The sequence below is a fragment of the Nocardia sp. NPDC057272 genome (genome assembly GCF_042668615.1).
Taxonomy (GTDB): Bacteria; Actinomycetota; Actinomycetes; order Mycobacteriales; family Mycobacteriaceae; genus Nocardia.
Genome location: NZ_JBHUYK010000034.1, coordinates 1 through 57,137 on the forward strand (window position 1 = coordinate 1; position 57,137 = coordinate 57,137).

The following is a 57,137-nucleotide window of genomic DNA, read 5'->3' on the forward strand; positions in this document are numbered from 1 at the left end:
TGGGGGGGGGGGCGCGGGGGGCACATGAGCCCCCGCGCCGCCCACTGGGGGCCCCCCCGCGGTGTCCGATCGCTTTCACCACAACCTCACACCGGCCCGCCCCCCCGCCGGGTGGGCCGCCCGCCTCTCGTGTCAGTGGGTCAGATCAGGACGGGCTCGTGGCCGACCGTCGCCGCGCGGGGCGCTTCTTGGGCGCATCGGCCACCTTGGCCGCTTCGGCGTCGAGGGCATCGAGCGTCGCGCGCATGACCTTGCCCGCCGGGGTCCGCGGCAGATCGGCGATGAGGACGACATCGCGGGGCACCCGCGATCGGGAGAGCTCGGCGGCGATGTAGCTCTTGACCATCTCCGCATCGAGGGACGACTGCTCGCCAGGGACGACGTAGGCGCGCAGACGCTGGCCGAAGTCGGCGTCCGAGACCGCGGTGACCACGGCGTCGTCGATCTCGGCGTGCTGGAGCAGACACTCCTCGACTTCTTCGGGGAAGACGTTCTCGCCGCCGGAGACGATCATGCCGTCGCTGCGGCCCTCGATGAAGAGGCGTCCTCGTTCATCGAATCGGCCGGTGTCGCCGGTGCTCATCATCCCGCGGACCCATTCCTTCTCGGAGCCGTCGGTGTATTTGCGGATCTGAAGTCCGGTGTCGGCGAAGATGCGGCCGACGGTGCCGGTCGGCAGCGTGTTGCCGGCCTCGTCGAGGATTTCGACGCGGTTGCCCAGCGGTGGCGAACCGGCCGTCGTCGGGGCGTCCACGAGCTCGTCGGGGGTGGCGATCGTGATGTAGGAGCACTCCGAGGTGCCGTACAGGTTGTGCAGGATGGGGCCGATCCGGTCGAACACCGCCTGCACGGTGGCCGGGTCGATCTTGGCGCCGCCGGTGCCGAGGATCCGCAGCTGGCCACCGCCGAGGCGGGCCACCTGGTCTTCGGGCAGGGCGAGGATCCGGCGGATCATCGTCGGCACCGCGATGAGCACGTTCACGTGCTGGCGCTTGATCATGTCGACCGTGCGCTGGGCGTCGAACCGGCCCGCGAGGACGACCGTGCCGCCGAGAGTGAGCATGTTGAGCAGGTTGATCTGACCCCAGCCGTGGAACAGCGGTGCGGCGATGAGGGTGCGGTCGGTACCGCGCAGCGGGATCTTGGCCAGATAGCCGCCGAGCATCGACGGCTTGATGCTGACCTCGCCACGCTCGGCGCCACGCGGTGCGCCGGTCGTGCCGCTGGTGAGCAGCACCAACGATCCGCCCTTTTCCGCGAACGGGGGAGTCGTCGACGCGGACGCGATGTGGGCATCGAACGCGTTCGACGGGCTGTCGCCTTCGTGGGCGGCGATCAGGCGGGTGACCGTGGGATCGACCTGCTCGAAACGATCGGCGAACTCGCCGTCGTAGACCACGACATCGATCTGCTCGCGTTCGATCACCTCGGCGACATGCCGCGGACCCATGTCGGTGTTGAGCAGGATGACCCGGGAGTCCGATGCCAGGGCACCGAGACAGAGTACGGCCGCGTATCGGCTGTTGCGGACCAGGGCGCCGATCCGGGGACGCACCCCAGATCGGGGGTCCACCTGGGTCACGACCCCGTTGATGTATCGGGCCACCATGTCGGCGAGCTCCCGATAGGACACAACCCCCTGCGGATCGATGATCGCGACTCGGTGACCGTGGAGATGAGCCAGGCTGCTCCCCAATCCACTGGCACCTTGCTGACGCTTGATCGCGACGGTGCCTGGAATTTTGGCGAGCGGAGGAAAAATACCCGCCTGCTTCATGTGGCGAAGCCCTTGCAATTCGCACACGAGCTTGTTCAGCTTCTGGTTCAACGTGCACCTCGGATTTGTTGGCGAGCAGTTATGGACACTGCGCTAGGACACCGATACAGTGAAACACGTCCTGATAGTTGTGTCACCGTTTTGGATCGAGGCTTTCATGTCGGTTGCTGTTGTTACCGGAGGTGCGCGGGGAATCGGCAAGGCGATCGCGACCGCGTTGGCCGAGTCCGGCTTTCGTGTCGTGATCGCCGACATCGACGAGAATGCCGCGATCGAGGCATCAGCCGGGATTTCCGGGACGGGTCTACGGCTCGATGTCACCGACGGCGCCGCGTTCCGGGCCCTCGTCGCACATGTCGAGGAAAAGATCGGCGAGATCCACGTCCTGGTCAACAACGCAGGGATCATGCCGATCGGACCGCTGCTCGAATTCTCCGATGACAGCATCGACCGGGCATTGGCGATCAACCTCATGGGTGTCATCAACGGAACCCGTGCTGTGCTCCCTGGAATGGTCGCGCGGCGTCGGGGGCACGTCTTCAACGTCGCCTCCATCGCCGGCCGTGTCGCAGTGCCTGGCGGATCGATCTACTCGGCGTCGAAGTACGGCGTCGTCGGCTTCACCGACGGCGTGCGTGAGGAGTTCTATCCCCAGGGCATCAGGGTGACTGCCGTCCTGCCGTCGTTCACCAAGACCGAGTTGATCGCGGGCACCGACGTGCCGAAGGGGACCAAAGCCAGCGAGCCCGAGGACATCGCCGCCGCGGTGATGGCTGCCCTGGGGAAGGATGAGGCCCACGTCTACGTCCCGAAATCGCTGAAAGCCCACTACGTCGCCAATACGCTGCTGCCGGTCAAGGTCGGCCGGGCGATCGCGCGGGCGGCCGGCGCCGACCGGGTCTTCCTCGACTTCGACAAGTCTGGGCGTGCCGCCTACGACAAGCGGATCGCCGAGAGCTGACCTGGAGCGCGAACGTGCCCGGTCACCCCACCGGCCGGCGTATAGACCTGGGCCCGGTTACGCCCGAGGGCGAGTTCTAGCGGTCGTCGTAACTCTTTGTGAGAGGTTGCGACGATCGCGTCGTTTCCGGGGCCGCAGCCAAATGCGGCAATCGAAGCTGCTGCCGCGCGGGGGATCCCCTCCAACGGTGTTATGCGATCTTGTGTGCCTGTGGGGCCGCGGCCCCGCGGCAAGAATTTTCGCGTCGACAGCGATCTGATCGTCGCTCATGGGCCGAAGATATTCGTATCGCCGTATTCTGACGGAGTTATCACCGACCGGTCCGGGATCGGGCAGAAGTCGTCACTGGGGCGGGCCGGGTAATGGTCGCGGCCCTGGAATCCGACGAGTGCCGAAGGGACTCTTGTTTGTCAGTGTTCAGAAGGCCGCGGATGTGAGATCCAAACCGAGGGCGCGCACCTTGCGGTAGAGCGTGGATCGGGCGATCCCCAGCTTGTCGGCCGCCTCACGCTTGTTCCCGTTCGACGCGCGCAGCGCGGCGACCAGAGCGTGTGCCTCGATGTTCTCCAACCCGGTGAGCGAGCGGCGTGTGGTGCAGGCTGAGAGATAGGCCGGCAGGTGGGCCACGGTGACCTCGGGACCCTTGCTCCGCTCGAGGATCGCGCGGACGGCGTTGGTGAGCGAGTGCAGATTGGCCGGCCACGAGTGCCTGCCGAGCAACTGCACTACGTCGCCGCTCCAGCGCGGCGACCTGCTGCACAGGTCGACGGCGATGGCCGTCAGAAGGTCGGGCAGGTCCTCGATCCGTTCGCGCAGTGGAGGTGCGACGAGGACGGGGCCAGGCCAGGCGCCAAGGGCGCTGACCAGTTCGCGGTCGTCCTGCGGCGCGTCGAACGATGTGGCCGTGGCGATCACCTGTACCGCGGCATTCTCGACCAGTCGGATGGTCGCGACCGCGGCCGATCGATCGAGGAGATCGAGGCGCCGCAGGATGGCGTACGACAGGCTGTCAGAGCTGAGCGCGGTGGTCAGGCATTCGATCCACCGATCGCCCAATAGTGCGGCGTCCAGTTCGACGACAGCGTTCATGCCGTCGTCGGCGATCGCTCGCGCGGTGGCCGTTTTCCCGGTGCCGGGTTCGCCCCACAGGAGCAACGGCGCGCCGTTCGCGGCGGACTCGCGGACCTGTGCGCTCCAGTCGTGCCAGGCCGGACTACGTCCGTGCAGGCGGCCGAGCCCCGTCGCACGGTCGGGTGCCGCGATGGCGGCTCGGCGAGGCGAGGTGGGCGTCAGGCGGAGCAGTGCACCGACCGGCTTGGCGCCGTGTTCCACGACCTGGACGTCTACCTTGACGGTCTGACTGCTCTCCAGCCGCAGGGTTTGCGCGTCGGGTGACACGTCCGGGCTCGTGATGCGCTTGGCGGCCATCTCCCACAGCAGTGCCTGATCGCCGGTCCCCAACATCCGCGCCGCGGCGGCGTTGGTGATGAGAGTGTGGTCATCGAGGCAGACGACCGGATGACGGGCGTCGGCGCCGGACTTCAAGTAGGCATCGAGCAGCGCGCGCTGGGTGAGCGTGCTGGCGTCGAGGAGCGCTTCCTCGATCTCCATCGCCAGCCGCTGGACCCAGGCGAGCATGAGCGCGTGGGTGTCGCGCGCATCGCAGGTGTAGTTGATGGTGCCGACCAGTTTGCGGGTGACCGGGTGCCGGATCGGCGCACCGGCAGTGGTCATCGTGAGCGCGCCTTCGGAGTAGTGCTCGTGCCCGATGACCATGACCGGTCGTCCGACCTCCGCGGCGATGCCGCTGCTGCACGTGCCGACGGATTCCTCGGCGATGGAGGCACCGACGACGACGTGACGGGCGTCCAGGCGCCGTTCGAAGCGGGCGCTCTTCACCCAGCGGCGCAGGAGTCGTCCTTCGTTGTCGGTGAGCGTCAGTGCGGCATCCAGGTCGTTCAGTGCCGCGTTCCGGCCGACGATCACCATGTCCGCGCCTCGGGCCAGGCGGCCGTCGGCGTCCGCGCCCTGGCTGTTGCGCGGCAGGGCGCGCGAGGGCGTAAGGCCATGGAGCGCCGAGCGGCGCCACGACTCGGCGATCTCGGGTCGTACGCCGCGAAGGGTGAGGTTTTCTACGTCGGTCAGCTCGCCGGTGAGGAACAGCTCACGAGCCTCGACAACGGTGGATGTGGTTGGGGCCATGGTCGGCGTACCTCCAGGTGACACAGAACACGAAATCTGTGTCACATCCTCCAGTGCTACTGACAGGGTGTCAAGAGGCGTGGCGGTGCGTCGCCCGGAGGCGTGAACAGCCGATCAGGTGAGCGACTCGGCGATCGCGATCAAGGCCGCTGTCAGCAGGTCGAGAACCTGCTGCTTGGTGAGGGAGTGGTCGCCCAGCCATTGCTCGCAGGCGGAAGCCAAGAAGGCCTGGTAGGCCCGAACGGCGGCGTGGGCCGCCTCGCTGTCGGCGTCCATCTGGGCCGCCTCGAGCAGGCGCTGCTCCCACCTCAGTTGGCTCTGGACCAGTACGCCCCCTACCTCGCTGTGCTCGCGCTGGTCACGGGTTCTGATCAGTGCGCGGAACGTCTCGGCATTGGCCTCTACGAGGTCCAGCCAGGCGCCGAGCAGGAGCCGGACTTCCTCCTTCGGCTGGCTCGACGTGGCGGGCGGGATGGTCAATGGCAGGTGGGCGAACTGCTCGACGACCTCGAGGTAGAGGTCTTGTTTGCTGCCGAAGTAATAGTGCAGGTTGGTGCGAGTGGTGCCGGACGCTTCCGCGATCTGGCCGATCGAGACCGATTCGTAGGGCTGATGCGCGAACAGGTGCTGCGCCGCACGGAGGATGTTGGCTCGGCGCTCGTCGTGGTCCAGGCGTGTGCGGGGAGAACAGGTCGACGCGACATCGCTGCGCCGTGACGGCGTGGTCATTGTGGCGACAGCTCCTTTCCTGGCGATCCGGGCTCGAGCGTCACCGTACGCGTCTGCGCGGCGGGTCGATGTCCGACTGTTGTACGCCGAGGCCCCACCCGGCATCGTGTGACAGGTAGGGCCTCGGTCTTGCTGAACACGGCTGCCATCGGCGACCACTACGGCAGTGTCGGCTACTGATTGCGCCACTGCGGCGGCCGCTTCTGGCCGAAGGCGGCCATGCCCTCGATCAGGTCGGCGGTGCCGAAGAGGTCGTCCATCACGGGGGTACGGGCGCCGACCGCGTCGACCACATCGGGGTTGGCCCGGGTGGTCTCGTGCAATTCCAGCGTGAGCCGCACCGAGGTCGGCGAGTTGGCCAGGATCTCGGCGGCCAGATCCTTGGCCACCTCCAGCGCCTTGCCCGCCGGGGCGATGCGGTTGACCAGGCCGAGGCGCTGCGCCTCTTCCGGGCGCATCCGCCGTCCGGTCAGCAGCAACTCCAGCGCGACCTTCTCCGGGATCACGCGGGGCAGCCGCACGATCCCGCCCGCGACCGCGATCAGCCCGACCTTCACCTCGGTGAGCCCGAACTGAGCGTTCTCGTCGGCCACGCACAGGTGACTGGCCAGCGCGATCTCGAATCCGCCGCCCAGGGCGAAACCGTTGACCGCGGCGATTACCGGCTTGTGCATGTCGCGCCGGTGCGTGAGCCCGGCGAAGCCGGACGCGGGCAGATAGGTCGGCTTGCCGCTGGCCGTGTAGGCCAGATCGTTGCCCGAACAGAACGCCCGCTCACCGGCACCGGTGATGATCGCGGCCCACAGTTCGGGGTCGGCGAAGAAGGCGTTGAACACCGAGTCGAGCTCTTCGTGCACCGCCGGGAACAGGGCGTTGCGGGCCAGCGGCCGGTTGATCGTGATGACCAGCAGGTGATCGTCGCGCTCGACCAGGATGTGCTCGTAGGACTCGCGCAGCCCGGTCACGGGCCGCGCCAGTTCCGCCGCGCGTTCGGGCGTGGTGGTCGCTCGGTTGCCCACGGACACGTTGAAGGCCCAGAACCGTTCACCGACCGGCTGTTCGGCGTCGGTGAGGAGCGCGAGCAGGGTGTCGTCGTCCTTGTCCGTGCGCGCCACGAAACGCTCACCGGTGCTCTCCAGACGGCCGATGATGATGCCTGTCCTGCCCCGCTTGCCGTGGCTGATCGTGAACGACTCGATCCGCGCCCAGCCGTCGGCCCGGGTGACCTGCGGCACCGGTCCGTCGGTGTCGATGGCCTGCTGGGCGAGCCGCTCGGCCAGCGGGTTCGCCCGCCACTCGACCGGGGTGGTGGAGTACACGCCGGTGGAGTACTTGTGCGCGATACCGCCGTTGGCGCCGACGAAGCCGAAGCTGCCGGGCGCCTTGCGAGCCCGGTCGACGGTTTCGGCGATGGCGTGCATGGAGTAGTTGTTGCCCGAGCCGCCGAAGAACGGCAGACCGCCGGTGACGGTGAGGCGGCGCGGATCGTCGGTCGAGAGGCCGAGTCCGTCGACTGCGGCCATGAACACCGCGATCGGGAAGCAGCTGTAGAAGTCCCACGAGGCCACCTGCTCGGTGGTGAGGCCTGCCATGTTCAGGGCCAGCTCGCACGCGTGCCGGGCGGCCGGGTTGTCGGCCAGGTCGGGGCGGTCCATGATCGGGCGGTCGCGCAGGTCGGCGTGACCGTGCAGGTACACCCACCGCTCCTCCGGCACGCCGAGCTCGCGCGCGGCCTCCACCGACGCGACGATGAGCGCCGCACCCTGGTTCACCTGGTCACGTGACACCACATAGCGGGTGTAGGGGTCGGCGATCGGCCGGTTGGCCTCGGTGACGGTGACCAGTTCCTCGGCGCCGCGGACCGTCGGGGCCGCCGCGTACGGGTTGGTCGCGGCGACCTCGGTGAACGGGGCGAACAGGGCGCCGATGGCCTCGGCGTACGCCGCGCGCCCGAGCCCGAGCTTGGCCCGGCGCGCGTTGTCGAGCAACGCGTACTGTGCCGGTGCGCCGACCAGGCCGTGGCCGATGAACTCACGCGAGACGATGCCCCGCAGACCGAAGCCGCGGTCCTCGAGCGAGCCGTCGACCGTCTCGGTGAAGTCGGGCCGGTCCTCGCTCGCCAGCAGGGCACGAGCGGTGGAGATGGCCTCCGAACCGAACAGCAGCGCGACCCGGCCCCGGCCCGCGGCGATTTCGCCCGCGAGCTCGGTCAGCAGGTGCTGGGGGCCCTGCCCGCCGGTGACCTCGAGGATGGCCCGCTCGGGCTCGGCGCCGAGGCGCTGGGCGACCGAGCGCGGGTAGTTGTTCGACCGGCCGAGCTGGGCGGGCAGGCCCGGCTTGGAGTTCTCGAACTGCCGGATACCGGCCACCGTGTCGATGACCGAGATCAGGTCAGCGGATGCCTGCGCATCGGCGACCGCGCGTTCGGCGGCGGCCGCCGCGAGACCGACCGCCGAGAGCGCCTGGTAGTCGTCGCTGCCCAGCCGGTCGTTGATCTGGCCGACGCCGATCAGGACGGGGGTGCGGGGATCGATGGGGTTCACGGGTTACTCACTTGTCGCCGGCGGTGCGCCACTCGACCACGGCGTCGAGAGCTTCCACCGTCGAGCCGTCCACCCGCAGGGGGTTGACCTCCAGCGACGCCAGATCCTCGCCCAGCGCCAGCGCCAGGTCGCCGATCCGGGCGATCTCCCGGCTGAGCGCGTCCAGGTCGGCCGGCTTGGCTCCGCGCACGCCCTCGAGCAGCGTGCGACCTCGCAGGGACAGCAGCATCTCGGTGACCTTCGCGGGCGTCACCGGGAGGGTGGCCAGGGCGGAGTCCTGCAGGACCTCGACCAGCACGCCGCCGAATCCCACCGCCAGCACGGGACCCCACTGTTCGTCGCGGACGACGCCGACGAGCAGTTCGGTGCCGCCGGAGCGCATCGGCGAGATGAGGACGCCTTCGAGTACCGCGCCTTCGACGCTCTCGCCGGCCGTCATCAGCCGCGCGTAGGCATCCCGGACCTGGTCGGAGCCCGTGACGCCGAGTGCGACGCCGCCGATGTCGCTCTTGTGCAGGATCTGCGCCGACACGATCTTCATCGCGACCGGTCCGCCCATGCCCGCGGCGGCGGCCACAGCGTCGTCCGCGCTCGTCGCCAGGGCCGACGGCACGACTGAGACGCCGCCGGCGGACAGCAGCGCGCGGGCCTGATGTTCCGACCACGCCCCGGTGCGCGGCTCGGTCGACTCGATGTCGGGCAGCGTGATCTCGCGGTCGGCGTTCACGCCGTCGACGACCGAGGACCACCACTCGAGGTGGGACACGGTGGAAACGGCCTGGGACAGGCCGGTGATCGCCGCGGGAATCCCGACCTCGTCGAGCATGTCACGCGAGTACTTGGTGATCTGCTGGGACACCTGGTTGACCAGGATCCCCGGCGCGGCGGACTGCCGCAGTCCCTCGGAGATCGCCTCCAGCGTCGCGCGCTGGTAGTTGGCCGCGGTGCTCTCGGCCATCGGAATCGTCGAGACGACCATCACCGATCCGACCGAGGGGTCGTTGCCGGCCGCCTTGATCGCCGCGGTCCAGATCGAGGTGTCGATGATCGCCGCGCCGGTGACATCGACCGGGTTGTGCGCGGTGCCGTACTCGGGCATCACCGCGTTGAGCTGCTCGAGCGTGTCGGGTGCGAATTCGGGGAACACCACGCCCGCGTCCTGCGCGACGTCGGCGAGGATGTCGCACGCGCCACCCGAGATCGACACCGCGGTTGCGCCCGAGCGCGGCAGACGACCCAGGGTCGCGGCGATTCCAGCGGTCGCGAGCATGTCCTCGATGGATTTCACCCGGATGACGCCGAGTTCGCGCAGCACGGCGTCGGTGACCTTGTCGTCGCCGACGAGCGCGCCGGTGTGGGCCTGGGCGGTCCGCGCGGCCAAGGGGCTGCTGCCTGCCTTGAGCACGACCACGGGCTTGCCTGCCGCGGCGGCGCGTCGCGCTCCCCGGGCGAAGGTCTCCGGATCGCGGATGGTCTCGAGGAACATCGCGATCGCTTTGGTGGCGCCGTCGTCGACGAGGTAGTCCAGCATGTGGCCGGCCGTGATCATCGCCTCGTTGCCGAGGGTGACCATGTAGGACAGGCCGGCTCCGGACATCTTGGCGTAGTCCATCATCGAGATGATGGACGCCCCGCTCTGCGACAGCAGTGCCACCGAGCCGGTGTACGTGGGCAGGCGCGGGATCGCCGCGACGGCCGCACGATCGACGAAGTTCGCGAAGCCGAGCATGTTCGGACCGAGCAGCGTCATGTCGAGCGAGTTTGCGACGTCGACGAGTTCCTGCTGGGCGGCGCGCCCGGCCTCGCCGGCCTCGCCGTAGCCACTCGACAGCACGACGGCATTGCGGATCCCGGCGGCGGCGGCGTCGTGCAGCGCGTCGATGGTGCCCGCCTGGGGCACCATCAGCAGGGCGGTGTCGACCGGCTCGCCGATGTCCTGGCACGTCTTCACACTCGGGTGGCCGTGCACGTCGACGCCACGGCGGTTCACCACGAAGCTGCGGTCGAGCATGCCGAAGCGGACGAGGTTCTCGAACGCGTAGCGGGAGAAAGTGGACTTGTCCGCCGCTCCGACAAGGGCCACCGACCGCGGTCGGAACATGGTGCTCAGGCGTTCGGGAGTTATCATCGCTACTCGCTCTCGGGAGACACAGGGGCCGGCGGATCGTCGCCGCAGTAACAACGATCACAGCGAAGCGCGCCCGATCGGTGTCTCAGTACGCGACAGTGCCTTCCGTGATCCGAAGCGCCCCCGGGACCGGTGTTGCGATCTCGGACACACTCGCCCTCGTTCGACCCGTCAGGCTGGGCCTGCCCCGATTCGGGCCAGGTACCTCAGAGGAGGGGAACGATGACGCAGCAGCCGACGGACCCGCAGTCGCCGACCTACGACCCGACGACGTTCGATCCGCTCGCGGTCGTGAAGGGCTATGCGGCGAGCGCGCCGAACGCTCCGGCGCTGACCGGGGGCGAGCACACCCTCACCTACGCCGAGCTCTTTCGCCGGATTCTGATGGTGGCCAACGGCCTGCAGGCCGGCGGTGTCGAGGAGGGGGACCGCGTCGGGTACGTGGGCCGGAACTGGCCGGAGTTCTTCGAGGTCGCGCTGGCCTGCGCTCGCATCGGTGCCGTGATGGCGCCTTTCAACTGGCGTCTGACACCGTCCGATGTCGCGGAGCTGGCCACCGACGCCGGCGTGCGGATCGTCGTCACCGACGCCGAGTTCGCACCCGCCGCTCCGCCGGCGGATCTGCACTTGACCATCGGTGAGAACTACGAGGCGTGGCGTGACCGGTGGCCGGCGGCCGAACCCGATCGCGTCTCCCGGCCCGAGGACCACTTCATCCAGTTCTATACCTCGGGAACCACCGGGCTCCCGAAGGGCGTGGTCGTCCGCAACCGCAACTTCGGCTACCTCAACCAATGCGCGGCCGGATGGCGGATGGACGCCGACGCCACCGTGGCGGTGGTGATGCCGCTGTTCCACATGGGCGGGTCCGCGTGGGCGTTCGTCGGTCTCTTCTCCGGTGCGCACTGCGTCCTGTTCACGGAGTTCGCTCCGGTGCCGCTGCTCGAAGCGATCGAACGGGACCGGATCAGCACAATTCTCGTCGCCCCCGCGATGCTGCAGATGATGCTGGACACCCCGGGCGCGACCGAACGCGACTACAGCTCGCTGGACCTGATCGCGTACGGCGCCGCCCCGATCACCGGACCCCTGCTGCGGCAGTCGCTGGCCACGTTCGACGCGCCGCTGCTGCAGATGTTCGGGCTCACCGAGACCACGGGCTGCATCGTGCAGCTCGAGCCCGACGACCACCACGACCACCTGCTCACTTCCGTCGGACGGCCGCTGCCGTGGGTGGAGGTCGAGATCCGCGACGCCGACCAGCGCCCGCTCGGCGCCGGCGAGTTCGGTGAGATCTGGATCCGCTCCGGTCAGTGCGCTGAAGAGTACTGGCGCCGTCCCGAGGCGACTGCGGAACTGCGTCCGGGTGACGGTGCGTGGCTGCGCACCGGCGACGCGGGCCACCTGGACGCGGACGGGTACCTGTTCATCACCGACCGGATCAAGGACATGATCATCACCGGTGGTGAGAACGTGTACCCCGCCGAGGTCGAGCGCGTCCTCGTCGAGCACCCCTTTGTTCAGGAAGTCGCCGTGATCGGCACGCCGCACGATGTCTGGGGTGAGGCGGTGACCGCCATCGTGGTCGTCCGCGACGGTCACACCCTTACCGAGGACGAACTGGTCGAGTGGGCACGCCCCCGCATCGCCGGATTCCGCCGCCCGCGCCGGGTCGAGTTCATGGATCTGCTGCCGCGTAATCCCTCCGGCAAGGTGCTCAAGCACGAGATCCGTCGGCCGTACTGGGAAGGCCGCGACCGCACCATCTGAGGGTGCGGCGCCAACAAAGCCAACAAAGGAGAATATGTGAACCCCCAAGGCACCTCCGCGATCATCACCGGTGGCGCATCTGGTCTCGGCTTGGCGACCGCCCGTCGGCTGCACGCCGACGGAGCCGAGGTCGTCCTGGTCGACTTGCCGACCTCCGAGGGCGCCGCCCGCGCCGCGGAGATCGGCGCGGGCGCCCACTTCGCTGCCGCCGACATCCGCGACGCGCAGCAGGTGGGTGCAGCGGTCGCGCTCGCGCAGACCCTCGCCCCGCTGCGGGTGCTGGTCAACTGCGCGGGCATCGGCGATCCTGTACGCACGGTGTCGCGCAACGGTGATCCTGTCGATTTCGAGCGTTTCACGCGGGTCATCGACATCAACCTCCTGGGCACCTTCAACGTGATCCGCCTGGCGGCCGCGGCGATGTACGCCAACGAGCCGGTGGAGGGGGAGCGCGGTGTGATCGTCTGCACCGCCTCGGTCGCGGCCTTCGACGGCCAGATCGGCCAGGCGTCCTACTCGGCGTCCAAGGGTGCCCTGCACTCGATGACGTTGCCGCTGGCGCGCGAATTCGCCGACGCGCTCATCCGGGTCAACACCATCGCACCGGGGATGTTCGCCACCCCCATCCTCAACGGTCTCTCGGACGAGGCACGCACCTCGCTCGCCGGCCAGGTGCCCCATCCCAAGAGACTGGGCGACCCGGACGAGTACGCCGCGCTCGTGGAACACCTCGTCAGCAATCCGATGATCAACGGCGAGACCATTCGGCTCGACGGCGCGATTCGGATGGCACCCCGATGAGCGGGCGTCCGGCCGCCCTGGTCACCGGCGCATCGCGCGGGATCGGTGAGGAGGTCGCGCGCCGGCTGGCCGACGAGGGTTTCGACCTGACCATCTCAGCCCGTGGGACCGAGAGCTTGGAGACCTTGGCCACCGAGTTGCGCGAGAAGCGCGGCGTCGCGGTGACGGTGGTGCGCGCCGACATGTCCAAGTCCGAGGATGTGACCGCGCTGGCCACGGCGCACCGCGAGGCGTACGGCCGTGCCGATGTCCTCGTGCTCAACGCGGCGATGGGCGCGATGGGTGCATTCGCGGACTTCCCGGTCCGCAAGCTGGACCTGCTGTTCACCATCAACCTGCGTTCGGCCTATGTACTCAGCCAGGAATTGCTGCCCTTGCTGCGGGAGGCCGGCCGGACCACGAAGGCCGGCGGCAAGATCATCGCCGTCGCCTCCACCACCGGTGTTGTCGGTGAACCGTTGAACTCGGCCTACGGCGCCACCAAGGCCGGCCTGATCACCTGGTGCGAGACGGTCACGACGGAGGAGTCGGTCGGCGGGGTCATCGCCACCGCTGTGTGCCCTGGCTATGTGCGCACGGCGATGACCGAGCACATGCCGGGCGAGGTCGACTGGGACGACATGCTTCCTGTCGAGGACGTCGCGGAGGCCATTGTGTCGGTGACCCGGCTGAGCAGCCGGACGGTGATCCCGCAACTGGTGCTCACCCGTCCCGGACCGCATCTCTGGCGCGCCTGACACCGGCGTCGCGTCGATGAGTAGAACGTCGCGAATCAGGACACTGCGACGGCACCGGATCGCTCTAGCGTCAGGAATGACCCTGTCACCTGTGTGAGAAGAGTGGACACCGTGCCCAATGCCGTAATCGTCGATGCCGTCCGTACCGCCTCCGGGAAGGGTAAACCCGGAGGCGGGCTGTCCGGCGTTCTGCCGGTCGACCTGCTCGCCCAGACGCTGCAGGCCCTGCTTGCCCGCAACGACTTCGATCTCGCGCTGATCGATGACGTCATCGCCGGGTGCGTCTCGCAGACCGGTGAGCAGGCCCTCAACATCGCCCGCACTGCGGCGCTCGTCGCGGGCCTGCCCGAGTCCGTCCCCGCCACCAGCGTCGACCGCCAGTGCGGCTCGAGCCAGCAGGCCGCCCACTTCGCGGCGCAGGGCGTGATCGCCGGCGCCTACGACGTCGTGATCGCCTGTGGTGTGGAGTCGATGAGCCGGGTCCCCATGGGCGCCAGCTCGCAGGGCGAGAAGCCGATGGCGCCGCTCTCGCGTCGTTACCCCGAAGGCCTTGTCGGCCAGGGCATCTCGGCCGAACTCATCGCGGCCCGGTGGGGGTTCTCCCGCGCGCAGCTCGACGAGTACTCGGCCCGCTCGCACCAGCTCGCCGCCGAGGCTACGGCCACGGGCCGCTTCGACCGTGAGACCATCGCCATCACCCGGCCCGACGGCACCCAACACACATTGAACGAGACCGTGCGTGCGGCCACCACGGCCGATGGCCTGGGCGGTCTGCGCGCCTCGTTCGAGAACCCGGAGTTCAGCGCCCGGTTCCCCGAGATCAACTGGTCGATCACCGCCGGTAACTCCTCGCCGCTCACCGACGCCGCCTCCGCGGTCCTGATCATGAGCGAGGAGAAGGCCGCCGAACTCGGTCTCACCCCGCGCGCTCGCTTCCACTCTTTCGCCGTGACCGGCAGCGACCCGCTGCTCATGCTCACCGGCGTCATCCCCGCGACCCAGAAGGTGCTGGCGCGGTCCGGTCTGTCGATCGACGACATCGACACCTTCGAGGTCAACGAGGCGTTCGCGCCGGTGCCGCTGGCGTGGGCTGCCGACGTCAAGGCCGACCTGGCCAAGGTCAACCCCGCCGGCGGCGCGATCGCTCTCGGGCACGCGCTCGGCGCTTCGGGCACCCGTCTGCTCACCACGATGCTCACCAACCTCGAGGTCGGCGGCGGCCGCTACGGCCTGCAGACGATGTGTGAGGGTGGCGGCATGGCCAACGCGACCATCATCGAGCGCCTCGGATGAGCATCACCTTCGATTTCAGTGGGCGTACCGCCCTGGTGACCGGTGCAGCTCAGGGCATCGGTCACGCCATCGCCACGATGTTCCACGACGCCGGTGCGCAGGTGGCCGTCGTCGACCGTGACCCCGTGGCCCTGAGGGCCGCCTGGGACGGTAAGGAACGGGTGTTCGCGCACGCGGTCGATGTCACCGACAGCTCGGCGGTCTCCGCCGCGGTCGATGCCGTTGTCGCCGAGACCGGTTCGCTCGACATCGTGGTCAACAATGCCGGCATCACCCGCGACACGGTGGTGTGGAAGATGTCGGACGACCAGTGGCAGGCGGTGATCGACGTGCACCTCAAGGGGACCTTCGCGATGACCCGTGCCGTGGTGCCGCACATGCGTGCGGCCGGCTTCGGTCGCATCGTCAACGTCACCTCCTACACCGGTCTGCACGGCACGATCGGGCAGTCGAACTACGCGGCGGCCAAGGGCGGCATCATCGCTTTCACGAAGACCGTTGCCAAGGAGACCGCCCGCTTCGGCATCACCGTCAACGCGATCTCCCCGAACGCGGCGACGCCGATGGTCCTGGCGGTCGGCCAGGAGCGGCTCGCCGAGATGACCGCGACCGTGCCCGTCGGGCGCTTCGCGGATCCCTCGGAGATGGCGACGGCGGTTGGCTACCTGGCCGCGGACGAGAGTGCCTATGTCACCGGTGTGGTTCTGCCGGTCGACGGTGGCCTCGCGATGTAAGGGGTACCGATACAGAAAGGCCTGATCTGCCTCGAGCGGATCAGGCCTTCCTAGTTTGTCGAACTACTCGATCGGCTCGAAGTGCGCGATGTCGAGGATCGAACCGGTGCGCTCCGGTGCCCAGACAGCACGGACCCGCGTGCCGAACGGCAGTGCCGCCCGCACGTCGGCGCCAGGGGTGAAGTCGACGCCGGTGATCCAGTGCATCAGCAGGGTGCCGGCACCGTCGAGGCGAACGCCGCCGATGGCGTACGGCGGCTTGGGGCCACCGGTGAAGCCGTGCCAGGCCACCGTGAAGACCTCGAGGGTGCCCTCGCCGGAGAGCTCGCGCCAGCCGTCGGTCTTCTCGAAGCAGGACTCGCAGTAGTCCTGCGGCGGCACGAACACGCGCTCGCAGCTGCCGCACTCGTTGGCCAGGATCTTGCCCTCGCGCAGGCCGTCCATGAACCGGCTCCAGGTCTGGCCGAGGTGGATGTCGTAGTGCAGATCCCAGTGGACGGCCTGGGTGATGGGGGTGATCGGAGTCGTCGTCATGTCACTTACTCCCGTAGGTCTCGAAGATTGCCAGGTTGTCGAACTGGAAGAAGGTGCCGCCGGTGCCGTGTCCGAGCGAGCGGCGGGCCCCGGGCACCTGGACCTCCTCGGGGGCGTCACCCATCACCTGAAGGGCCGCGTAGGCGTAGGGCGCCAGCTCACCGGCCACACCGGCGTTGGTGCACTTGGGTCCGCCCGACATATTGGTCGGCAGGACGCCGCCTGCATCGGTCGCGCCGCTGCGGATCAGGTCCACGCCGCCGCCGAACGGCGCGAAGCCGAGGGCTTCGAGCTGCATCGGCTGCATGTGCGCGTACGGTGCGAAGATCTCCACCGCGTCGAAATCGTCGAGCGGCTCGCGGATATCGGCCTGGGCGTACACCCGGCGGGCGAGGTTGGCGAGGTTGGTGATCTGCGAGAAGTCGCCCTTGCCGCCACCCAGGTACGGATCGGCGGACATGCCCATCGCCCGGATCAGCGCCGGGGTGGTGGTGACGTCGTCATCGTCGGGCGTGCTGACCAGCATCGCGACCGCCGACACCGACACCGGACACACCATCGGCATGGTGAGCGGCGACGACAGACGCCGGCCGTTGATCACGTCCTCGGGGGTCACCTGGTAGCGCAGGTGCGCGAACGGGTTGCGCGCGGCCTTCGTGTGGTCGGAGACCACGACGGTGGCGAGGTCCTCCACAGTGAGCCCATAGCGCTGCTGGTAGGCCGAGGCGGCGAAGGCGCCCATGTGGTAGGCGCCCATGCCCAGCGGCTGCTCGATGATCATCGGTGAGTTGGTGTTGATCGCCGACTGCAGATCCGAGGAGCCGTAGAAGGTCGGGCCGCCCAGGCACAGCACGCGCCGGTGCGTTCCAGCGCGGACCATACGGGCCGCGACCTGCATCAGGTTGCCGCCGGTGGTGCCGCCGGTGTTGATCACGATCACCGGGACGTGCGGGCCCAGGCCCAGCAGCCGGGTGAGGTGCTTGGCACCGAGGACGGTGCCCTCGAAGCCGTCGATGTTGCCGGTGACGACCGCATCGACCGACGACAACGCGACACCGCTGTGCTCCATGCAGGCGTGCACAGCCTGCTGGCACAGTTCCTTGGTGGAGTAGGTCTGCTTGCTGGGAGAGGTGGCCGGCGTCAGACCGACGCCGACGATCGCTGCGCGTTGGGACATCAGGCGGCCTCCACCACGAGAACGGTGACGTCTTCGGCGACCAGTCCGGTCTCGACATCGATGGAATGACTGAGCGCGGCCTGGCCGGGTGCGACCTCGTCGATTCGGTCCATGACCTCGAGCAGCCGCAGGGCGCCGTTGGCCAGGCCGGGGTAGTTGCTGCGCAGCCCGCCGCTGGGGTTGATCACGGCCCTGTCGTTGAGGCCGAGGGCTTGCACGTAGGCGTCCTGCAGCGCGGGGGTGACCGCGGAGACCTCGGCCAGCGTGATCGACTCTCGCTGGCGGCCGGCCTGGGCGAGTGCCATGTCGCCGGCGCGGCGGGTGGTCTCCTGCGGTGCGGTCAGCCACTGACCGTCCCAGGTGTAACCGCCGGTGGCGTGGCCGAAGCCGGTGAGCCGCACGTTGCGGCCGATGCAGCGCCCGGCCCTGGCGGGGGAGGCGAGCACGATCGCGACCGCGCCGGTCGACTCGGCGGGCAGCATCAGTTCGCGCAGCGGCCAGGCGATCGGCTCGGACTCGAGCACGTCGGCGGCGGTCACCGCGTCGCGGCGCACCGAACGGGCCAGGCCGGCACCGCGGTTGATGTCACCGGCGGCCGCGGCGGCGAGCGCATCGAGCTCACCCAGGGCCGCACCGGCGTGCATGGCGTAGGTGGCGGTGCCGGTCATGCCGACGGGGCGGTCGAAGTGGGGGTCGAAGCCGAGGTTGGACACCTGGTCGAGGAAGGCGCGCCGACGCTGCTTGGAGCCGGAGATCTCGGGGTTGTGCACCCCGACGGCCACCGCGACCTCGACATCGCCTGCCGCGATCGCCTGGGCGGCATTGATGATCGCCAGCCCCGAATCGCCCTCGACGCGGAAGGAGTCGTTGAGGTAGCCGCCGGCCGCCGCGTTGGTGAGCCCGGAGGAGATGCTGCGGCCGTCGAGGACGTCCATGGAGGCCGTCACCGAGAGTCCGAGATCCTGCTTGCGTAACCCGCACTCGCGCAGCGCGGCGGAGACCGCTTCGAAGACCAGTTCGTCGAGCATCGCATCGTGTTCGACCGCGAAGGCCGTCGACGCGGCGCCCACCACGTGCACGGGCGCTACCCGCGTTCCGCCCGATGGTGTGTGTGTAGACATGGGAACGACGCTAAAGCCGCCCTCGACCTGTGTCGTGTCCCATCGCGCGACACGATCGCCGGCCGGGTGGTGCACCGATCGCGACACTGACCCAGAGTGAGACATCGCCGGAGTTCTCGGCCGTGGCACCGTCGGAAGCATGATCGACGTCGAAACCTCAGAGGCGCCGTCCGCACTCCTCGAGCGCGTCACGGAGTTCCTGGCTGAGCACCCACCCGCGCAGATGGATCGGATGGACTTCCTGCGTGCCCGATTCGCCGCCGGCCTGGCGTGGGTGCACTACCCGGTCGGCCTGGGCGGGCTGGGTCTCGACCCGTCCGCGCAGTCGGCCGTCGACGCGGCGTTCGCGGCCGCGGGCGCCCCGGACAACCACCCGCGCGCCAACGTGATCGGCCTCGGCATGGCCGCCCCGACCCTGTTGCGGTACGCCACCCCCGAGCAGCAGAAGACCTGGATTCCGCCGCTGTGGACCGGCGAGGAGGTGTGGTGCCAGCTCTTCAGCGAGCCCGGCGCCGGATCTGACTTGGCGGGTGTCGGCGCCAGCGCGGTCCGCGACGGCGACGACTGGATCGTCAACGGGCAGAAGGTCTGGACCTCGCTGGCCCACGACGCCCGCTGGGCGTTGCTGCTGGTGCGCAGCGACCCGTCGCTGCCCAAACATCAGGGACTGTCCTACTTCGTGCTCGACCTGCGGACCCCCGGTGTCGACATCAGGCCGCTGCGCCAGATGACCGGCGAGGCCGAGTTCAACGAGGTCTACCTCGACGATGTGCGGGTGCCGGATGTGAACCGGCTCGGCGCCGTCGGCGAGGGCTGGGCCGTCACCCAGGCGACCCTGATGAACGAGCGGGTCGCCATCGGCGGCAGCGCGGTCGCCAGGGAGTCGGGCCCGATCGGCGACCTCACCGACCTGTGGCGGACGCGGCCCGAGTGCCGGCGCCCCGAGGCGCACGACGAACTGATGCGGCTGTGGACCGACGCCGAGGCCCTGCGCCTGGCCAGTGTCCGGCTCACCCAGCAGCTCGAGGTCGGCGCCCCCGGCCCCGAGGGTTCCGGTCTGAAGCTGGCCTACTCGGCGCTGGCCCAGGACTCGGCGTCGCTGCAACTGGATCTGCTCGGGTCGGACGCCCTGCGCTATGACGACTGGACGCTGTGCCGCCCGGATCTGTCGGTTCCGCTGGACCGCGTGAGCGGCTACTGGTACCTGCGCCGCCGGGCCAACTCGATCGAGGGCGGCACCTCGGAGATCATGCGCAACATCATCTCCGAGCGCGTGCTGAGACTTCCCGCCGAGCCGCGGGTCGACAAGGACATCGCCTGGAAGGACCTTCCCAAGTGAGCACGTCTACCACGGTGCCCTCGCTGCTCTACAGCGAAGACGAGGGCTACCTGCGCGACGCGGTTCGCGCCCTGCTCGCCGGCCGGACCCCGCTCGAGACGGTGCTGCGGCGCACCGACGAAGCCGACGCTTTTACCGCCGATGCCCAGCAGGCGTGGCGTGGCCTCGTCGACGAGCTCGGAGTCGTCGGTCTCGCGGTGCCCGAGGAACTCGGTGGTGCCGGGGCATCCTGGCGCGAGGTTGCCGTCGTCATGGAGGAGCTCGGCCGCGCGGTCGCCGACGTCCCGTACCTGACCAGCGCTGTCGCCGCCACCTCCCTGGCCGTACAGCTCGGCGCCGACGCCCTGGTGCGCGAACTCGTCAGCGGCGAGGCAATCGGCACGATCGTGACGCCCTACGGCGAGCCGCTGCGCGCGCTCGACGCCGAGGTCACCTACACCGACGGCAAGCTCTCCGGCACGGTCCGCACTGTCGCCGGCGCGCTCGAGGCCACCGTCCTGCTGGTCCCGGTCGGACATCAGGTGCTGCTCGTGCAGCGCGATCAGGCCACCGTCGAGCCGGTGCTGTCGTTCGACATGACGCGGCGGATCAGCGACGTCACCTTCGATCAGGCCACCGCTGCGGTCCTGGCCGACGACACCGCCGAAGCCCTGAGCTGGACCGCAGATATCGCCTGCGCGTTGCTGGCCTCCGAACAGCTCGGCATCGCCGAGGCGACGCTGGAGATGACGGTCGAATATCTCGGCCAGCGCCGCCAGTTCGGCCGGATCATCGGCTCCTACCAGGCCCTCAAGCATCGCCTGGCCGACGTGTGGACCGAGATCGCCAAGGCCCGCGCGGTGGCTCGCTACGCGGCCGACTGCGCGGCGACCGGCACAGACCTGCCTGTCGCTGCCTCGGTCGCTGCCTCGATCTGCGGCGACGCCGCCTTGCTCGCCGCCGAGGAATGCGTGCAACTGCACGGTGGCATCGGCTTCACGTGGGAACACCCCGTGCACCTGTTCCTCAAGCGGGCCCGGGCCGACGCACTCGCGTACGGCACCCCCGCCTGGCATCGCACCCGCCTCGGCGGACTCGTCGACCTCGTCGCGCGCTGACGTTTCAGAAAGGCAGAACATGACCAGCGGATCGAGTGCACCCAGCTTGCCCTTGGCACCCACCGAAGAGGAACGCGTCCTGCGCAGCACCGTCCGCGACATCGTGTCGCGCTGGGGCCACAGCTACTTCCAGGAATGTTCCCGCACCGGTGAGCCCATGCAGGAACTCTGGGACACCCTCGGCAAGTCCGGCTTCCTCGGACTCAACATCCCCGAGGAGTACGGCGGCGGTGGCGCCGGGCTGACCGAGTTGGCCATCGTGATGGAGGAGATGGCCGCCGGTGGCTGCCCCGAACTGGCGATGGTGCTGTCCCAGGGCATCGTCGGTTCGGTTCTGCCGCTACACGGCTCGCCCGAGCAGAAGCAGCGCTACCTGCCCGGGATCGCGAGCGGCGAGGAGAAGTTCGTCTTCGCCCTCACCGAGCCGGACGCGGGTTCCAACTCCCATAATGTCTCGACCACCGCCCGCCGCGACGGCGACGAGTGGGTCATCAAGGGCACCAAGTACTACATCTCCGGTGTCGACCACGCCGATCACATGCTGCTCGTGGCCCGGACCGGGACCGACGAACGCACCGGTCGCGGTGAGCTGACGCTGTTCATCATCGATGACCTGAACGTCCCCGGTTTCAGCAAGCAGCTGCTGCCGACCGCGCTGCGCGCCCCCGAGCGCCAGTTCACGCTCTTCTTCGACGATGTGCGGCTGCCTGCCGACGCGGTTGTCGGTGAGATCGGCCACGGGCTGCGGCCACTGTTCGACGGTCTCAACCCCGAGCGGGTGCTCAGTGCCGTGATCTGCACCGGGGTGGGTCGCTACGCACTCGAAAAGGCCGTCGACTACGCCGAGTCCCGTGCCGTGTGGGGCGTGCCGATCGGCGTCCACCAGGGCGTTCAGCATCCGCTGGCCGAGGCGGCGATCGAACTCGAGGCCGCCCGCGGCATGTTGTGGCGCGCCGCGGCGCTCTTCGACGCGGGGTGCCCGGCCGGCGAGGAGTCGAACATGGCCAAGTTCCTGGCCTCCCGCGCGGGGATGAAGGCGTTGGACACCGCCATCCAGACCCACGGCGGGAACGGTCTGGCCGAGGAGTACGGCCTCGCCGACCTGTGGTCGATCCTGCGGCTGCAGCAGATCGCACCGGTCTCCACGCAGATGGTGCTCAACCACATCGCCCAGCACACGCTCGGTCTGCCGAGGTCCTACTGATGATCGACCTCACCGGACGCACGGTCGTCGTCACCGGCGGCAACAGCGGACTCGGCCTCGGCATGGCGCACGGCCTCGGCCGTGCCGGCGCGTCGGTGGCCGTCTGGTCGCGGACCGCCTCGCGCAACGACGCCGCGGTCGCCGACCTTCGTGCAGCGGGAATCGACGCCTCGTCGGTCGCCTGCGACACCGCCGACGAAGCGGGTGTCGAGGAGGCGATGGCGCGGACGCTCGAGCGGCACGGCAAGATCGACTCGCTGTTCGCCAACGCCGGGATCTCGGACGACGCACCCTTCCTCGACACGTCCCTCGAACAGTGGCACCACGTCATGCGGACCAACCTGGACGGCACCTTCCTGTGCACCAGGGCCGTTGCCCGCCACCTGGTGGAGCGCGGCGAAGGCGGCTCGATGGTGGTCGTGTCCTCGACGATCTCCCGCTACGGCGGCGTCGGAATGGCGGCGTACGGGACAAGCAAGAGCGGCTTGGTCGGCCTGGGCCGCACCCTGGCGGTCGAGCTCGCACGGCACAAGGTCCGCGTCAACATCCTCATCCCGGGCTGGACGGCCACCGCGATGAACGACTACCTGCGCGAGAACGAGGCCTTCGTCCGGGCGACCACCGCGCGTACGCCCGCGAGGCGCTGGGCCACGCCTGAGGAGTTCCACGAGGTCGCGACCTTCCTCGCCGAGCCGTCCCTCACCTTCCACACCGGCAACGAAGTCATCGTTGACGGTGGCTACACCGTCTACTGACGAAGGAGTCAACCGCATGAGTGTTCCCGTCGAGACCCTGCAGAGAGAACTGCGGGGCCGCCGGCTGCCGGGCGGTGAGATCACCCTCGAGCGGCATGAGACCGCGATCGCCGAGGATGCGCTGCGCGCGGAACCGGACGGCACCGACGCCGCGCATCCGGCCTGGTTCATCATCGCCTCGCTGCGCTGCATGGGAGTCAGCGTCGAGGAGCTGTGCGCGCTGGCCCACCAGGACAGCGGCGACACGCTGCTGTTCGGCAGCTGCCGGATCGATCAGACGAACACGCTGCGGGCCGGCGCGACCTACGCGGCGCAGGCCCACATCGGCGAGGTCGGCTCCCGCCACGCCCGCGATGGCTCCCGGCTGGATTCGGTCGAGGTCGTCGTGGAGCTTTCCGAGGCGGGCACCCCGGCCGGAACTATCACCAGCACATATCTTTTCAAGAGGGGACTGGCCTGATGACAGCGTCACCCACGGTCGGCGACGAACTCCCCGAGCGGCTGGTCACGGCCGTCCGCGCAGAGGACATCCGCATGGTGGCCCTCATCCTGCGCGACCCGAACCCGATCCACTTCGACCTCGCCGCCGTCCAGGCGGCCGGGCTCGGCGACCGCGCGATCAACCAGGGCGGCGCCACGATGGCCTACGTGATGAACCTGCTCACCGAGTGGGCGGGCTCGCGCAAGGCACTGCGCAGCATCGAGTGCTCCTTCCGCGGCAATGTCGCGGCCGGTGACGACGTCTCGGTCGGCGGTCGGGTGACGGCGGTCGAGCCGACCACCGACGGAGCGCTGGTCGATGTCGAGGTCTGGGCCGACGTCGTCGGCGGTCGGCGGGCGATCGCCGGCTCGGCCACCGTGTTCCTGGCGGTCGGCGCATGATCATCACCGGTGACCGGGCGGCCGATACCGCTGCCCTGATCAACAGTGGTCGCGGCCCCGCCGAGAATGCGTTCGGCGTGGCAGTGAACCTGCGCACCAACTCCCATTCGGTGACCGGCACGCAGCCGGTCGATATTCTGCCGAGCGGTGCCGACGGCCGTCCGGCCGTGGGCCCGCTCGGTGTCCTGGTCGACGACGTGAATGGCCTGTGCCTGCTCGGGGCTTCCGCCGAGCACCGGGGTTCTGTCTCGGTCGAGATCTCGATGGACTTCGTGGCACCGCTGCCCACCGAGGGCGTGCTGCTCGCACTGGCGACGGGCACCGATGTCGACGGCATCGTCGGGCACGCCACGGGAACGGTCCGTGACGGCGCTGGGCGTCTGCTGGTCACCGCCAGCGTGCACGGCCGGTTCGTCGAGGGGCCCACGCTCGACTCGGAGGGGCCGCAGCACCCGGCACCGCTGCGCGGCGGCGACGTGCTCACGCTGCTCGGCGCGACCTTCACCGAAACCGACGGCGTCGGCAGCCTGGGACTTGCCGACGGCACCCGCTGGGCCAACCGGCTGGGCGCTCTGCACGGCGGGATCGCGATCTGCGCCGCCGAAGCCGCGGCGACGTGCATGAGCGCCGAATCGTCGTTGCGCACCACGTCGCTGACGGTCGCGTACGCCCGTGCCATGACGGCGGACCGCACCCTGCGGTTCGACGCGCGGTTGCTGCACGCCGGCCGGACGATGCGCGTCATCGAGGTCGTCGGCCACGCCGACGGCCGGCCCTGCACCTACGCCCGGGTGATCCGGCAGTCATCGCCGGGAGAATGAGGATGGTTATGCACGAATTCCCCGACGTACCGTCCTTCCTGGCCCAGGTCGGCACCGAGCTCGGCGTCAGTGATTGGGTCGACGTCGTCCAGGAACGCATTGATCTCTTCGCGGAGGCGACAGGCGATCACCAGTGGATCCATGTCGACATCGCGCGCGCGGCCGAGGGGCCGTTCGGTGGCACCATTGCCCACGGCTACCTCACGGTGTCGATGGTCCCGGTCTTCCTCCAGCAGGTGTACACCATCGGCCAGGTCGCCTCGATCCTCAACTACGGACTCGACAAGGTGCGCTTCCCACACCCGGTGATCAGCGGCGCGCGTGTACGCGGCCGGATCGTGCTCGCCGCTGTCGAGCCGGCCAGCGCCGGACACAAGGTCACCCTGTCGGTGACAGTCGAGATCGAAGGCGTCGCCAAACCCGCCTGCGTCGCGCAGGTGATCCACATCGTTATCGCGCAGGAGGAGCACATCAATGTCGACTGAGGACGTGGTCGCCGCCACCTGATCGTTCATTCTCCGGTGGCCCGCCGTGCCCACGAGGCCGCGGTCACCTACGCCGCCGAGCGGCAGATGTTCAGTTCCCGGCTCGCCGATGTGCGCATGGCCCAGCGGATGATCGCCGACAACGAGATCGACCTGGCCGCCACACATTCGCTGCTGAACGTGGCCTGCGCCGAACTCGACGCGGGCAGGCACGCTTCTGCGGCCACCTCGATCGCCAAGACCTTCGCCGCCGAAACGCTCGGCTGGGTGGTCGACCGCGTCGGTCGCTGCTGGAGCGGGCAGTGGGAGATGTTCGGCACCCCGACATTGCAGGCCGACGGTGTCGCCGTGGCCGCCGAGCTGGCGGCCCGTGTGCCGGAACAGCTTTCGACCGGCTGGCGGTCGTGGCGATGATGTGCGCCTACCGGCACCCGGCGCTGGATCTGATCCTGGGTCAGCCCAGCGCGTGGACCAGCGAGCGGCTGCCCAAGCCGATCGCACTGGCCGAGGCCTACGAGCGCGCGGGCGGAGTTCCGTTGGCGCACTGGTCGTTCCACATGGCGCTGGCGTATTTCAAGATCGGCGTGATCGCCGCCGGCATCGAGCACCGTCGCCAGGCTGGAGCCGGTGGTTCCGGGCACGACACTGCGGGCGATTCGGTCGCGACCTACCTGGAGCCGGCTCGCACAACGCTTCGCGACTGAGCGAGCCAACCCCCGGCTCACCCCAGGCCGAGAAGTTCGGCCAACCGCTGCCGCTGCACAACCAGTCGCCCACGGGCCGACTGGTTGTGCCGTGCGCGGCGGAACCACAGATGCGCGTCGTGTTCCCACGTGTAGCCGATACCGCCGTGCAGGCGCAGGCATTCCGACACCACGTGGGTGCCCGCCGCCGCGATCCGGCACCACGCCGCCACCGCGGCCAGTTCCGCATCGGCATCCCGATTCGTCGCTGCCGCAACGGCGTCGGCCAGCAGCGCGTCGGCCTGGGCAACCTCGCAGGCCAGCTCGGCCAGCTGGTGCTTGAGACCCTGGAACGAGCCGACGACCCGCCCGAAGGCGGTGCGGGCGTTGAGGTATTCCACCGATTCGGCCAGTGCGTGGCGCATCAGCCCGAACTGTTCGGCAGCAGCCAGCACCGTCGCCGCGACGACCAGTTCGGTGGCGAGCTCGGCGGTGATGTCGAAGAATTTCGCATCGGCCCCGGCAAAGGTCATCCGGCCCGCACGACGGGTCTCGTCCAGCGGATGTTCAACCGGGGTCACCGTCGCCGTACTGGTCTCGAGCACCGCCAGCCGGTTGCCGAGCACCGCGACCACCACGGCGAGATCCGCGGCGTGATCCAGTGTCGGAATCGTGCCGCTGACCTGCTCGCCAGCCGTGAGATCGTGGGCATCGGCGAGTACCAGCGCAGCCGGTGCCGTCCCCGCCGCGATCCGCCCGGCCGCCTTGCTCGCACCGGCCCGCGACAACGCCAGCCCGGCCAGCATCGTCGAGGTGAGCGGGCCGGGAACCAGTCCCGCGCCCAGTTCCGTCGCGGCGATGGCGGCCGCGTCCAGCTCGGCCCCGGCGCCGCCGTCGGCCTCGCCGACCAGCAGGCCGGGCAGATCCATCTCCGCCGCCCAGGTCTGCCACCAGGCCGGATCCATCGGCGCACCGGCACCGGCCCGCGTCGCGTCGACGGGGGAGTGCGCCGCGATCATCGCGCGCACGGAGCCGGCGAATTGGCTCAGTTCGGGTTCAGTTGTCAGCACGCGAGTCATCGGCGCTTCCTCAATTCGCAGGTAGGTCCCGGAACGGCACAGCCAGGTCGGCTTGCGGTTCACGGGGCAGGCCGAGTACTCGTTCACCGATGATCGTGAGCTGGATTTCGTCGGTGCCGCCACCGATCGCGAGCTTGCGCGACTGCAGGATGTCGTGGCGCAAGTCTTCGTCCAGGTCGGCGTCGCCGAGCAGATCGACGGCGAGATCGGCGGCAACGCAGTTCAGCCGCGCCTTCAGCAGTTTGCCGATCGAGCCACGGGAACCGGGGTCGATTCCGGCGTCGATCTCCTGGGCGAGCTTCTCGTCGGTGAGATCGGCCGCGCGAGCGGCCAGGTACAGGTCGACCAGCTGATCGGCCACGAGCGGACTGTCGAGCAGCCCCCGCGCGCGTACCCGACCGGCCAGGCCGCCGAACGACAGCGGACCCTCGGCCGCATTGTCGACACCGAGACCCGCCGAGACGGCCAGCCGCTCGAGCACCAGCAGCGTGCGCGCGGCCTTCCAGCCGCCGCCCACCCCGCCGACCACGGCGCTCGCCGGCACACGCAGCCCGTCGAAGAACACTTCGTTGAAGTCCGATGCCCCGGTCATGTCGCGCAGCGGACGCACAGTCACGCCCTGCTCGCGCATCGGGACGATGAACATCGTCAGCCCGCGGTGCTTGGGCACGTCGGGATCGGTGCGCGCCAACAGGATTCCGAAATCGCAGTAGTGCGCGCCGGTCGTCCAGACCTTCTGCCCGGTGATCACGAAGTCGTCGCCATCGGACACCGCGCGGGTGCGCAGCGCCGCCAGGTCCGACCCGGCCGCGGGTTCGGAGAACAGCTGACACCACACCTCGCGCCCCTGCAGCAGTGGCCGCAGATAACGCTGCCTCTGCTCCTCGGTCCCGAGTTCGCGCACGATCGGCCCGCACATGCCCAGACCGATCCCGAAGACCGCGCCCAGCGGCAGATCGTAGGCGGCGGCCTCCGACCAGAACGCCTTCTCCTCCGGCTGACCCAGACCACGGCCGCCGTATTCGACCGGCCAGGAGATGCCCGAGAAGCCCGCGTCGTACACCCGTCCGAGGAACGCCTGCGCGAAGGCCACGAACTCCGGCGTGCCGGGCGCGGGGACTTCGTCGCGACCCGGGGCGTTGGCCGCCAGCCAGGCCCGGATCTCCTCCGACAATGCCGTGGTCACGACAGTTCGAAGCGGTCGGAGGTCTCGCTGAGCGCGACGATGGCCGCCGGAACCTGGAACCGGTCGCCGTAGCGCTCGGCGAGTTCCGTCGCACGCGCGACGAAGCCCTCGAGCCCGCCGGCGTAGCCGTTCACGTAGTTGATGACACCGCCGGTCCAGCCCGGGAATCCGATGCCGAGCAGCGAGCCCACGTTCGCGTCCGGGATCGAGGTCATCACGCCTTCGTCGAAGGTGCGCAGGGCCTCGATGGTCTCGGCGAACAGCATCCGCTCGACGATGTCGGTGAACGGGATCTCGTAGCCGGGCTTGCGGAAGTGCTCTTCGAGCCCGGGCCACAGCCGGGTCCGCTTGCCGTTCTCGAACTCGTAGAACGCGCCGCCGCTGGTCCGGCCGAAGCGGCCGAACTCCTCGATCATCCTGGCCATCACCGGCTCGCCCGGGTGCACGACCCATTCCTCACCGGCGGCCAGCGCCGCGGCCTTGGTCTCCATGCGCACCTTGTGCGGCAGCGTGATGGTGAGTTCGTCGGAGAGCTGCAGTGGCGGCGCGGGATAGCCCGCCTGCAGCCCGGCCTGCTCGATGGACGCGGCGCTGATGCCCTCGCCCAGCATCGCCAGCGCCTCGTCGGTGAACTTGGTGATCACCCGGCTGGTGAAGAAGCCGCGCTTGTCGTTGACGACGATATTCGTCTTGCCGAGCGCCACACCGAGATCGAACGCCCGCGCGACTGCTTCCGGGCTGCTCTCGGCGCCGACGACGATCTCGAGCAGCGGCATCCGGTCGACAGGGGAGAAGAAGTGCATCCCGACGAAATCCTCGCGTCGCTGCACGGCGGCGGCGAGCTCGCTGATCGGCAGCGTGGAGGTGTTGGTCGCCAGCAGGGCGCCCGGCAGGTGCGGCTCGGCGTCGCGGAAGGTCTGGCTCTTGAGCGCCGGGTCCTCGAACACCGCCTCGATCACGGCGTCGGCACCCTCGAACGCGGCGTAGTCGGTGACGACCGTGATCCGGTCGAGCAGCGCCTGCCCCTTCTCCGCGCTGAGCTGTCCGCGGTCGATGCCCTTGGCGACGAGCTTGCGGCTGTAGTCCTTGCCGCGTTCGGCGGCGGCTTCGTCAACGTCCTTGAGCCGCACCGAGATCCCGTTCTTGGCGGCCTGGTACGCGATGCCCGCGCCCATCATGCCCGCACCGATCACGGCGAGGGTGGCGACCGGAGCGGTCTCGCCGACCTTCGGCCGGCCCGCACCGGCGGCGACCGCGCGCAGGTCCAGGAACTTGCCCTGGATCATGTTCTTGGCGACCTGACCGGCGGCCAGCGACAGGAAGTAGCGGGTCTCGATCAGCTGGGCGGCATCGAAGCCCACCCGGCTGCCCTCCACCGCGGCGGAGACAACAGCCTGCGGCGCCGGGTAGGGCGCGCCCTTGGTACGCAGGTGCACGGCGCCCGAGAGCGCGTTGCCCAGCGTCTCGGCGTCGGGCCCAGGGATCTTGTGGCCCTTGACATCCCACGGCTGCGCGGCGGCCGGGTTGGCCTCGATCCACGCGACAGCGGCCGCGCCCAGTTCCTCGGGGGAGTCGGCCAGTTCGTCGATCAGACCGAGCTTCTGGGCGGCGTCCGCGGCGAGCGTTCGCCCGTCCAGAATCAGCTCGATCGCCTTCTGCAGGCCCAGTATCCGCACCGAGCGCACGATCCCTCCACCACCGGGCAGCAGACCCAGGCTCACCTCGGGGAACGCGACCTTGACCCCGCGCAGCGCGACACGGTGGTGGGTGGCCAGCGCGATCTCGAGGCCACCGCCCATCGCGGCACCGTTGAGCGCGGTGACGACCGGCTTGCCGAGGCGCTCCAGGCGGCGCAGGTAACCGAGCATCTCGGTCACCTCGGCGTGGAATTCGGTCACGTCGTCCGGGGTGACCTTGATGAGTGAGATGAGGTCGCCGCCGGCGAAGAACGACTTCTTGGCCGAGGTCACAATGACGCCGCGCAGGTCGGCGTCGGCCTCGAGGTCGGCGACGGCCTGCCCGAAGGCGGCCCGGAACGCCGGGGTCATCGTGTTCGCGGCGGAAGCCGGGTCGTCGAAGGTGAGGGTGACGATGCCGTCTTGCGCGGTACGGGTGATCACGTCGGTGGTGGTCAAGGCAGTGTGCTCCATCTCGGTCGTCAGACGCGTTCGATCAGGGTGGCGACGCCCATGCCGCCGCCGACGCAGAGGGTGATCAGGGCCCGCCTGCCACCGGTGCGCTCCAGCTCGTCGAGCGCGGTGCCGGCGATCATGGCACCGGTCGCGCCGAGCGGGTGGCCCATGGCGATCGCGCCACCGTTGACGTTGAGCTTCTCGTCCGGGATGTCGAAGTCCTTCTGGTACTTCAGCACCACGGCCGCGAATGCCTCGTTGAGCTCGAACAGGTCGATGTCGTCGACCGTGAGCCCTGTTCGCTCGAACAGCTTGCGGGTGGCCGCGGTCGGCCCGGTGAGCATGAGCGTGCCGTCGACACCGGAGAGCGCGGCCGAGGTGATCCAGGCACGCGGGGTGAGGCCGAACCGTCGGCCCGCCTCCTCGGTCCCGACCAGGACCGCCGCGGCGCCGTCGACGATGCCGGAGGAAGAACCGGCCGAATGCACGTGCTCGACCTTCTCGACCCAGTGGTAGCGCGCGAGCGCCATCGCATCGAAGCCGTAGGAGCCGTAGGTCGCGAACGACGGTGCCAGCGAGCCGATCGCCTCCTGGGTCACCTCCGCCCGGATCGCCTCGTCGCGCTCGAGCAGCACGATCCCGTTCTGGTCGACCACGGGCACCACGGATCGGTCGAACCGACCGGCATCCCACGCGGCGGCGGCACGCTGGTGCGAGCGCACCGAGTACGCGTCCACGTCGTCGCGGGTGAACCCCTCCAGGCTCGCGAGCAGGTCGGCCGCGATGCCCTGCGGCTCGAGCCGGTTGTCCAGCACGGTCGCCGGGTCCGACATCATCGGCCCGCCGTCAGAGCCCATCCGCACCCGCGACATCGATTCGACGCCGCCGGCGATCACGAAGTCCTCCCACCCGGACCGCACCTTCTGCGCCGCGAGATTCACCGCTTCGAGCCCCGAGGCGCAGAAACGATTGATCTGCATGCCGGTCACGTGGTCGGGCAGGCCCGCGCTCATGGCCGCGGCCTTGGGCAGGTCAGCGCCGTGCTCGCCGACCGGGGTCGCGTTGCCGAACACGACGTCGACGATCTCGCCGGGGTCGAGGGTGGGGTTGCGGTCGACGATTGCGCGGATGACATCGGCGGCCAGCGTGATCGGCTTGACCGAATGGAGTGCGCCGGTGGAGCGTCCCCTGCCTCGCGGGGTTCTGATGGCGTCGTAGATGAACGCTTCTGTCACGGCCAGATCGCTCCTCATAGATCAACTGTTTGCACTGCTCGACGTTAGGAGGGTGGCGTCAGGCGGGCCGCGGTCTGTGTCGTATTGGGACATGTCCTGGGTCACATCGCGTCGATACGATCGGGGCGTCAGCTCATCTGCGCCTCAGCGGGTTTCTCCTGAACGGCGCGACCAGACATTCATCAGGAGCACCAATGACCGCGACACAGACCCCTGGGTCCCTGCGTTCTTTTGATCAACTGTTCGTAGGCGGTCGCTGGGTCGCCCCTGCCGGTGACGCCCGCATCGATATCGTCTCGCCCACCACCGAGGAGCTGCTCGGCTCCGTTCCGGACGCGACCGATGCCGATGTCGATGCGGCGGTCGCCGCGGCCCGCGCCGCGTTCGACAAGGGCGAGTGGTCCTCCACCACGCCGGCCGAGCGCGCTGTATTCCTGAACCGGATCGCCGACGAGATGGAAAAGCGGCTGCCCGAGATGGCCGGCGCCTTCGCCCTCGAGCTCGGTGCCCCCGACGCGGTCGCCACCCGTTTCCACCAGATCGCCATCGAAGTGTGGCGTCGCAACGCCGCGCTGCTGAGCACCTTCGAGTTCTCCGAGGCCACCGAGTGGGGCGAGGGGTCGGGCACGCTCTTCCGCGAGCCGGTCGGTGTGGTGGCCGCGGTCAGCCCGTGGAACGGGCCGGTGGTCCTCAACAGCCTCAAGATCTCGGCTGCCCTCGCGGCCGGCTGCACCGTCGTCGCCAAGCCCGCGCCCGAGGCGCCCGTGTCGGTGATGATCATGGCCGAGGCCATCGAGGCCGTCGGTCTGCCCGAAGGCGTCGTGTCGATCCTGCCCGGCGGCCGTGAGGTCGGCGAGTACCTCGTCACGCGCCCCGATATCGACAAGGTCTCCTTCACCGGCAGCACCGGTGCCGGTAAAGCGGTGATGGCGGCGGCCGCCGACCGCATCGCCCGGGTCACCCTCGAGCTCGGCGGCAAGTCCGCCGGCATCATCCTCGAAGACGCCGACCTGTCGGAGGTACTGCCCACCCTGCTCGCCGCCGGCGTCGGCCACAGCGGCCAGGTGTGCGCGGCGATCACCCGCGTGCTCGCCCCCCGTTCGCGCTACGACGAGATCTGCGGCGCGCTGGCGGCGGCCATCGGCACCCTGAAGGTGGGCGACCCGCGGGTCGATCCCGAGGTCGCCATCGGCCCGCTGGTCGCGCAGCGTCAGCAGAAGCGCGTGCTCGACTACATCGAGCTCGGTGTGCAGGAAGGCGCCCGGGTCGCCGTCGGCGGCGGTGTGCCGAAGGATCAGGATCGTGGCTGGTTCGTCGAGCCGACCCTGCTCGTCGATGTCGACAACTCCATGCGGGTCGCCCGCGAGGAGATCTTCGGCCCGGTCATCGTCGTGATCCCCTACACCGACGTCGACGACGCGGTGGCCATCGCCAACGACTCCGAGTACGGACTGTCCGGCGCGGTGTACTCGGCCGATCACGCCGCGGCCTCCGCTGTCGCGCGACGGATCCGCACGGGTCAGATCAACGTCAACACCGCCGGTGTCTGCCTGTACGCCCCGTTCGGTGGGTTCCGCCAGTCCGGTATGGGTCGCGAAGGCGGCAACGATGGTCTGCTGCCCTACCTGGAGACAAAACTCATCATCGGCTGATACCAGCGATCGAACGAAAGGTATTTCATGGTCTACAAGACCCGTGCCGCGCTGGTGATGCCGACGCCGGGCAAGCTCGAGATTCATGAGGTCGATCTCGACGCGCCTCGCCAGGGCGAGCTGACGGTGCGGATGCTCGCCAGCGGGCTCTGCCACTCCGATGATCACATCATCAACGGTTCCGTCGTCCCCGGCACCGTGCCGATGTGCGTCGGTCACGAGGGTGCCGGCGAGGTCGTCGAGGTCGGTCCCGGTACGCCGGGCTGGGAAGTCGGCGACCGCGTGGTGTTCGGCTTCGTCCCCGCGTGCGGCCGGTGTCGCTGGTGCGCACTGGGCATGCAGAACCTCTGCGACCTCGGGGCCTTCGTGGTCGTCGGCTCCCGGTTCGACGACGAGACCTCGTTCCGCATGTCGCTCGATGGCACACCGGTCAGCCAGTTCTGTGGGATTTCCACGCTCAGTGAGTACACGACCGTGAGCACCGCGAGCGCGGTGAAGGTCCCCAAGGACCTCCCGCCCACCAGCGTCTGCCTGCTCAGCTGCGGCGTGCAGACAGGGTGGGGCTCGTCGGTCAACTCGGCCGAGGTCCGGCCGGGCGACACCGTGATCATCGTCGGTCTCGGCGGTGTCGGCATGAGCGCCGTCCAGGGTGCGAGCTTCGCCGGTGCCAGCCACGTGCTGGCCGTGGACACAGTGGAGTTCAAGCGCGAGCAAGCGCTGAATTTCGGTGCGACGCACACCTTCTGCTCGCTCGATGAGGCCGCCGATTTCGCGCGGTCGCTGACCAACGGGCAGGGCGCGGACTCGGTCGTGGTGACGGTCGGCGTGCTCACTGCTGCCGAGATCTCGGGCGGTATCGCGGCGATCCGTAAGGCGGGCACTCTGGTGCTCACCGCCGCCGGCGCGGGGAACCTACAGGTCGAGCTCCCCACCAGCGATATCACCATGTCCCAGAAGCGGATCACGGGCACGCTGGCCGGGGCGTGGAGCCCGCACACCAGCATCCCGACGCTGCTGCGGCTCTACACAGAAGGTCACCTGAAGCTGGACGAAATGGTGACCACCAGCTACAAGCTCGACGATGTCAACGATGGTTTCCGCGACATGCTCGCCGGGAAGAACATCCGTGGAGTTGTCGATTTCACGTAGGACGGACGTCGCCGGGCCCGGTCTCGGCGATCTCTGAGAAGGTGCCTCCCGGCCGCACGATATAGGCCGAAACGGGCGGAGCCGGCGGATCGCTCGATCCGGCCGACTCCGCCCGAATCTGTAGATCGGCGCCCGCACGACCACCGCCGCCGCCGCGCCCGATCAGTGCGACTAGTGAATCATGGGTGCCAGATACCGCGCGGCGTACTCCCTCATCTGAGCGTCGTCAGTGAGATCGAGGGTGATCGACGGGAGATTTACGAACGACGCGATGATCCGGATGTAGGTTTCGACAACGATGCGCAGCTGGTCACGGGGCATCGTCGTTCCCGCGTACTGCAAAGTATCGGAGATCGCGTCGATCAACTGATTCATCAGTATCCCGGAGTCGTCGGAGCGCACACCGAGCAGCCGCTCCACGACGTCCGGTTCGATGTCCAGCATCCGCCGCAGGAGCGGAACCTCCTGCAACTGCTTGAACGCCTCGCAGAACGCCTCGACGAACGCGTCTCGTGCGTTCAAGCCTTTCGCGCTCGTGATCAGGCGAGCCATCCACACTTCTCGCTCCCGAGCACCGACCGCGGACAGCAGCTCGTCCCTGTTGGGGAACCGCCGATAGAGCGTGCTCCGACTCACGCCGGAGAGTCGCGCGATCCGGTCCATGCTGGCACGCCGGAAGCCGACCTCGGCGAACTCACGGGCCGCAGCGTCAACGATGGCCGCTTCCTGCTGCTCCGGCGTCGCGTCCTTGCGCAGCGGCGGTCGGCGCGTGGTCATCAGTCACCTCGGTTCGTCACTTACGGGGCCACGGTCGCCCCGCGCGCGTCCAACCCTACTCACGGCGCGCCGCCGGACTCGCGGCGGCGCGCCTGATCACGGCAGGGTCTGCTTGCTCGCGGGGCGAATCAAGCGGCAGGCGAAGCGAACCCGCTGCCTGGTGATGAGCGCCCGATCGAACCGTATTCATTCTCCTGGCCTGGGAGAGCGCGGGGCCGAATCGCTGATATCGGCGACGGGTACGATTCGTCCGGCTTCGACGAGTATGTGGAACGCCATGGCCTTGCGCTCGCAGGATTCACGTCGGCATCGCACGTGTTCGCGCATTTGCCAGTGTGCCTGGGCGACGGTGAATCCGACGAGCGGCGCGTGATGGCTGTCGTCGGTCGTATCCTGGGCGGCTTTTCGTCCGGCAGCTTCCTTGGCCACGCGGTAGTGCACGATGGTCGATGTCGCGAACGAGAGTGTCACCACCACGGCGATGGCTCCGAGAATCATTGCAGCGTACTGCAATACGCTGTTCAATGATGTGATCCCTCTCAATCCGTACTGCTCCAGCGCAGCGCGCTGTACCCCGAGCGGAGCCGAGCCTTGGTGAGGGGCACGGCTCCGCTCCGGACGTCACTCGCGAAGCGACGCGGGTACGTGGAATCGCTCGCCGTACTGTGCCGCGAGCTCATCGGCACGCCGCACGAACGCGGCCTTGCCCTCGCCTTCGTAGCCGGCGATGAACTGGTGCACGCCACCGGTCCAACCCGGGTAACCGATGCCGAAGATCGAGCCGATGTTGGCGTCGGCCGAGGTGGTGAGCACACCCTCGTCGAAGCACTTCTGGGTCTCGATCGCCTCGATGAACAGCATCCGGTCGATCAGATCGCGGATCGGCACGGTCTCACCCGCCACCGAGTCGTACTCGGTGCGCAGGCCCGGCCACAGCTTCAGCCGCTTGCCGCTCTCGTCGTATTCGTAGAAGCCCGCCTTCTCCAGGCGACCCGGACGACCCTGCGCCAGCATGAATTCCATGACGCGGTAGGCGGGATGGTCCACCGGCATGGTGACCTCGCCACGCTCGGCGGCCTCGCGGGTCTCGTTGGCGACCTTCTCCATGAGCTTGAGGTTGAGCTCGTCGGCCAGCTGCAGCGGAGGCGCCGGGTAGCCGGCCTGCGCGCCCGCCTGCTCGATGGTCGCCGGCTCGATGCCCTCGGTGAGCATCCCGATCGCCTCGTGGATGAAGGTGGTGATCACCCGCGAGGTGAAGAAGCCACGGCTGTCGTTGACAACGATCGGCGTCTTGCGGATCGACAGGGTGTAGTCGAAGACGCGGGCCAGCGCTTCGTCAGAAGTCTTCTCGCCCTTGATGATCTCGACCAGCGGCATCTTGTCGACGGGGGAGAAGAAGTGGATGCCGATGAAGTCCTGCTCGCGCTCGACCCCCGTCGCCAGACCACTGATCGGCAGGGTGGAGGTGTTGGAACCCAGCAGCGCGTCGGGTTCGACGATGTCCTCGATCTCCTGGAACACCTTGTGCTTGAGCTCGGTGTTCTCGAAGACGGCCTCGATCACGAAGTCGACGCCGGCGAAGTCGTCCGCCGAGGCCGTCGGGGTGATCCGGTCCAGCAGCGCCTTGGACTTCTCCTCGGTGGTCTTGCCACGTGAGAGCGCCTTGGCTTCGAGCTTCTCGCTGTAGTTCTTGCCGCGTTCGGCAGCCTCGATGGTGACGTCCTTGAGGACGACCTCGTAGCCGGCCTGCGCGGAGACGTAGGCGATGCCCGCGCCCATCATGCCTGCCCCGAGCACACCGATCTTGCGGATCTCGCGCTTGGGGATGTCCTTCGGACGGGAGCCGCCGTTGTTGATCGACTGCAGATCGAGGAAGAACGCCTGCATCATGTTCTTCGCGACCGGACCGGTCACCAGGGAGATGAAGTAGCGCGACTCGATCAGCGACGCGTCGTCGAAACCGACCTGCGCACCCTCGACCGCCGCCGCCATGATGGCGCGCGGCGCGGGCATGTTGGTGCCCTTGAGCTGTTTGCGCAGGTTGGCCGGGAACGCGGGCAGGCTCGACGCCAGCGCGGGCGAGGACGGGCTGCCGCCGGGGATCTTGAAACCCTGGACATCCCATGGCTGCACGCACGCCTGCGGGTTCGCGGCGATCCACACCTTCGCGGCGGGCACGAGCTCGGCGATCGAGCCGACCAGCTCGTCGACCAGGCCGATTTCCTTGGCCTTGGCCGGGCTGTTGCGCTGGCCCTGCAGCAGCACGCCCATCAGCGCGTTCTGGATACCGAGCATGCGCACGGTGCGGGTGATGCCGCCGCCCGCGGGCAGCAGTCCCAGGCTCACCTCGGGCAGACCGATCTGGCTGCCCTTCACCTCGGCCGCGATGCGGTGGTGACAGGCGAGCGCGATCTCGAGGCCGCCGCCGAGGGCAGCACCGTTGATGGCCGCGACGACCGGCTTGCCGAGCAGCTCGAGCCGGCGCAGCGCGCCCTTGATCTGGTCGAGCTCGGCCATGAACGACTCCGCCTGATCCGGCGCGGTCAAGATCATGTCCTTGATGTCGCCGCCGGCGAAGAAGGTCTTCTTCGCCGAGGTGAGCACGACACCGGTGATGTCGTCCTTCTCGGCCTCGAGGCGCTCGACGGTCGTGGTCATCGACGCCTTGTACAGGGCGTTCATGGTGTTGGCGCCCTGGTTGGGGTCGTCCATGGTGAGCACGACGATGCCGTCGGCATCGCGCTCCCAACCGATCATGTTCTCGGTCATGGGAAGAATCACACCCTCTCGATGATCGTCGCGACGCCCATGCCGCCGGCCACACACAGCGTGAGCAGCGCGTACCGGCCGTTGCGGCGCTCGAGCTCGTCGATCATGGTGCCGGTGATCATCGCGCCGGTGGCGCCGAGCGGGTGGCCCATCGCGATCGCACCGCCGTTGACGTTGAGCTTCTCGTCCGGGATGTTCAGATCCTTCTGGAACTTCAGGACGACGGCGGCGAACGCCTCGTTGATCTCGAACAGGTCGATGTCGTCGACCGTCAGCCCCGCCAGCGCGAGGGCCTTCTCGGAGGCCGGCGTCGGGCCGGTCAGCATGATGGTGGCGTCGGCGCCGCTGGTCGCGGTCGCGACGACGCGGGCGCGCGGGGTCATGCCGGAGGCCCGACCCGCTTCCTCGGAACCGACCAGCAGCAGCGCCGCACCGTCGACGATGCCCGAGCTGTTGCCGCCGTGGTGCACGTGGGTGATGTCCTCGACCCAGTGGTACTTCTGTAGCGCCACCGCGTCGAAGCCACCTGCCTCGCCGAGCGCGGCGAACGACGGCTCGAGCCGGCCCAGATCCGCGACGGTGGTGCCGGGGCGCATGTGCTCGTCGTGATCGAGCACGACCAGGCCGTTGACGTCCTTGACCGGGACCACGCTCTTGGCGAAGTAGCCGCCGGTCCAGGCCGCGGCGGCGAGCTGCTGCGAGCGCACCGCGTAGGCGTCGACGTCTTCGCGGCTGAAGCCCTCCATCGTGGCGATCAGGTCGGCACCGATGCCCTGCGGGGCGTAACCGATGTCGTAGTTGGTCGCCGGATCGGCCACGATGGCACCGCCGTCGGAGCCCATCGGGACCCGCGACATGGATTCGACACCACCGGCGAGCACGAGCTCGTCGAAACCCGAACGGACCTTCTGCGCGGCCAGATTGACCGTCTCGAGGCCCGACCCGCAGAAGCGGTTGAGCTGCACGCCGCCCACAGTGTTGGGCATCTTCGCGGCGAGGACCGCGGTGCGCGCGATGTCGCCACCCTGGTCGCCGATCGGGGAGACGACGCCGAGCAGAACGTCGGAGATGCGATCCTCGTCCAGATCGGGGAACCGGCTACGGAGTTCGTCGATAAGTCCGACGACGAGATCGACGGGCTTCACCGAATGCAGCGAGCCCTTCTTGACTTTGCCGCGCGGCGTACGGAGCGCGTCGAATATGAATGCCTCAGTCGGCACGTCGTAGTTCCTTTCGTGATGCATCTCCCTGCCGCGCGCCCGGTGGCGATTCTGCGGGGAGCGCGGGCGACACCCTCGGCCGAAGAACGGCAGCAAGGTCCGGATCGCATGTCATGGTAGCAGGGTGACCGTACGGGCGGTCAATATACATGCGGGGAATCGATGCATCGCCTCAACACATTGCGGGTTGTCGGCATCGGCTCAGCACGTGGTTGGCGCGACCTTTCCGGCGAACCGGTCAGCGAGGTAGGGGATCGCGTACTCGATGCCGCGCGCTGCCTCGACGAGGTGCTCGCTGCCGGGAATCGCCAGGTGCTCGACGCGAACTCCGTTGGCGCACATGCGATCGACCATCGACATGCCCGACGAATACGGGACCAGCTCGTCACCGGTGGCGTGGTAGTAGAACACCGGCTGCGCGGGCAGGCCCGGTTGTGTCAGCGGGCTGTTCTGCCACATCAGGCTCTCGAGCTTGTCGGCGCCCTCGGTGCTGAGGTGTTTGCCGAAATCGAGTCCGGGATAGCGCGCGGTGCCATCGAAGATGCAGTCGGCCTGGCTTTCCGCGATGATGCGCCGACCGGTGTCATCGAGGTGAGACTCCAGCTGAGCCTGCGGATACGCCCGCGATTGCGCGACGAACAGGATTGGCACGCCGCCGCCGAACGGGCCGCCGTTGGCCGTGTCGTAGACCTCGCGCGAGTCGCTGCCCGTACCGCCGTAGGCCAACCCGGCGAAGTCGAGCTCCGGTGCGTAGGTGGGTTGGTACATGGCCGCGATCAAGCTGGCATAACCACCGCCGGAGTATCCCGTCAGTCCCATGGGGGCATTCGGGTCGATACCGGCCGGTGCGAAGGACCGCGCGGCGCGGATGCCGTCGAGGACGCCGTGTGCGGTCATCTTCGCGTTGGTGAACAGCGAATCCGGTCCCTGGTAGTCGGCAACAGCGACTGCCCAGCCGGTGTGCAGGAGCTTCGGCACTGAGGTGACGACATCGCTGACCGCGCCGCCGAGCAGCCCGCCACCGCGCAGTGCCAGCGATGGCGCGCACCGCAGACCGACACCGTCTTCGGCGGACTGGAACGACACCAGCGGGCGTGGACCGGGACCAGTCCACGGGGTGTTCGGTACGAGCACGGTCACCACGGTGGCGGTGGCCTGGCCGGTGTGGTCGGTGGTCTTGTATTTGACCTGCCAGGCCTTGGCGTCGAGCGGGACGGGGCCGACAGAGGCGGTGATCGGCCGCGAATCGAGTACTGTGCCGTTGGCCGACCCGGCGATATCGCCTGGTACCGCGTAGAACGGGTCAGCGTCAGGGGCGGTCACCGCTGGGTTGTCCAGCGGTGACGCCGCGATCGGACCGGCCAGCAATACCCCGAGACTCGCGCACACTGCCATACATGCGCCGGCGGACTTCTTGCGATACAACGTTCGCACTCCTGTTCAATGGGCGAACGCGCCGAACCAGAGCGCGCGTCCGAGGGTTCGGGTGAAGGCGTCGTCGTCGTCCGCACTGCCGTGCTGCAAGTGTTCGACCAACGCGTCGTAGGTGCCGCGAATCATGAATCGGGCCAGGTGGATCGGGTCCATATCGGTGCTGATCGAGCCGGCCTGCCGCAATGTGGCGACGCGCTGGCTGATCACCTCGACATGACCTTCCATGGCGCGATGCAGGGCGTCCTCGATGTCGGGGTGGGCGGCGGTCGCGTCGAAATACGCTTGCCACAGTTCCGCGTTCGCACGCCCGATGCGCAGCATGCGGCCGATCGTCTCGGCCAGTCCCTTCCATGATGTAGCCGGTTCCGTCAACCAGAAGTTCGCCGACTCCTGTGTCGACTCGGCGAGGCTGGGAACCGCGATGCGCTGGACCAGAACGCCTTTGCTGGTGAAGTACTTATAGAAACTCGCGCGCGATACATCGGCGAGTTCGATAATCGATTCCACCGTTAGATCCGAGAACCGTGTGCCGCCCCGGAGCAGGATGGCCGCGGCCTCGAACACGCGGCGTTCGGTGGTCGTTCGCCGTCGGCTCGATGGTGTCACGCGGTCGGTGTCAGTTCGGAGAATATGTTTTCCTGCACACCTTAAATATACATTGTGTTCAATTAGCGCAACGGCCTTCGGTCAATGCAGTAGCAGAAGAACCTGGAGTTCGCCGATCAGGAAGCCGAGGATGGCGCCCACGGTCACGATCTTCCACTCGTCCTGTTTGAAGGCCGGGCGCAGGAGGCCCTCGTACTCATCGGGGGTCATCAGCTTCATCTTCTCGACGATGAGGGTGTTCACGTCGAGGGCGTGCATCGTGTACTGCTCGATGCTCCGCGTCTCCTCGGGCAGGCGGGTGCGGATCGTGTCGACAATGTCCTTCTTGATGAAGTCCAGGTTGCCGACCGCCAGTTCGACCAGCGGCTTGGCTATGCCCATCTGCTGGTCGAGTACACGGTCGATCTCATGCTCGATGAGGGAGAAGAGGCGGTCGGACTGTGGCCCGGTCAGCATGGCGTCGATCATGTTGGCGGGGGAGAGGATTTCGGTCGCGATCAAGTTTCCGTAGTCGACGGCGACGGTGTCACGGCGCTTGTGGAACATCCCCTGCCAGCGGAAGATGCCGAGGTACCGGCGAGGTTCGATCGGGCGGAAGACCATCTGCAAGGCCAGCCAGTCGGTCGAGTACCCAACGAACGCGCCGAACAGCGGCATGATCAGGGCCGAGTGGGTGAGCGCCCAGACCGCGGCTTGGACGATGCCGAGTGTGAAACCGAGGTACAGACCCGACCTGACGATGAATCGCATCTCGGGCGCGGCGAGATCACGGATCATCCGCACCGACAACGCCTTGTCCTTCATCAGGGCGTCGATGGCCATCGTGCGCAGGTCGAAAACGACGTTCACGTTCGCTTTGAGGTCGTCCATCGTCTCGGCGATGATCGTGGGCGCGTCGGCCTGGATACGCTGCAGGAGCAGGCGCCGGGCCGCGGGCGGGACGAGCTCCCACAGGCCGGGCCGGTGCCGCATCATGATCTCGTCGACGAGTTCCTCGACGGTGGCCAGCAGCGGTCCCTGGACATGCTCGGCCAGCTCGGCTGGATCGATGCGGTCGATGATCTCCTGCGGGTCGACCAGTCGCGAGAGCATGAGATCGACTGCCACGGTGGCCATCCGGGCGGAATAGCGCGGAATCAGGCCCTGCCACCCGAGATAGGGCGGTATTCCGACGAATTCCAGCGGCCGGAACAGCATTTCGACCGCTACGAGTTTGGTCAGGTAACCGATCGCCGCGGCGATGAACGGCATCGCGGCGTACAGGTACCAATGTTGCTGAACGTCAGCGACGATGCCTGACCAGTCCAATTGCTCATCCTTGCTGTGAAGTTGTGACCTACTGCGCTACTTGGCTGGTAGTGCGTCGAGGCCGCCGCCGACTTCGGTGATCTTCCAACCGTCGTTCTTGTCGAGGGTGACGGTGTAAGTGACCGTCGTGCGCCCGCCCTGGGGCGACTGCGCACTGGTGGAATCGACATCGAGGAAGGCGTTGACCTTGTAGACGCCACCGGACTCCGACTTCACCGCGGCCTGGACCGGTGTCGCCTTCGACGTCCACTGCAACGGCAGGATGATCTGCTCCAGCTGCGTAGCAGTGGCATCGAACTTCGCCGAGAGCTGCGGGGTCGTGTTGGCCTTGAGCTTGGCCAGCCACGCTTTCGGGTCGCGATAGTCGATGGTGGACGCGCCGACCGCATAGTCCATCGCGGCCTGTTCGGCCTGTTTGTCCGCGGCGGCGCGCGCATCCCGATCGGATAGTTCGCCGCGCTCCGACAAGTAGAGCGCGCCGAAGGTCACGGTGGTCACCGCTAACCCTGCGACGCAGGCGACAGTAGCGACCGTGGACAGGCGCACACTGATCTGGCGCCCCTCCGCGGTACCCGTCGGCTTCTCGGTGGTCTCGCCGGCCTTCTTCTCGGTTCCGGCGGGCTTTTCGTCAGTGGTGTTCATAAGGACTCCGGTTCGACTGTGAAAAGGGGGATCTATTTGACGGTGACCTGCAGGCGGACGGTGCCGTCCGCGCCGACCGTGGCCAGCGCGGTGCTGATCAGGGCCGAGATGTCCAGCGGTGTCAGCGCTGCGGGAATCGGCGTGGTCATCGGCCGCAGGATCGGCGCCAGCTCGGCCATTCCCGGCCCGAGTTCGGCCAGCAACTTTTCGGTCCGGTGGAGGAAGGGAATCAGCCCGTCGCCGGTGAGGTAGTCGTTCGGTGCGTCGCCGACTTCGTACAGCTGCGAGGAGACCTCGATGACCTCGTCGAGGCTCGCGGCGAGGGTTTTCCAGGCCGGCCCCGACTCGGCGAGCGCGGGGCCCGTCCAGGACATGTCGTCCCCCATGGTCTGCAGATCGTTGAGCAGACCGTGCAGCAGGGTGGTGCGGCTGAGGATCGTGGCGGCCAGCAGCGTGTTCGCCCGTTCCAGGCGCGGCACTTCGTTCTCGATGCCGGTCAGCGCCTTGTCGAAGGTGGTCACCAGGTTCGTGATGGCCTTCGGGTCCAGCTGATCGATGACGGCGACCGCTTTCGCTGCCAGGTCGGGGATCAGCGTCGGGGCCGGTGCGCTGCGCGCGTCGAGCAGTTGGTTGTCGCTGATGTAGGGCGCCTGGTCGGCGGTGGGCTTGAAGTTGAGGTAGGGCTCGCCGAGCGCCGAGAGGTTCTCGATCCGCACCTCACTGGCCGCCGGAATCCGGTAGGGAGCGTTGATCCTGAACTGGATCTCCACCCCACCGGTGACCTTCTGGATCTCGGTGACCTTGCCGACCTGGATGCCGGTGAGCAGCACGGGAGTGTTGACGCCCAACGTGCCCGAGTTGGCCAGCAGCATCCGGGCCGTCGTGTGCTCGGCGAACGGATTGAGCTTCAGCAGGCCGAAGGCGACGTAGGAACTGCCGATCAGGAGCACGGCCGCGATGGCGACCAGCGACGCGATCGAGCTCGGCTTGACGCGACCGATGTCGAAGAATCGGGTACTCATCGAACGACTCCGATCATCCGCAAGCTGTCGACGATGCGGGTGGTCTGCTCGGCGGACCCCACTTCCGCCGGATCGCCCACCGCCGCCGCGGTGATGCTCGCTTTCGGTCCCTGCTGGACGAACGGAATGATCTTGTTCTGAATAAGGTCCACCAGCGTGGACATGTTCGACCTGGAGGACAGATCCAACGGCCGGTTTCCGAACAGCATCGGCACGGTGGCCTTCACCAGGTCGTTGGAGGCCGAGATCGTCGGTGCGAGGAAGAGCGCGGAATGCGCGACCGGGCCCAGGTTCGCGAAGATGAAGATGATCCCGATCACCGCCTGGACGGTTTCGACAAGGTGCGGTGTGCCCTCGTCGGTGAGCATCGGCTGCAGGGTCGGCAGCATATCCACCGTTGCGGAGACGGTGGTGTCGAGGCCGTCCAGCAGCGCATCCAGACTGCCCAGGTCGTTCGCGACGTCGGAGAGGTCGGTGCCGATGACGCCGAAGACCCGTGCGGTGTCGGCCGGATTCTGTGGCAGGGCGGCGTTGAGCTGGCGGACGGTGTCCTGCAGGTCGGTGACCATGCCACTGCCGAGCGAGGTCGCCAGCCCCGCCATGGTGTCCTCGATTTGCGGGGCACGCGTGGTCTGCGTCATCGGGACGGTCGCGCCCGACGCCAGGGCGGGTGCGCTGGTGCGTGGCGGAGTGGTGACGGCGATGTAGACATCGCCGAGCGGGGTGGTCTGGCGCAGTTCGACCTGGATATCGGCGGGCAGCTTGATATTGCGCTGCACCGCGACATCGGCGACGACGAACCCGCGGCCGATGCCGCTGTCGCGCTTGGTCACGTCGGTCACCGTCACGCCGGTGAGCTTGCCGACCTCGACGCCGTCGGCGATCAGCTTGGCACCGGGCGGCAGGTTGAGCACGTCGGCGAATTCCAGGTGCAGTGGGTAGGTCTCGCCGGAGACCGAGGTGCCCGGCAACGGGACAGCAGCGGGATCGAAGCCGCAGCCGCTCACTGCCAGCACCGACAGGGCGGCCGCTGCCGCGGCGGTACGTGTGCGTAGTCGAGTCATCGTGCGCCCACCGTTCCGAGAATGATCTGTGCCATCGAGATCTTCGTAGTTCCACTGACCGGGTCGAGACATCCGCCCGGCGTCAGGACATTGATCGCCGCGCACACGTGCGCGGGGTCACCGGGCAGGGTGACGTTCGGCGTCGCGTAGGCGACCGAGATCGCACCGGTGGCGGGATCGACCGTGTTGGTGAACGCGCTGGTCAGCGAGGGGACCATCGTCATCAGCTCGCTGAGTCCGGCCACGCCGGCCTGCAGCATCTCGGGTAGGTTCTCCACCCGCTCGAGCTTGGCCAGCAGCGGCCCGCCGAACATCACCGTGAGGTCGTTGAGCGCCGGTAGGACATCGATCAGCTCCCGGACCGTGGTGATCACCGGCGGTACCACCTGGTCGCTGACCGTGACCAGCGCAGGGGTGAGGCGGGTCAGGTAGTCCTTGACCTCGGGCCAGTAGTGCGCGGCACTGCTGGCCAGGGAACTGAGCGCGTCCAGGAGCGCGCCGATGTGACCGATCGCGGCGTCGGGCGAATTCAGCGCTGAGCCGAGCTTATGGATGATCGCGTTGACCTGGTCACCGGTGCCGGCCGTCGTCTTGTCCAGCGCGGCGATGCCGCGTTCGAGGACATCCTCTCGGCCGGGACCGTCGGGGCCGTTGAGCTGGTCCGCGAGATTCGCCAACGCCGCGAACGTTTGACTGAGGCTCTTCGGCGTCACCGACTTGGTGATGCAGTGCGACGAATCCCAGCCCGCCCCTTCGGGTTCGGCGCCGATCAGCGCGAGCTGACGGTCGGCGACGAGCGAGTCGGCCAGGGTGGTCGCACCGACGTCGACGGGCAGCTTCCGCGACTCCGGGACCGTGAATTCGACCCGGGCGGTCGCGCCCTGCGGGGAAACACGGGTGATCGAGCCGACCTTGATTCCCATGATGGTGACCGCGCTGCCCTCGTACAGGCCGATCGCATCGGGCATATCGGCGCAGTACGAGCGCATCGTCGGGGTCGGTTTCGCGATTTTGTAGGCACCGACGGCCACCAGGCCGACGATCAGGACGACCGCCACCGACAGGAAGCCCCGGGAACCGAGCAAGCGGGTGAGCATCAGCAGGTCCTTCCAGGAACGGGGATGCACAGCTGCGGCGCGGTGATCGTCTGGCCGGAGCGGTCGACGGTGAGCGCGCCGTCCGGGCCGGTCAGCGTGTCGAACCGGGCGCTGAACGACTTCAGCGAGGTGAGCAGCGCACCTAGCTTGCCGCCGAGCTCGTCGAGCTTGGCGATCGAATCGGCCAACGGCTGTGCGGGGTCCTTCAGCGTGGTGTTCCACGCCACGGCCAGCGGGCTGACCTGGGTCATCACCTTGGCCAGGTCAGCAAGCGCGGCGCCGACCGCGATCTTGTTGTTCTCGACCAGCGTCTCCAGAATGCGGAAGCGGTCGATGAACTTACCGACCACCGCCTTGTTCGCGGCCAGGGCGGAAATGTATTCGTCGGAGAACGTCAGTGCCTGGGAGACTTGCGCGTTCTGCTGGTCGAGGATCCCGACGATGGTGTCGACCGCGGTGACCATGCGGCGGAAGCCATCCGGGCCACCCTCGACTGCCGCGGTGAGCGCGCCGAAATTCTGCCGCAGCACATCGCCGTCGAGTTCCTGGACCGGTTTGATGGCGTCCTGGAACAGTCGCGGCAAGCTGTAGGGGAGTTTGACCCGATCAGCGGGAATCACTGTGCTGCCAAGGGCTTTGGTGCCCGCGGGGATGACGGCGAGGTAGTGACCGCCGACGATCGTGAGCATCCGGATCGACAAGGTGGTCTGGTCGCCGACGAACACCTTGCGATCCACCGTGAACTGCAGTCGCACGCGGTTGGATTCGAGGTCGAGGGACTTCACCGTGCCCGATGGCACGCCGGCGACCCGGACGTCGTCGCCGACGCGCAACGAGGCGGCGTCGGTGAGGAAGGCGGTGTAGGTGCGCACCCCGGTCTGCAGGGTGGAGGCCACCGCGATACCGGCGGCGACCACGATCATGGCCACCAATCCGACGGCGCCCCACCGGATATCGCTGCGCCGCCGCGTCGCGTCGTCGGGTGCGGGCTTGCCTTTGCGTGTCAGCCGTGAGCGCATGGTCTGCTTGGTCATCCGTTGCACAGTGTGATCCTTTGCCCGCTGATGAGCACTTGCAGTGGTTGCGGTGCCTGAGCGGCCCCGTGGCTGCAGGTCGAACTACCCGAGGCCGGGATGAGATCGGACAGCGATTGCAGCAGTGCCGGAACCTGGTTCATCGTCTCGACCGCCTGCCGCTTGTCGGGAATCGCGTTGCGGATCAGGTTGTCGATATCGGTATTGGGCCGCCCGGTCAGACCGAGCGTGGTGAGCATGCTCGTGGTCGGTCGCAGCACCGGGGGAATGGTGAGGGAGAAGTCGATCAGGCCGCCGACGCGTTCCTGCAGTGTCGTGAACAGGTCGGTGAGCCGGGAGACCATCACCATCGCGTTGCCGGAGCGGCCACCGATCTGCTCGGCCAGCATCGACAGGTTGCGCACGAGGGTCGAGAGCATCGCCTGGCGGTCGGTCGTGTACTTGCTCAGCGTCTCGATCGCGTCGAGGGCCGGGCCGAGGCCGGTGCCGTTGCCTTCGATCACGGCGAGCAGGCTCGTCGCGAACTGGTTCAGGTCAGCGGGGGTGAATTCGGCCAGTACCGGCTGCAGGCCGTTGAACAGGGTGGTGATGTCGAAGGCGGGCACCGTGTGGTCGGTGCCGATGGTGGTGCCGGGGTCGACGTTCCCTGCGGGCACATCGGCCTGCTGCACATCGAGATACCGCTGCCCGGTGAGGTTCAGGAAGCGGATCGCGAGGGTGTTGTTGGCGTACATCGGGTGGCCTTGTTCCATGTCGAACGACACCACCGCGCGGGCGTCGCGCAGCTCGACACTCTTCACCTTGCCCACGCGAACACCGAACAGCCGCACGTCGTTTCCGCTGCGCAGGCCGTTGGCGTCGGTGAATTCAGCGGTGTAGGAAATGGTGTCGTCGATCGGCTTGGACAGCGCCTGGAGGACGCCGACCAGCAGTAGCAGCATCGCGACGGCGAACACCGCGAGCCGGATGATCAGGGAGGTTGCCGATTTCATCGCGGTCCTTCCGTGCCGAGGGCGCTCGGGCCTGCCAGGGCCGCGAGCGGGCCGGCCAGCCCGGGCACGCCCTGCAGCGCGACCGACACCTGCAGCGTCGGTCCCTCCGGGGTGTCGGCGAATGCCGCGTTCAACCGGCGCAGCAGTTCACTGAGCTCGGCGTTGGATTGTTCCGGGCGTGGCACCGTGGCCGCCAGCACCGACAGAATCGGCGTCAGCATGGCGGTGTACTCGGAGTAGTACTTCCCCGTGGTGTCGAGGGTGGCGACCAGGGCTGAGAGCAGGTCGTCCTTGAGCATGTTCACGTTGGCGTTGAACTTCTCGACCTTGCCCGGCTGCGCGAGATAGGGGTTGGAGAACGGTGCGTACAGGACCGAGACCAGACCGTCGACGGTGGAGGGCAGGCCCTTCAGCGTATTGCCGTACTGGGTGAGCAGATACGGCGCGGGCAGCCGCTGGGTGTCGGCGACAGCCTGCGAGACCGCGACTATGGTCTCGATCAGCGGAGTGAATGCGCTGGTGTCGTCGGCGAGCCGGTGCAGCAGTGCGGTCAGTTCGGGTGTCAGCACATCGTTGGTCAGATCACCCAGCGAATTCAGCAGGGCGGTGATGGTGGCGTCGACGGTTCGATCCGCGTTGGCGCCGGTCAGATCCACGGTTCGGGCCTTGTCCAGCGACGTACCGCCCTTGCCCGATTTCAGGATGACCTCGCTGATGCCGAACAGGTTGCCCGGCGCGTAGTCCATCGACAGCGCGTCGGTCAATTCGGCGGAGTGGGTCTTGTCGAGCTTCAGAATCAGGCGCTGTCCGCCCTCGTTCATTCGCTCGATGCCCTCGACCTTGCCGATACGGATACCGTCGTATCGCACGTCGGTGCCCTGCTGGACACCGCTGCCGATCTTCTCGGTGAGGACCGTCACCGGCATGAGGTTCGGGTCGGTTTTCGCGGGCGTGAACTGCCAGACCAGCACTCCGACGGCGGCGACCGCCGCCGTCGCGAGGCCGGTGCGCCGAGCGGCGCGGGGACTGACCGCCACGCCGGGCATTCCAAATGCGGGCATTGCTTGACCTCTATCCGGAGAAGGTGATCGGCGAGGTGAAACCCCACATCACCAACGTCATGATCATGTCGAGCGTGATAATGGCGACCAGGCTGCCCCGGATGGCGCGACCCGAGGCGATACCGACGCCTTCTGGTCCGCCGTAGGCGAAAAAGCCCTGATAGCAATGGATGAGGATCACCGCCACCGCGAACACGACGACCTTGATCACGGCAAAGAGCACATCCCAGCTGACGAGGAACTCGGTGAAGTAGTGCGTGTACACACCGTTCGGCTCGCCGTGTAGCACGGTGACTATGAGAGCGGAGGCGGTGTAGCTGAGGATCAGCGCGATCAGGAACGTCGGCACAATCGAGACGATGGCCGCGATGACGCGCGTGGTGACGACGAACGGGACCGACCGGATACCGAGCGATTCGATGGCGTCGATCTCCTCGGAGATCCGCATGGCGCCGATCTCGGCGGTCATGCGGCAGCCGGCTTGCGCGGCGAAACCGACCCCGGCGGCGATCGGCGCCAGCTCTCTGGTGTTCGCGAACGCCGAGATCAGGCCGGTGATCTGCCCCAGCGACACCATGTTCAGCGCGCTGTAGGCCTCGATCGCCGTCGACGCGCCGACTGAGCCGCCCATGACGACCATGACGGCCGCGGTGCCGCCGCCCACGATGATCGAGCCGCGCCCCCATGTCATGTTCGTGATCGTCTGCATCACCTGGGCCCGGTATTGGCGCATGGTCAGCGGGATGGCGGCCAGGACCTGCCAGGCGAAACTGAGCGCGAATCCGGCCGTGTCGAACGGCGCCCAGACGTCGACGCGCCGCCGCAGCCAAGCCAGCGGCCGAATCGGTGCCGGGACATAGGAACTCGCCGCCATTACGCCGTCCTTGTCGGGAAGAACATGGTGACCACCTGGGTGATCGCGGTGTTAGCGACAGCGATCGAGACCACTGACAGGATCACCGCCGCGTTGACACCGTCGGCCACGCCACGTGGCCCGCCCCTGGCCTCCAGCCCGCGCTGGCAAGCGATCAGGACTACCAGCAGGCCGAAGATCAGCGACTTGATCACCGACACCCACACGTCGAACGACGTGGTGAAGGCCCCGAACGACTCCCAATAGCTGCCGGGGGTGACTCCGAGCGCGACCACTGCCATGACGTATCCCGCGGTGACGCCCACAACGAGGATCAGGATGTTGATCAGCGGTGCGACCGCCAGCATCGCGGCCATGCGCGGCACCACAAGACGCCGGACCGGGTCGATGCCCATCACCCGCATGGCGTCCACTTCCTCGCGGATGGTGCGAGCCCCGAGATCCGCCGCGATCGCCGCGGCTCCCGCTCCGCCCAGCAACAGGCCGGTCGCCAGTGGGGCGCCTTGTTTGATCACGCCGAGCCCACCCGCCGCGCCGATCAGCGAGTCCGCGCCGATCTGGCGCACGATGTTGCCGACCTGCGCCGATACGATCACGCCGAACGGGATCGCCATCAGCACTCCGGGAATCGCGGTCACCGTGATCAGGAACCACGCCTGCCGCATCGATTCCCGCCAATGGAAACGGAACCGCGCCGCGTCCGATGCCCCCGCGCTCGCCGCTTCTGCCCCCAAGTGCAGTGAGCGCCCGAATGTAGCCAGGCTGGACAGCACGGTATCGGAAACGTTGGCGCGTAGTACCCGTGTCGCGGTGTCCTTCTCCGACTCTTCGGTCGAATCCGGTGTGCTCCCCACTGAGCGCACCCCCTTTCACCACTCTCGACCATGGTTCATATTTTGATTGTTGACTGTACGGGCGGTCAGCGTCGTATGCTATACCTCACAGCGACAAAAAGTTTTCAAAATCGGAAATCCTCGGAAGGTGTGATCGTGGTGGCCAATTCCTCCTGCGCCGACGGCTGCAGATCCATCGGCGGGGCGATTCGTCTGCCAGGCGGGCCCCTGAGGCGGGAATCCGGTCTCGTCGCGGAGAAGGGCGCGCGATGAGCGTCGCACGCGCGACCGTCGCGCTGATGCGGGTACCCGGGGCCTCCATCGAATTGGCGGAGGTCGCGATTCCAGAGCTAGCGGAGGCGGAAATCCTGGTGCGGCTGAGTGGCACCGGCGTTTGTCACATCGACCTGGCGGCATTCGAGGGAGGGACTCCGCTGCAGTCCCCGTTCGTGCTCGGGCACGAGGGCGCGGGGACTGTCGTGGCGGTCGCGGACGGTGTCACCGAGTTGCGGGTCGGCGACGCGGTGGTGCTCAGTTACGACCACTGCACGCAGTGCGAGCAGTGCACCACGGGTCACCCGGCCTATTGCGAGTTGTCCGTCGCGTTGAATCATGGTGGCGCCAGGCTGGACGGCACCACCACTCTGGCAGTCGGTGGGCAGGCGGTGCACGGTTGCTGGTTCGGGCAGTCCTCGTTCGCCACCTACGCCGTGGCGAGCATCCGCAACGCCGTATGGGTCGAACCGGATCTTCCACTGGAGATCCTCGGGCCGCTGGGCTGTGACCTGCTCACCGGAGCGGGTGCCGTGCTGAATGTTCTGCGGCCCAGCGCCGGCCAGAGTCTGGTCGTCTTCGGTGTCGACAGTGCGGGACTGGCGGCGATCATGGCCGCCAAGGTCGCCGGATGTGATCCCATCGTCGCGGTCGACCTCGAAAAGAGCAGGCTGGAGCTGGCGGCCGAACTGGGCGCGACCCACACGATCAACTCCGGCGAGACCCCGGACTTGCCATGGGATCTGGCCGACATCGTCGGTCTCGGCGCTGATTTCGCCATCGAGACCATCGGCTCGGGCGAGGTGGTGCGGGCAGCGCTGGAATCGCTGAAGTCGCCCGGTCGCTGTGTCACTCTCGGCGGCCGGGGGACGGAGAACGAGATCACCGTCGACCTGGGGTATTTGTTGATTGGCAGGCAGCTCATCGGCGTACCCAAGGGCGACGCTGATCCACACGACCTGATTCCGCGGCTGATCGAGCTGTGGCGTACCGGCGATTTTCCCTTCGACCGGTTGATCCAGAAGTACCCGTTCGAGCGGATCGACGACGCGGTCGCGGCGGTCCGCGCAGGCAAAGCCATCAAACCCGTTCTGATATTCGAGGAAGCATGAGTACTGTTCGAACACGAGCCGCGGTCCTACGCGCGGCAGACGGACCGTTTCAGGTGGAGGACGTCGAAATCGACGCCCCCGGCCCCGGACAGGTCCTGGTGCAGATCGCCGGCGTCGGCATCTGCCACAGCGATTTCCTGCCGCGGACGCCGATGGCGAAGCCGCCGATCGTCACCGGACACGAAGGCTCCGGGGTCGTAGAGGCGCTCGGCGACGGTGTCACCGACCTCGCGATCGGCGATCACGTCGTGCTGTCGTTCGATTCCTGTGGTGACTGCCGCAACTGCCTGGACGCTCAGCCCGCGTACTGCACGAGCTTCTGGCCGCGCAACATGTCGGGATTCCGGCCCGGGCGGCCGACGAACGTCCGTGACGCGCAAGGGCAACCGGTGAAAGGGAACTGGTTCGGTCAATCTTCCTTCGCCGAGTACAGCGTCGTCGCCGCCCGCAACGCGGTGAAGGTCGATCCTTCGCTACCACTCGAGCTGCTCGGACCACTGTCCTGCGGAGTGCTGACCGGAGCAGGTTCGGTGTTCACCTCGCTCGACGTCCAGGCGGGATCCAGCTTGGCTGTCTTCGGGACCGGGACGGTCGGATTGTCGGCAGTCATGGCCGCCCGGGTCGCGGGAGCCGCGGTCATCGTCGCGGTGGATGTGAATCCGGATCGATTGCGCTTGGCCGAGAAGCTCGGTGCGACACACACTTTCGGCGCGGACACCGAGGATCTGGTGGAGGTCGTCAAGGCGTTGGTGCCGGGCGGGCTCGACTACTCGCTCGATACGACCGGGGTGCCCGCGGTTGTCTCGAACGCCATCGACGTGCTCCGCCTGCGCGGTGTGTGCGGCTGTGTCGGCGTGCAGTTGAAGCCGCTGCTCGTGCGGCCCGATCAGCTCGCGTTCGGCCGGACGATCAAGGGCATTCTCGAAGGTGACAGTGTCCCGAAGCTGTTGATTCCCCGGCTGCTCGAGCTGTGGCGGCAGGGCCGCTTCCCGTTCGACCAACTCATCCGAACCTTCCCGCTCGAGCAGATCAACGAGGCCGAGCGGGCCATGAAGTCCGGCGCGGTGGTCAAACCCGTGCTGGTACCACGAAAGGACGTGTCATGACGGTGGATTACTCGGCGCTGTACATCGGCGGAACATGGACGGCGCCGCTGTCCGAGCGACGCATCGAGGTCTTCTCGGCGAGCACCGAGGAACTGCTCGGCAGCGTTGCCTCGGCGACCGAAGCCGATGTGGACGCGGCCGTCTCCGCCGCCCGCGCGGCGTTCGACGACCCGCACGGTTGGTCGAGCTGGGCACCGGAGCGGCGCGCAGAGGTGCTCGACCGTTTCGCCGCCGAACTCGCCACCCGCAGCGACGAGATCGCGCGTCGGGTGAGCAGCCAGAACGGTATGCCCATCCGCTTCTCGAAAATCGTCGAAGGCGGCGTGCCCGGCGTGGTGCTGCGCTATTACGCCGACCTGGTTCGCAAGCTGCCCGAGTTCGAGATCCGGCCGTCGCTGGTCGCCGGGTCGACCGAGGTCCGCAAGGAACCGCTCGGCGTGGTCGGTGCGATCGTGCCGTGGAACTTCCCGCAGACCCTCGCCTTCTTCAAGCTCGCGCCTGCCCTGGCCGCGGGCTGTACGGTCGTGATGAAGCCGTCCTCGGAGACGGTGCTCGATGCGATGATGATCGCCGAGGCGGCCCTGGCCGCCGAACTGCCCGCCGGTGTGCTCAACATCGTGCCGGGCGCGGGCCGCACCGCTGGCGCGCACCTGGTCGCCCACCCCGGTGTGGACAAGGTGGCCTTCACCGGCTCCACCGACGCGGGCCGCACGATCGCGGAAACCTGTGGGCGCCTGCTCAAGCCGGTCACCCTGGAACTGGGCGGCAAGTCCGCGGCGATCATTCTCGACGACGCCGACCTGGCCACCACGCTGCAGGGCCTGTTCCCGGTGAGCCTGATGAACCAGGGGCAGAGCTGCTACATCTGCACGCGAATCCTCGCTCCGCGCAGCCGCTACAACGAGATCGTCGACGGACTCAGCGACATGGTGCGCTCGCTGCGCATCGGTGACCCGCTTGACCGCTCCACGATGATCGGCCCGGTGGCGACCGCCCGTCAGCGCGAGATCGTCGAAGGCTACATCGCCAAGGGCGTGGCCGAAGGTGGCCGGATCACCGTCGGTGGTTCGCGCCCGGCCGGATTCGATCGCGGCTTCTACGTCGAGCCGACCGTCTTCGCCGATGTGAGCAACGATGCCACCATCGCGCGCGAGGAGATCTTCGGCCCGGTGCTCGCGGTCATCCCCTTCGACGACGACGAGGATGCGCTGCGCCTGGCCAACGACTCCGACTACGGCCTCGGCGGCACGGTGTGGACGAGCGATCTCGACCGCGGTACCGCCCTGGCTCGCCGGGTCAAGACCGGCAGTATCGGTGTCAACGGCTACACGATGGACCACGGCGCTCCTTTCGGCGGAGTCAAGGACAGCGGCCTCGGTCGCGAACTCGGTCCGGAAGGTCTGGCGGCGTACCAGCAGTACAAATCGGTGTATCTACCCAGGCGCTCTTGACTGATCGTACGGTCACCAGAGATATTCGTAGCAGGCCCTCGAACGACATCGGTGGGCCCAATGACCACAATGAGGTGATCATGTTCTCCAGCAAATCCGGAGGCTCGTCGTCGCTGGCAGAGCGCTTCGCGCTCTCCTTGCTGGCTGCTCGAACCGTGCATGCGGTAGTGGGGCCGATGCGACCTGCGGGACTGCCGTTGCAAGCGATGCGAACCGCGGCGGACTGTGTCGGTGCGGTCCGGAATCCGAGAGGAGCACGGGTTCATCGTGTCCGCATCGGGGCGATGACGGGGATGTGGGTGGCGGGCACCGGCCGGGGCGGGCGAAGCTCGGCGGGTGTGACCCTCTACCTGCACGGCGGTGGTTTCGTCGTCGGATCTTCGCAGTCGCACTACGGTGTGGTGAAGCGGCTGTCCGAGGCCAGTGGAATGCCGATCCTGGTTCCGGATTACCGGCGTGCCCCGGAGGCGGTGTTCCCGGCGGCGGTCGACGACGCCCTCGCGGCATACCGGTGGTTGATCTCCGAGGGGTACTCGCCGGACCGTATCCGCCTCGCTGGGGACTCGGCCGGCGGCTACCTCGTCGCCGCCTTGCTGTGTGAACTGCGACGTAGGCGCCTGCCGATGCCGGTCGGCGCGCTGCTGATGTCGCCGCTGTTCGACCTGAACATCGATCGGGCTGCCCGCACCTGGGATCCGTTGATCCCTTTGGGCTTCGGCAACGCGTGCATCTGCGCGTTCCTCGGCGAGACCGACGCTTCGGATCCACGGGTCGACGTGCTGACGGCCGACAAGTCGGGCTGGCCGCCGACGCTGATCCAGATCGGATCGACCGAATTCCTTCTTCCCGAAGCCGAGGCGATGGCTGCCACGTTCGATGCGGCGGGGGTCCCCTGCGAGGTGCAGGTGTGGCGCGGGCAGGTGCATGTCTTCCAGGCCATGGCGCGGGTGTTACCCGTGGCCAGGACCGCGCTGTCGCGCGGAGGTGCGTTCCTTCGCGACGTGGCCGGCACGACACCACGAGGGATTGTCGAGCGTAGCGCTTGAGGGCGGGCTTGAGGGCGGTGAGACCGCGTCGTCGATGTACTCAGCGTCCAGATGGGCGGTAACATAAACCGTCCGTACGGTTAGCAAATGAATGGGAGGGCTCGTGGTCAGACCAGCCGGGAGGCGCAAAGAGATTCTCGAGTCATTTATTCGGCACGTTGCCGAATATGGATACGAGCGAACCAATCTCGGCGACATCGCCAAAGAGCTGGGGATGTCCAAGGGGACAATCGTCCACCACTTCGGTACCAAGGCGCAGATGTTGTGTGAGCTGGAAGAAAACTACATGAACCACCAGCTCGATGCGGTGCGCTCGATGTGGGAGCGGCTGGCCAAGCCCCAGGAACGGATCGCCGCCATCGTCTTCGCCTCGGCCATTCTGCAGGTGGTGGCGCGGGACGCTACGGTCGCCAGTCAGCGCGAGGTCGTGCAGCTCGCCGATGATCCAGGCATGCAAGAGGTCCGCAAACTCCGTCGTGAACTGCAGCGTATGACGGAGGAAGAGCTGCGTCGCGGTATTGACGAGGGCCTGTTCCGTCCAGTTGATGTCGAAGTGGTGAGTTTGCAGCTGTGGGGCTCGGTCCAATGGATGTGGGTCTGGTTCCAGCCGGGGGGCCGTCACACACCGGAGGCGATCGGGTCTACATTCGTCGACGTTCTGCTCGGCGGACTTCTCGTCGACCGATTCGGCCTCTCTGCCCTCTCGGATACGAACGGCGAAGTCGCCACCGTCGTTCGCGAGACCTTCGCAGCCGGCGCAGGGAAGTGACCGTGTCGGCTGGCTGCTCACTCTGCTGGTTGCAAGTCGAACGGTTGGCCGAGCGACTGTGAGTGATCGTGTTGATGCCGGACGCGGCGCGACCGGGTCCTCACCAGGTCGAGTTCTTCCGCGCACGGAGCGCGGTGAGCGCAAGCGTGCCGCGTTGATCGCAGCGGCCCGTGAGGTCTTCGAAAGGGACGGCTATCTCGACGCGAAGATCGCCGATATCTCGAAGGCCGCCGGCGCGTCTTCCGGATCGTTCTACACCTACTTCGATGGCAAAGACGATGTTTTCGCCGCGTTGGTCGAACAGGTGGGACAGGAGATGCTCCACCCGCACATCAAGGCGCGTACCGGCGTGACAGACCCGCGTGCACTGATCGATGCCGCCAATCGGGAATACCTCGTGGCCTATGAGAAGAACGCCCGGCTGATGGCGGTTTTCGACGA

Annotated in this window: 52 protein-coding genes (1 of these 52 running past the window's edge); 24 read left to right on the forward strand and 28 right to left on the reverse strand. The window is 67.8% G+C overall.

The annotated features are described in order from the left end of the window. Positions 1-145 precede the first annotated feature (145 nt). On the reverse strand, positions 146-1,696 hold the full coding sequence (locus tag ACFULV_RS30720; protein WP_378662769.1) for an AMP-binding protein: 1,551 nt from the start codon (positions 1,694-1,696) through the stop codon (positions 146-148). Positions 1,697-1,934: 238 nt separating this feature from the next. On the opposite strand from ACFULV_RS30720, the gene ACFULV_RS30725 reads away from it, so the two are divergent. Then, a complete protein-coding gene (locus tag ACFULV_RS30725; RefSeq protein WP_378662771.1) occupies positions 1,935-2,738 on the forward strand; it encodes an SDR family oxidoreductase in 804 nt (267 codons plus the stop codon). A 417-nt stretch (positions 2,739-3,155) separates the two neighbouring features. On the opposite strand, the gene ACFULV_RS30730 is transcribed toward ACFULV_RS30725, so the two are convergent. From ACFULV_RS30730 to ACFULV_RS30745, 4 genes are all read right to left on the reverse strand, one after another. Next, positions 3,156-4,940 carry a sigma-54-dependent Fis family transcriptional regulator gene (locus ACFULV_RS30730; protein ID WP_378662774.1) on the reverse strand — a complete coding sequence of 595 codons (1,785 nt, stop codon included), beginning with the start codon at positions 4,938-4,940 and terminating at the stop codon, positions 3,156-3,158. 114 nt (positions 4,941-5,054) lie between these two features. Beyond that, the gene (locus tag ACFULV_RS30735) at positions 5,055-5,669 is read right to left on the reverse strand and encodes a TetR/AcrR family transcriptional regulator (protein ID WP_378662777.1); all 615 of its coding nucleotides are present in this window, start codon (positions 5,667-5,669) and stop codon (positions 5,055-5,057) included. Between the two features lie 173 nt (positions 5,670-5,842). After that, on the reverse strand, positions 5,843-8,212 hold the full coding sequence (locus ACFULV_RS30740; RefSeq protein ID WP_378662780.1) for an acetyl-CoA acetyltransferase: 2,370 nt from the start codon (positions 8,210-8,212) through the stop codon (positions 5,843-5,845). Between the two features lie 7 nt (positions 8,213-8,219). Next, positions 8,220-10,340, reverse strand: coding sequence for an acetate--CoA ligase family protein (locus tag ACFULV_RS30745; protein WP_378662783.1), 2,121 nt, complete (start codon positions 10,338-10,340; stop codon positions 8,220-8,222). A gap of 222 nt (positions 10,341-10,562) precedes the next feature. Between ACFULV_RS30745 and ACFULV_RS30750 the strand changes: the two genes are divergently transcribed. The 5 genes from ACFULV_RS30750 to fabG all read left to right on the forward strand — a co-directional run bounded on the left by ACFULV_RS30750 (position 10,563) and on the right by fabG (position 15,675). After that, complete coding sequence (locus ACFULV_RS30750) at positions 10,563-12,110, forward strand: long-chain-fatty-acid--CoA ligase (RefSeq protein ID WP_378662786.1); 1,548 nt, start codon at positions 10,563-10,565, stop codon at positions 12,108-12,110. A gap of 36 nt (positions 12,111-12,146) precedes the next feature. After that, positions 12,147-12,911 carry an SDR family NAD(P)-dependent oxidoreductase gene (locus ACFULV_RS30755; protein WP_378662789.1) on the forward strand — a complete coding sequence of 255 codons (765 nt, stop codon included), beginning with the start codon at positions 12,147-12,149 and terminating at the stop codon, positions 12,909-12,911. After that, entirely contained in the window at positions 12,908-13,648 is a 741-nt protein-coding gene (locus ACFULV_RS30760; RefSeq protein WP_378662792.1) for an SDR family NAD(P)-dependent oxidoreductase, read from the forward strand. The genes ACFULV_RS30755 and ACFULV_RS30760 overlap by 4 nt, the downstream gene beginning before the upstream one ends. A gap of 111 nt (positions 13,649-13,759) precedes the next feature. Next, positions 13,760-14,941 carry a thiolase family protein gene (locus ACFULV_RS30765; protein WP_378662795.1) on the forward strand — a complete coding sequence of 394 codons (1,182 nt, stop codon included), beginning with the start codon at positions 13,760-13,762 and terminating at the stop codon, positions 14,939-14,941. Continuing rightward, complete coding sequence (fabG, locus tag ACFULV_RS30770) at positions 14,938-15,675, forward strand: 3-oxoacyl-ACP reductase FabG (RefSeq protein ID WP_378662797.1); 738 nt, start codon at positions 14,938-14,940, stop codon at positions 15,673-15,675. The genes ACFULV_RS30765 and fabG overlap by 4 nt, the downstream gene beginning before the upstream one ends. 63 nt (positions 15,676-15,738) lie before the next feature. Here the strand turns inward: fabG and ACFULV_RS30775 are convergent, their stop codons facing one another. Genes ACFULV_RS30775 through ACFULV_RS30785 form a run of 3 tightly spaced genes read right to left on the reverse strand, consistent with a single transcriptional unit; the run spans position 15,739 to position 18,507 of the window. Further along, positions 15,739-16,209 carry a Zn-ribbon domain-containing OB-fold protein gene (locus ACFULV_RS30775; RefSeq protein WP_378662799.1) on the reverse strand — a complete coding sequence of 157 codons (471 nt, stop codon included), beginning with the start codon at positions 16,207-16,209 and terminating at the stop codon, positions 15,739-15,741. 1 nt (position 16,210) lies between these two features. Next, on the reverse strand, positions 16,211-17,386 hold the full coding sequence (locus ACFULV_RS30780) for a thiolase family protein (RefSeq protein WP_189028404.1): 1,176 nt from the start codon (positions 17,384-17,386) through the stop codon (positions 16,211-16,213). Next, positions 17,386-18,507 carry a hypothetical protein gene (locus ACFULV_RS30785; RefSeq protein WP_378662802.1) on the reverse strand — a complete coding sequence of 374 codons (1,122 nt, stop codon included), beginning with the start codon at positions 18,505-18,507 and terminating at the stop codon, positions 17,386-17,388. The genes ACFULV_RS30780 and ACFULV_RS30785 overlap by 1 nt, the downstream gene beginning before the upstream one ends. A 139-nt stretch (positions 18,508-18,646) precedes the next feature. Between ACFULV_RS30785 and ACFULV_RS30790 the strand changes: the two genes are divergently transcribed. The 10 genes from ACFULV_RS30790 to ACFULV_RS30835 are packed head-to-tail and all read left to right on the forward strand — an operon-like array spanning position 18,647 to position 25,794. After that, complete coding sequence (locus ACFULV_RS30790) at positions 18,647-19,846, forward strand: acyl-CoA dehydrogenase family protein (protein ID WP_378662804.1); 1,200 nt, start codon at positions 18,647-18,649, stop codon at positions 19,844-19,846. After that, positions 19,843-20,943 (forward strand): acyl-CoA dehydrogenase family protein, encoded by a 1,101-nt coding sequence (locus tag ACFULV_RS30795; RefSeq protein WP_378662805.1) that lies wholly within the window; start codon positions 19,843-19,845, stop codon positions 20,941-20,943. The genes ACFULV_RS30790 and ACFULV_RS30795 overlap by 4 nt, the downstream gene beginning before the upstream one ends. Positions 20,944-20,989: 46 nt before the next feature. Then, positions 20,990-22,147 (forward strand): acyl-CoA dehydrogenase family protein, encoded by a 1,158-nt coding sequence (locus ACFULV_RS30800; RefSeq protein ID WP_378662910.1) that lies wholly within the window; start codon positions 20,990-20,992, stop codon positions 22,145-22,147. Then, a complete protein-coding gene (locus tag ACFULV_RS30805; protein WP_378662808.1) occupies positions 22,147-22,902 on the forward strand; it encodes an SDR family NAD(P)-dependent oxidoreductase in 756 nt (251 codons plus the stop codon). The genes ACFULV_RS30800 and ACFULV_RS30805 overlap by 1 nt, the downstream gene beginning before the upstream one ends. A gap of 16 nt (positions 22,903-22,918) precedes the next feature. Beyond that, positions 22,919-23,362 carry a hypothetical protein gene (locus ACFULV_RS30810; protein ID WP_189028412.1) on the forward strand — a complete coding sequence of 148 codons (444 nt, stop codon included), beginning with the start codon at positions 22,919-22,921 and terminating at the stop codon, positions 23,360-23,362. Beyond that, a complete protein-coding gene (locus tag ACFULV_RS30815; RefSeq protein ID WP_378662812.1) occupies positions 23,362-23,784 on the forward strand; it encodes a MaoC family dehydratase in 423 nt (140 codons plus the stop codon). Before ACFULV_RS30810 ends, ACFULV_RS30815 begins: the two co-directional genes overlap by 1 nt. Then, positions 23,781-24,605, forward strand: coding sequence for a hotdog domain-containing protein (locus ACFULV_RS30820; RefSeq protein ID WP_378662815.1), 825 nt, complete (start codon positions 23,781-23,783; stop codon positions 24,603-24,605). The genes ACFULV_RS30815 and ACFULV_RS30820 overlap by 4 nt, the downstream gene beginning before the upstream one ends. An 8-nt stretch (positions 24,606-24,613) precedes the next feature. Then, entirely contained in the window at positions 24,614-25,090 is a 477-nt protein-coding gene (locus ACFULV_RS30825; RefSeq protein WP_378662818.1) for a MaoC family dehydratase, read from the forward strand. 36 nt (positions 25,091-25,126) lie between these two features. Then, the gene (locus tag ACFULV_RS30830) at positions 25,127-25,504 is read left to right on the forward strand and encodes an acyl-CoA dehydrogenase family protein (RefSeq protein ID WP_378662820.1); all 378 of its coding nucleotides are present in this window, start codon (positions 25,127-25,129) and stop codon (positions 25,502-25,504) included. Beyond that, positions 25,501-25,794 (forward strand): hypothetical protein, encoded by a 294-nt coding sequence (locus ACFULV_RS30835; RefSeq protein ID WP_378662823.1) that lies wholly within the window; start codon positions 25,501-25,503, stop codon positions 25,792-25,794. The genes ACFULV_RS30830 and ACFULV_RS30835 overlap by 4 nt, the downstream gene beginning before the upstream one ends. Before the next feature lie 17 nt (positions 25,795-25,811). Here the strand turns inward: ACFULV_RS30835 and ACFULV_RS30840 are convergent, their stop codons facing one another. Genes ACFULV_RS30840 through ACFULV_RS30855 form a run of 4 tightly spaced genes read right to left on the reverse strand, consistent with a single transcriptional unit; the run spans position 25,812 to position 31,405 of the window. Further along, entirely contained in the window at positions 25,812-26,852 is a 1,041-nt protein-coding gene (locus tag ACFULV_RS30840; protein WP_378662825.1) for an acyl-CoA dehydrogenase family protein, read from the reverse strand. A gap of 10 nt (positions 26,853-26,862) precedes the next feature. Continuing rightward, positions 26,863-28,038, reverse strand: coding sequence for an acyl-CoA dehydrogenase family protein (locus tag ACFULV_RS30845; RefSeq protein ID WP_378662828.1), 1,176 nt, complete (start codon positions 28,036-28,038; stop codon positions 26,863-26,865). Further along, positions 28,035-30,188 (reverse strand): 3-hydroxyacyl-CoA dehydrogenase NAD-binding domain-containing protein, encoded by a 2,154-nt coding sequence (locus tag ACFULV_RS30850; protein WP_378662831.1) that lies wholly within the window; start codon positions 30,186-30,188, stop codon positions 28,035-28,037. Before ACFULV_RS30850 ends, ACFULV_RS30845 begins: the two co-directional genes overlap by 4 nt. Positions 30,189-30,196: 8 nt before the next feature. Then, entirely contained in the window at positions 30,197-31,405 is a 1,209-nt protein-coding gene (locus ACFULV_RS30855; protein WP_378662912.1) for an acetyl-CoA C-acetyltransferase, read from the reverse strand. 194 nt (positions 31,406-31,599) lie between these two features. Between ACFULV_RS30855 and ACFULV_RS30860 the strand changes: the two genes are divergently transcribed. Both ACFULV_RS30860 and ACFULV_RS30865 read left to right on the forward strand, forming a co-directional pair. Next, positions 31,600-33,057 (forward strand): aldehyde dehydrogenase family protein, encoded by a 1,458-nt coding sequence (locus tag ACFULV_RS30860; protein WP_378662834.1) that lies wholly within the window; start codon positions 31,600-31,602, stop codon positions 33,055-33,057. A gap of 27 nt (positions 33,058-33,084) precedes the next feature. Continuing rightward, positions 33,085-34,206, forward strand: coding sequence for an NDMA-dependent alcohol dehydrogenase (locus ACFULV_RS30865; RefSeq protein WP_378662837.1), 1,122 nt, complete (start codon positions 33,085-33,087; stop codon positions 34,204-34,206). A 171-nt stretch (positions 34,207-34,377) separates the two neighbouring features. Here the strand turns inward: ACFULV_RS30865 and ACFULV_RS30870 are convergent, their stop codons facing one another. From ACFULV_RS30870 to ACFULV_RS30945, 16 genes are all read right to left on the reverse strand, one after another. Continuing rightward, positions 34,378-34,983, reverse strand: a complete 606-nt coding sequence (locus ACFULV_RS30870) for a TetR/AcrR family transcriptional regulator (RefSeq protein ID WP_378662840.1) — start codon at positions 34,981-34,983, stop codon at positions 34,378-34,380. Positions 34,984-35,169: 186 nt separating this feature from the next. Beyond that, positions 35,170-35,508, reverse strand: a complete 339-nt coding sequence (locus ACFULV_RS30875) for a hypothetical protein (RefSeq protein ID WP_378662842.1) — start codon at positions 35,506-35,508, stop codon at positions 35,170-35,172. Positions 35,509-35,604: 96 nt separating this feature from the next. After that, positions 35,605-37,752 carry a 3-hydroxyacyl-CoA dehydrogenase NAD-binding domain-containing protein gene (locus tag ACFULV_RS30880; RefSeq protein WP_378662845.1) on the reverse strand — a complete coding sequence of 716 codons (2,148 nt, stop codon included), beginning with the start codon at positions 37,750-37,752 and terminating at the stop codon, positions 35,605-35,607. 8 nt (positions 37,753-37,760) lie between these two features. Next, complete coding sequence (locus ACFULV_RS30885) at positions 37,761-38,972, reverse strand: acetyl-CoA C-acetyltransferase (protein WP_189028440.1); 1,212 nt, start codon at positions 38,970-38,972, stop codon at positions 37,761-37,763. 201 nt (positions 38,973-39,173) lie between these two features. Further along, positions 39,174-40,397 carry a lipase family protein gene (locus ACFULV_RS30890; RefSeq protein ID WP_378662848.1) on the reverse strand — a complete coding sequence of 408 codons (1,224 nt, stop codon included), beginning with the start codon at positions 40,395-40,397 and terminating at the stop codon, positions 39,174-39,176. 15 nt (positions 40,398-40,412) lie between these two features. After that, positions 40,413-41,012, reverse strand: coding sequence for a TetR/AcrR family transcriptional regulator (locus tag ACFULV_RS30895; protein WP_378662851.1), 600 nt, complete (start codon positions 41,010-41,012; stop codon positions 40,413-40,415). 81 nt (positions 41,013-41,093) lie between these two features. Further along, positions 41,094-42,320 carry a DUF445 family protein gene (locus tag ACFULV_RS30900; RefSeq protein WP_378662853.1) on the reverse strand — a complete coding sequence of 409 codons (1,227 nt, stop codon included), beginning with the start codon at positions 42,318-42,320 and terminating at the stop codon, positions 41,094-41,096. 36 nt (positions 42,321-42,356) lie between these two features. Beyond that, positions 42,357-42,962, reverse strand: coding sequence for a hypothetical protein (locus tag ACFULV_RS30905; RefSeq protein WP_378662856.1), 606 nt, complete (start codon positions 42,960-42,962; stop codon positions 42,357-42,359). 32 nt (positions 42,963-42,994) lie between these two features. After that, positions 42,995-43,984 (reverse strand): MlaD family protein, encoded by a 990-nt coding sequence (locus ACFULV_RS30910; RefSeq protein ID WP_378662859.1) that lies wholly within the window; start codon positions 43,982-43,984, stop codon positions 42,995-42,997. Continuing rightward, positions 43,981-45,048, reverse strand: a complete 1,068-nt coding sequence (locus ACFULV_RS30915; RefSeq protein WP_378662862.1) for an MlaD family protein — start codon at positions 45,046-45,048, stop codon at positions 43,981-43,983. Before ACFULV_RS30915 ends, ACFULV_RS30910 begins: the two co-directional genes overlap by 4 nt. Continuing rightward, positions 45,045-46,145, reverse strand: a complete 1,101-nt coding sequence (locus ACFULV_RS30920) for an MlaD family protein (protein ID WP_378662864.1) — start codon at positions 46,143-46,145, stop codon at positions 45,045-45,047. The genes ACFULV_RS30915 and ACFULV_RS30920 overlap by 4 nt, the downstream gene beginning before the upstream one ends. Beyond that, positions 46,145-47,179, reverse strand: coding sequence for an MlaD family protein (locus ACFULV_RS30925; protein ID WP_378662866.1), 1,035 nt, complete (start codon positions 47,177-47,179; stop codon positions 46,145-46,147). The genes ACFULV_RS30920 and ACFULV_RS30925 overlap by 1 nt, the downstream gene beginning before the upstream one ends. After that, a complete protein-coding gene (locus tag ACFULV_RS30930; protein ID WP_378662869.1) occupies positions 47,176-48,171 on the reverse strand; it encodes an MlaD family protein in 996 nt (331 codons plus the stop codon). Before ACFULV_RS30930 ends, ACFULV_RS30925 begins: the two co-directional genes overlap by 4 nt. Next, the gene (locus ACFULV_RS30935; protein WP_378662871.1) at positions 48,168-49,232 is read right to left on the reverse strand and encodes an MlaD family protein; all 1,065 of its coding nucleotides are present in this window, start codon (positions 49,230-49,232) and stop codon (positions 48,168-48,170) included. Before ACFULV_RS30935 ends, ACFULV_RS30930 begins: the two co-directional genes overlap by 4 nt. Positions 49,233-49,242: 10 nt before the next feature. Beyond that, positions 49,243-50,106 (reverse strand): ABC transporter permease, encoded by an 864-nt coding sequence (locus ACFULV_RS30940; RefSeq protein WP_378662874.1) that lies wholly within the window; start codon positions 50,104-50,106, stop codon positions 49,243-49,245. After that, positions 50,106-50,960 carry an ABC transporter permease gene (locus ACFULV_RS30945; RefSeq protein WP_378662877.1) on the reverse strand — a complete coding sequence of 285 codons (855 nt, stop codon included), beginning with the start codon at positions 50,958-50,960 and terminating at the stop codon, positions 50,106-50,108. Before ACFULV_RS30945 ends, ACFULV_RS30940 begins: the two co-directional genes overlap by 1 nt. 248 nt (positions 50,961-51,208) lie before the next feature. Here ACFULV_RS30945 and ACFULV_RS30950 point away from each other — a divergent pair, with 248 nt between their 5' ends. The 6 genes from ACFULV_RS30950 to ACFULV_RS30975 form a co-directional block, all read left to right on the forward strand. After that, the gene (locus tag ACFULV_RS30950; RefSeq protein ID WP_378662879.1) at positions 51,209-52,324 is read left to right on the forward strand and encodes an NAD(P)-dependent alcohol dehydrogenase; all 1,116 of its coding nucleotides are present in this window, start codon (positions 51,209-51,211) and stop codon (positions 52,322-52,324) included. Beyond that, complete coding sequence (locus ACFULV_RS30955) at positions 52,321-53,430, forward strand: NAD(P)-dependent alcohol dehydrogenase (RefSeq protein WP_378662882.1); 1,110 nt, start codon at positions 52,321-52,323, stop codon at positions 53,428-53,430. Before ACFULV_RS30950 ends, ACFULV_RS30955 begins: the two co-directional genes overlap by 4 nt. After that, positions 53,427-54,881 carry an aldehyde dehydrogenase gene (locus tag ACFULV_RS30960; protein WP_378662884.1) on the forward strand — a complete coding sequence of 485 codons (1,455 nt, stop codon included), beginning with the start codon at positions 53,427-53,429 and terminating at the stop codon, positions 54,879-54,881. Before ACFULV_RS30955 ends, ACFULV_RS30960 begins: the two co-directional genes overlap by 4 nt. 284 nt (positions 54,882-55,165) lie before the next feature. Continuing rightward, positions 55,166-55,927 carry an alpha/beta hydrolase gene (locus ACFULV_RS30965; RefSeq protein ID WP_378662887.1) on the forward strand — a complete coding sequence of 254 codons (762 nt, stop codon included), beginning with the start codon at positions 55,166-55,168 and terminating at the stop codon, positions 55,925-55,927. 103 nt (positions 55,928-56,030) lie between these two features. Next, entirely contained in the window at positions 56,031-56,696 is a 666-nt protein-coding gene (locus tag ACFULV_RS30970; RefSeq protein ID WP_378662890.1) for a TetR family transcriptional regulator, read from the forward strand. Positions 56,697-56,754: 58 nt separating this feature from the next. Then, positions 56,755-57,137: the 5' portion of a TetR/AcrR family transcriptional regulator gene (locus ACFULV_RS30975; protein WP_378662893.1), read on the forward strand. The gene runs 289 nt beyond the window's last position; only the first 383 of its 672 coding nucleotides appear in the window; the start codon lies at positions 56,755-56,757; the stop codon falls past the right edge of the window.

What these genes read in the sequence shown, in the direction of transcription:
- ACFULV_RS30905 (WP_378662856.1), bottom strand. Translation starts at nt 42,962, where the DNA reads ATGAACACCACTGACGAAAAGCCCGCCGGAACCGAGAAGAAGGCCGGC.
- ACFULV_RS30785 (WP_378662802.1), bottom strand. Translation starts at nt 18,507, where the DNA reads ATGTCTACACACACACCATCGGGCGGAACGCGGGTAGCGCCCGTGCAC.
- ACFULV_RS30760 (WP_378662792.1), top strand. Translation starts at nt 12,908, where the DNA reads ATGAGCGGGCGTCCGGCCGCCCTGGTCACCGGCGCATCGCGCGGGATC.
- ACFULV_RS30805 (WP_378662808.1), top strand. Translation starts at nt 22,147, where the DNA reads ATGATCGACCTCACCGGACGCACGGTCGTCGTCACCGGCGGCAACAGC.
- ACFULV_RS30915 (WP_378662862.1), bottom strand. Translation starts at nt 45,048, where the DNA reads ATGACTCGACTACGCACACGTACCGCCGCGGCAGCGGCCGCCCTGTCG.
- ACFULV_RS30965 (WP_378662887.1), top strand. Translation starts at nt 55,166, where the DNA reads ATGACGGGGATGTGGGTGGCGGGCACCGGCCGGGGCGGGCGAAGCTCG.
- fabG (WP_378662797.1), top strand. Translation starts at nt 14,938, where the DNA reads ATGAGCATCACCTTCGATTTCAGTGGGCGTACCGCCCTGGTGACCGGT.
- ACFULV_RS30935 (WP_378662871.1), bottom strand. Translation starts at nt 49,232, where the DNA reads ATGCCCGCATTTGGAATGCCCGGCGTGGCGGTCAGTCCCCGCGCCGCT.
- ACFULV_RS30730 (WP_378662774.1), bottom strand. Translation starts at nt 4,940, where the DNA reads ATGGCCCCAACCACATCCACCGTTGTCGAGGCTCGTGAGCTGTTCCTC.
- ACFULV_RS30815 (WP_378662812.1), top strand. Translation starts at nt 23,362, where the DNA reads ATGACAGCGTCACCCACGGTCGGCGACGAACTCCCCGAGCGGCTGGTC.
- ACFULV_RS30880 (WP_378662845.1), bottom strand. Translation starts at nt 37,752, where the DNA reads ATGACCGAGAACATGATCGGTTGGGAGCGCGATGCCGACGGCATCGTC.
- ACFULV_RS30750 (WP_378662786.1), top strand. Translation starts at nt 10,563, where the DNA reads ATGACGCAGCAGCCGACGGACCCGCAGTCGCCGACCTACGACCCGACG.
- ACFULV_RS30920 (WP_378662864.1), bottom strand. Translation starts at nt 46,145, where the DNA reads ATGCTCACCCGCTTGCTCGGTTCCCGGGGCTTCCTGTCGGTGGCGGTC.
- ACFULV_RS30790 (WP_378662804.1), top strand. Translation starts at nt 18,647, where the DNA reads ATGATCGACGTCGAAACCTCAGAGGCGCCGTCCGCACTCCTCGAGCGC.
- ACFULV_RS30825 (WP_378662818.1), top strand. Translation starts at nt 24,614, where the DNA reads ATGCACGAATTCCCCGACGTACCGTCCTTCCTGGCCCAGGTCGGCACC.
- ACFULV_RS30745 (WP_378662783.1), bottom strand. Translation starts at nt 10,340, where the DNA reads ATGATAACTCCCGAACGCCTGAGCACCATGTTCCGACCGCGGTCGGTG.
- ACFULV_RS30835 (WP_378662823.1), top strand. Translation starts at nt 25,501, where the DNA reads ATGATGTGCGCCTACCGGCACCCGGCGCTGGATCTGATCCTGGGTCAG.
- ACFULV_RS30735 (WP_378662777.1), bottom strand. Translation starts at nt 5,669, where the DNA reads ATGACCACGCCGTCACGGCGCAGCGATGTCGCGTCGACCTGTTCTCCC.
- ACFULV_RS30860 (WP_378662834.1), top strand. Translation starts at nt 31,600, where the DNA reads ATGACCGCGACACAGACCCCTGGGTCCCTGCGTTCTTTTGATCAACTG.
- ACFULV_RS30850 (WP_378662831.1), bottom strand. Translation starts at nt 30,188, where the DNA reads ATGGAGCACACTGCCTTGACCACCACCGACGTGATCACCCGTACCGCG.
- ACFULV_RS30950 (WP_378662879.1), top strand. Translation starts at nt 51,209, where the DNA reads ATGAGCGTCGCACGCGCGACCGTCGCGCTGATGCGGGTACCCGGGGCC.
- ACFULV_RS30955 (WP_378662882.1), top strand. Translation starts at nt 52,321, where the DNA reads ATGAGTACTGTTCGAACACGAGCCGCGGTCCTACGCGCGGCAGACGGA.
- ACFULV_RS30940 (WP_378662874.1), bottom strand. Translation starts at nt 50,106, where the DNA reads ATGGCGGCGAGTTCCTATGTCCCGGCACCGATTCGGCCGCTGGCTTGG.
- ACFULV_RS30930 (WP_378662869.1), bottom strand. Translation starts at nt 48,171, where the DNA reads ATGAAATCGGCAACCTCCCTGATCATCCGGCTCGCGGTGTTCGCCGTC.
- ACFULV_RS30925 (WP_378662866.1), bottom strand. Translation starts at nt 47,179, where the DNA reads ATGACCAAGCAGACCATGCGCTCACGGCTGACACGCAAAGGCAAGCCC.
- ACFULV_RS30910 (WP_378662859.1), bottom strand. Translation starts at nt 43,984, where the DNA reads ATGAGTACCCGATTCTTCGACATCGGTCGCGTCAAGCCGAGCTCGATC.
- ACFULV_RS30820 (WP_378662815.1), top strand. Translation starts at nt 23,781, where the DNA reads ATGATCATCACCGGTGACCGGGCGGCCGATACCGCTGCCCTGATCAAC.
- ACFULV_RS30865 (WP_378662837.1), top strand. Translation starts at nt 33,085, where the DNA reads ATGGTCTACAAGACCCGTGCCGCGCTGGTGATGCCGACGCCGGGCAAG.
- ACFULV_RS30840 (WP_378662825.1), bottom strand. Translation starts at nt 26,852, where the DNA reads ATGACTCGCGTGCTGACAACTGAACCCGAACTGAGCCAATTCGCCGGC.
- ACFULV_RS30780 (WP_189028404.1), bottom strand. Translation starts at nt 17,386, where the DNA reads ATGTCCCAACGCGCAGCGATCGTCGGCGTCGGTCTGACGCCGGCCACC.
- ACFULV_RS30810 (WP_189028412.1), top strand. Translation starts at nt 22,919, where the DNA reads ATGAGTGTTCCCGTCGAGACCCTGCAGAGAGAACTGCGGGGCCGCCGG.
- ACFULV_RS30870 (WP_378662840.1), bottom strand. Translation starts at nt 34,983, where the DNA reads ATGACCACGCGCCGACCGCCGCTGCGCAAGGACGCGACGCCGGAGCAG.
- ACFULV_RS30725 (WP_378662771.1), top strand. Translation starts at nt 1,935, where the DNA reads ATGTCGGTTGCTGTTGTTACCGGAGGTGCGCGGGGAATCGGCAAGGCG.
- ACFULV_RS30960 (WP_378662884.1), top strand. Translation starts at nt 53,427, where the DNA reads ATGACGGTGGATTACTCGGCGCTGTACATCGGCGGAACATGGACGGCG.
- ACFULV_RS30775 (WP_378662799.1), bottom strand. Translation starts at nt 16,209, where the DNA reads ATGACGACGACTCCGATCACCCCCATCACCCAGGCCGTCCACTGGGAT.